Raw genomic sequence first — 57,671 nt, 5'->3', positions numbered from 1 at the left:
CAGATGGTTTTGTGAAAGTAATTTTCGATGCCAAATATGGTGAGTGGTTAGGTTGCCATATGATCGGGGTTGGTGTAACCGATATGATTGCTGAAGCCGTTGTTGCCAGAAAATTGGAGACCACAGGTCATGAAGTGTTAAAAGCTGTACACCCGCACCCAACCATGAGCGAAGCGGTAATGGAAGCCGTTGCCGATGCTTATGATGAAGTAATCCATCTATAATAATTGAGCCAACATTTTTGTCGGTTCGAGTGATTTTTCGAAAGAAAAATTGTATCGAGAACCAAAATGTCATGCCAAAAACGATTCTCGATACAAAATTCCTTGGGAATTTCACTCGAATTGACTGTTTTTAGCTGCATTCTTAAAAAACAAAACAGGCTAATACACGTAAATTCATGCTTAAAATTTTTAGGGCCACTGCTATTTTAGAAGGTATTTCCTATCTACTCCTTTTCGGAATGACCATGCCGTTGAAGCATTGGGCAGATATTCCCGAACCGAACCAAGTTGTTGGTATGGCACATGGAATATTGTTTATTCTATATGTAGTGGTGGCCGTAATTTTTTGTTGGGAAAGAAAATGGAAGCTGAAAAGATTCATCATTCTTTTTATAGCATCGCTATTACCCTTCGGAACTTTCTACGCCGATAAAAAATACCTGAAGAATTTAGCTTAAGAAACTCTGGATGGCCAAATCATAGCTTTGGAGTCCAAAGCCTAGGATAACGCCTTTGGCCCCAGGTGAGATGTACGAAACGTGACGATATTCCTCACGCTGGTGCGTATTGGAAATGTGTACCTCGATTACTGGGGTTTCCACCGCCTTAACTGCATCGCCAATGCCTACAGAAGTATGCGTATAGGCAGCGGCATTTAGAACGATACCGTCGTAATCAAAACCCACTTCTTGTATTTTACCGATCAGCTCCCCCTCTATATTGGATTGATAGTATTCCAATGCTACATCAGGAAACTTTTCCTGTAATCGTTTAAAGTAATCTTCAAAAGTAGTTTTCCCGTATACTTCGGGCTCTCTTTTCCCAAGTAAATTGAGGTTGGGTCCGTTGATGATCATTAGTTTCATGCCATCAAAAATACAATAAAAAGAAAAGGGCAGGATACACCCACCCTTAATATGCCGTTGCTTTTTTAATCAATTGTTGATGGCAAATTGCAGACCGAATCCAAAAGCGGCCGCTTGGTTCTCACCAACATCACTAAGCACCACAGAAGGCCTCCAATCAAAATTGAGTACAAGCGGTACCCCATCAATCTTAAAATCGAGTCCCAGATGTGGACGTAGCGCAAAAATGTTATCAGAGTTTTTTATAAAAATAATACTTGGTCCCAAACCTGCATACCAGCGCAAGCCGGGTGCCCTAAAAAATCCTTTGTGGAATGAATATAAAAATGTGGCAATGGTGGCATTATCCTCAAAACCCAAATCTGCTTGCCCCACATGATTATCGGAGAAAAAGTATTTCCCAGATGCCCCAAAAAAGGTAGCTTCATCATAAAGATCTATTCCCAACCCAAGTGCAGCTCTGTAACTGGTTTGAGCTTTAATGGCCATATTGCCAAGCATCAAAAATGCCAATACTAAAAGTAATTTTTTCATTTGTTAAGTGTATTAAGTGATTAATATTCATAGTTTCTACTGTAAGATTTGGGGCTAATTAAAGCTATTCTTTCAATCTAAAACAAAAACAGAATTCCTAACGCTACCATTGAAAAATCATAATCATCGCTTATTTTTACATAAGAAATATTTAGTTCGGTATTACTGCTTATGTTTACCCCGACCATGGGTCTTATATAAAGTCCTCCCGTGTTCCCATCATTTACTCCGACTGCATAACCTACATCCGCACCCAATTTAAAATCGTAGGTGGGGTATATTCGAAAGGCCCCGGCCACCGGAATATATTGGATGTTTGGAAAGTCTCCTTCCACTTCCACCGGTCCAAGGTCTACCGTATCATTATTTATAAAGGCATTCATAAATCCTGTCGAAATACCTGCATCTATAAGTTCCGATACTCCCCAATGATACCCCAAATCGAGTCCAATTTCAAAATTTGAGAAATCAGAAATATCACCGAAGGGCACTCCTGCGTGAATCCCCGCTTTAAAATTTGTCCGGTCCACTCGTTGTGCCACGGATGAAAAGCTTACGGTAACCAAGGCGATGATCACCAATACAAATGTCTTTTTCTTCATTGTTAAAATTTTATTAACAACAGAACGTCATCATCACCAAAAAAGTGCCTTTTTATATAATTTTCCTACAAAATGAACATTTGTAATTTTCATCCTTTCCATTTCAAGTTGGAAATTATTGAAACTTATGGTTTTTATTTGTCCCAATTGACCAAAGGGCATTTTGAGTTGACCGATGCACGGTTTTAATCAATCTTGAAAATGGAATGTCACTATATTTGATGGCATGAACTGGCAACAAGCAATAAAAGACTACCAAAATTATTTGAAGATAGAAAGGGGGCTTTCCCAAAATTCTATTTCAAGTTATGTTATGGACCTTCAAAAACTTGTCCATTTTCTTGAGGCCAGTTCCATTGATGAGAAGCCAGTGGCGATATCTCGAGAAATAGTCCAGCAATTTATTTATGCCATCGCCAAAACAGTGAGCCCAAGAACACAGGCTCGGGTTATATCGGGATTAAAAGGGTTTTTTACCTATCTGGTCTTTGAAGATTATAGAGAAGACAACCCCATGGACCTTATTGAAACCCCAAAAATTGGAAGAAAGTTGCCCGATACACTTTCCGTGGAAGAAATAAACGACTTGATCAACGCCATAGACCTTTCCAAACCTGAAGGGGAACGAAACAGAGCGATTTTGGAAACCCTTTATGGCTGTGGTCTTCGGGTATCGGAACTCATCAATCTCAAACTATCCGACCTTTATTTTGATGAAGATTTTATAAAAGTGACGGGGAAAGGAGACAAACAGCGTTTTGTCCCGATCAGTCGGGTAAACCAAAAATACATCAATATATATTGGAAAGAAGTTAGGGTACATTTGCCCATTCAAAAAGAACATGAGGACTTTGTTTTTTTAAACCGAAGGGGCAAACAACTGACCCGTGCCATGATCTTTACCATTGTAAAACGTTTGGCCGAGCAAATTGGACTAAAAAAGAACATCAGCCCCCATACATTCCGGCATTCTTTTGCCACCCACCTTTTGGAAAATGGCGCTGACCTAAGGGCCATACAGCAAATGTTGGGGCATGAAAGCATTACCACTACCGAGGTATATATGCATGTAAACCGTACCCATTTGACACAGGTTCTCAAAGATTTTCACCCGAGAAGGTCGGAAAATTAATCCTGCATCAAGGTATCCCGCTCTACCCTGTTCTGCTTTTTGAAAGGTCTTATAATCAATCGAGCCTCACGGTCGAATCTTATGTAATTGTAGACCCAATTGATAAAGACCACTACCCTGTTCCTGAAACCAATAAGGAAGTACAAATGCACGAACATCCATACAAACCACGCGAACACCCCTTGAAACTTAAATTTGGGCAAATCCACCACCGCTTTGTTCCTCCCAACCGTGGCCATACTACCTTTATCCTTATAAACAAAAGGCTTCATAGGTTTACCCTCGATGGCACGCACCAAATTATCGCCAAGATTTCTACCTTGTTGTATGGCCGGTTGAGCCATCATAGGGTGTCCGTGCGGAAACTCCTCTGTTTCCATTTGTGCTACATCACCTATGGCAAAAACATTTTCCAGTCCCACAATTTGATGAAATTCGTTCACCCGTAATCTATTGCCTCGACAAAGAAGGGCTTCAGCATCCAAACCCTTTAGTCCTACCGCTTTTACCCCTGCGGCCCACACCAGGGTTTCCGCCTCAAAAATTGTTTTGGTGTTTGTGGATACCTTTTTGCCATCGTAATCGGTTACACGGATGTTCTTCCAAACATTTACGCCAAGTTCCTCCAAAAACTTTTCGGCCTTTCGGGAGGCCACCTCGCTCATGGCGGGCAAAAGTCGGTCGCTGCCCTGCACTAAGTTTATTTGAGCCCTTCGCGTATCTAAGTCAGGATAATCTTTGGGCAAAATTCCTTTTTTTATCTCGGCCAAGGCTCCGGCAAGTTCAACTCCCGTGGGACCACCGCCTACAATCACAAAATTCATCAAGGCATCCCGCTCGTGCAGATCATCGGTTAAAAGGGCTTGCTCAAAATTTTCCAAGATCAGGCTCCTTAAATTCAAGGATTGAGGAATGGTTTTCATGGCCATTCCCTTGCTCTCAATGCCTTTGTTGCCAAAAAAATTGGTTTCCGACCCCGTTGCTACTACCAAATAGTCATAAAAAATCTCACCTATATTGGTTTTGATTCTTTTGGTATCCGTTTTTACCTCTTGCACCTGCGCCAATCTAAAAAAGAAATTAGGGTAACCCTGCAAAACCTTTCTAATGGGGTATGCAATGGAGTCCGGTTCCAGGCCACCGGTGGACACTTGATAAAGTAATGGTTGAAAGTTGTGATAATTGTGTTTATCCAACAAGACTACCTGTGCTTCTTTTTGACTTAATTTTTTGGCTAAGGCAATACCTCCAAAACCGCCGCCAATAATAACGACCCTTGGATAACTGGATTGAGGAATGTTCATGCTCGACATACCCACAAATTTAAGTATTCCATACCAGTACAATAGGTGTTGGGGTTTGTTTTTTTATATCTTTAAAGTCTAACTCAAAAAAACTTCAACCCATGAGAAAATTCCTCCCTTTAGGTGCCTTGCTTCTTTTGTGCACCTTGGGTCTTCATGCCCAAAAAAAGAAAAATGATGTCATCAAGAATTTAGATTCAAAGTCTGAAAAATATAGTGAAATTGCCCATGAAATTTGGAACTTGGCCGAAATGGGATATCTGGAAGAGCAAAGCTCCGCCCTTTTACAAGAAACCCTTTCCGATGCCGGGTTTTCCATAGAGACTGGAATTGCCGGCATTCCAACTGCCTTTAAGGCCGAGTATGGCTCCGGCTATCCCGTTATAGGTATTTTGGGCGAATATGATGCCCTGCCCGGCCTGTCCCAAGAGGCCGTTCCAGAGAAAAAATCAGCCGGTGGAGAAGCCGGACATGCCTGTGGTCACCACTTGTTTGGAACCGCATCCACAGCTGCGGCCATTTCCGTAAAGGATTGGATGAAAGCCAACAACATAAAAGGAACCATCCGATTTTATGGGTGCCCAGCCGAGGAAGGTGGGTCAGGAAAGGTGTACATGGTGCGCGAAGGTGCTTTTGATGATGTGGACGTTGCGTTGCACTGGCACCCAAGTTCTGCAAATGCCGCAAGTGCAGGTGCTGCTTTGGCCAATAAATCGGCAAAATTCAGATTCCATGGTATTTCTGCACACGCAGCGGCGGCACCACAAATGGGACGTTCCGCATTGGATGGTGTGGAGGCCATGAACTATATGGTGAACATGATGCGGGAGCATGTTCCCGAAGATGTCAGAATCCACTATGTGATCACCGATGGCGGCAAGGCCCCGAACGTGGTTCCCGATTTTGCTGAAGTGTACTATTACGCAAGGCACAGTACAAGGGATGTGGTCGTTGATATCTTTGATAGAATGGTAAAAGCCGCCGAAGGAGCAGCCCTGGGCACGGGCACTACCATGGAGTACGAAATGATAGGAGGAACCCATGAACTGCTTCCCAACCTTACCTTACAAAAAATGATGTACGACAATCTGGTAAAAGTTGGCGGTATCACTTATAATGAAGAGGAAAAGGCCTTCGCCGAGAAAATATCAAAAAGCTTGGGCAACGAAAGCCTGAACATGGAAGTTGCGGAAACCGTTCAACCGTATAAAGAAACCGCCGAAGCATTTGGTTCCACCGATGTTGGTGATGTGAGCTTTACTGTTCCGACCGCCGGTCTGGGCACCGCAACCTGGGTCCCGGGAACGCCTGCACACAGCTGGCAAGCCGTTGCAGCCGGTGGCATGAGTATTGGCTCCAAGGGAATGATGGTCGCCGCCAAAACTTTGGCGCTCACCGCTATGGATATTTTTGAAAATCCGAAGACGGTAGAAGCTGCCAAAAAGGAATTAGAGGAAAGAAGGGGGAAAGACTTCAAGTATGTCCCGATGTTGGGCAACAGGCCACCTGCTTTGGACTATCGTAAATAGATTTCTTATCGCGCATTGTAACAAAAGCTGCTTGGTGCAGACTAATACATAAAGCAAACTTACCAACCGCTTAGTGAACAAGGAACTGGAACATCGTTTTGTAACGGAACTTGAGGACAATCAGAATATTGTCCACAAGGTGTGCAGTCTGTATACCAACGACAAAGATTCCCATAACGATCTGTTCCAAGAAATCACTATTCAGTTGTGGAAAGCATACCCAAAGTTTCGGGGCGACGCCAAGTTCAGCACATGGATGTATCGTGTGGCATTGAATACGGCCATAACCTTGTACAGAAAATCAAAAAAAAGGGTGAAGACCCAGGATTTTGATTCGGTCCTCTACAAAATCAAGGCCACGGAGTATGACGATACGGAGGAACGCCAGTTAAAACTGATGTACGACGCCGTTAAACAGCTTGGCGATATTGACAAAGCTTTGGTTTTTCTATATCTGGAAGACAAGGATTATTCCGAGATAGCCGAAACTTTGGGTATTTCCGAAGTAAATGCCAGAGTGAAGATGAGCAGGGTAAAAAACAAATTAAGAACCATATTAAATCCGTAATATATGTTGGATGAACTGGAGCTCTTGAAAAAAGACTGGCAGAAGCGGGAAGTAGACCTTCCCAAACTGTCCTATGAGCAAATCTATCCGATGACCAAAAAAAAGTCATCTTCCATAGTTAAATGGATTTTCTACATAAGCATCATAGAGTTTGTCTTTTGGGCAGGTGTCAATATAATTTTTAGCGGCCCAGAGACCATGGAAGAGCTCAAGGCCATGCATATCTATAAAGTGGTAATGGGTCTCAATATCATCAACTACGCCATTATTCTTTATTTTATCTACAAGTTTTATATCAATTACAGAAAAATATCATTTACGGATTCGTCCAGGAATTTGATGCGAACCATACTAAAGGTAAAACGTACCGTAACACAGTATGTTTGGTTCAATCTTATCATTTTTACAATAAGTGCGATAATTTATGCTTACGGGGTTTTGTTATATACACCAGAGGGTCAGGAATTAGCTGAGGTAGCCGCTCAAGATGGGGACAGCACGGAATTTTGGGCACTCATCATCATAACTTCGATTGCAATTACCGCTGCCGTATTGTTTATTATTTGGTTATTTTACAAACTCCTTTATGGTATCTTACTGAAAAAGTTGAGAAAGAACTATAACGAACTCAAAAGGTTGGAGGTTTAACCTACCCATCCAGCTTGCCTTTATAGCTGTAACGCCTTTTTTGGTTTTCCTCTTCATAGGCAAGCAATTCTTTTTGGGAAATCACTTTTAGGAAAGAAGGGTGCTGTTCAATGGCATACTCCAATTTTTCCAAGATTGCATCAATGGATTCATTGTCGTAATCAATTTCCAACGGCTCCTTTATTTGCATAGATTGCAAGATTCCCTTTTTCTTAACTCGAAGTCCTTTTTTGTCAAAAGACCTACGGAATCCATCAATTACGACAGGGACCACCACGGGCTTATACTTTTTAATGATGTGTGCCGTACCCTTTCGCAATGGTTTCCATGGTGTTGTTGTCCCTTGTGGAAAGGTTATTACCCAACCATCATCCAAAGCTTTTCCTATATTGGATATATCGCTGAACTTCACCTGTCGGTTCACATTTTGACCATCGGCCCTCCATGTCCTTTCAATACTAATAGATCCGGCATAAGCCAAAATTTTGGTGAGCAAGCTTTTCTTCATGGTTTCCTTGGCCGCTACATAATAGATATTTAGCTTGGGATTCCATAGATAGCCTAAATTTTTAATATTGTCATCCCTACCCTTTAAACTGGCATTGAACACGTGGAACATGGCCACTACATCGGCAAAATAAGTCTGGTGGTTGCTTACAAAAAGAACATTGTTTTCGGGCAGGTCACGAATAATCTGCGAACCTTCGATCTCCAGAGTATTGAATCCCTTGTATCGTTGGTGTGTCATCATACCTGCAATACGAATCAGCCATCGTTTTAAAAATAAAATATGACCAAAAGGATTTTTTTTAAACAGCCCCATGTACAGTGTTGGTTTAGATGGCAAATTTACAAAATAGCATCAAAGCGCTCGTCGTAAAAGCTCCTTGATCTCGCTCAACATCATTGCCGTGGCGCCCCAAACCGTGTAACCGTTTAATTTAAAGGCGGGTACATCAATGTTTTTTGCGTAAGAAGTGCTCAAAATTTCTTGAATGTGGTTGGAATCATCCAAAAAATCCCTGAGATACACCTCAACCAGGCTTTCCACCTCGTTTTCTTCCTTAATAAATGGCTTGGGATTAGGGTAAATGCCCATATAAGGTCTAACCAAAAAGTTACTGGGCGGGATGTATACTTCGCTCAGCTCTTTGATCACCTCCACTTCGGTCGGGTGTACACCCACCTCTTCGTGAGTTTCGCGCAAAGCGGTATCCATCAAATCCCTATCTACTTTCTCTACCTTTCCTCCAGGAAATCCAATTTGATTGGAATGCACGCCTTGGTACACTTTTCGGAGAATCAAAAGTAAGCGTGTTTTTTCATCGGCATCGGGATAAAACAATGCCATAACCCCTGCCTTCTTCGGTTTCATATCTTGCACTCTGTTCTCTTTCAACCACTGAACACGTAGTTGCGGGGACATTTTATGATGGGATTCCTCCCCTGGAAGTGGGAGATTTTTTAATTTTAGAGCAAGTTGAGAAAATTCATTAAAATCCATGCTATTGAGACAATCGGCTTTAACTACAATTATACTGTTTCTTTTAATCGTATCCTGCGGAGAATCCCCTAAAAAGGACAAAGACAAAGTTCAGGAAAATATTGCAAACACGGACAGCGTTAACGAAGTAGCGGTAGATTCCACCAAAATGGAAGAAGAGGAAGAAGAACCTTTTAAGCTCACCGAAGAAAACGCCATCGACTTCTTTTTTGACTATTCCAAAAAACTGAAAAAAGATAAGGTTAGACTCACCACCACCATGGGCAGCTTTACCGTTCAGTTGTACGATAATGTTCCGTACCACAAAGCCAATTTCATTTACTTGGCCAGACAAAAGTATTTTGATAACACCCAGTTCCACAGAGTGGTGAAGGATTTTATTATACAGGGCGGCAACTCCGATGACCGAAAAACCGCTAGAAAACGTGGAAAAATAGGAAGGTACTTGCTTCCACCTGATGCCAACAAAGGACACAAACACCATAGGGGGACCATTTCCATGCCCAGTAGCGAGAGGGACAACCCGCATAAATTGGCTTCACCCTACGAATTCTTTATCGTGGTCACCGACCCAGGCTCCTATCATCTTGACGGTTCCTACACACCCTTTGGCCGAGTGGTGGAAGGGATGGATGTGGTAGATGCCATAAATAATGTTCCCGTAGGCGATGGGGATTGGCCGTGGCAAAATGTTTATATCATAAAGGCTGAAGTATTGTAAACAATCAATGAAGGTCGTAAAAGTGAATTATGATGATCAAAAAAACATTATCCTCTTTTGAAGAGATTTTTACGGATTAAAATTCTTTGCATAAGTCCCTCCTGTTGATTTCCTAAAGGTATTTCGTGCTTTTTGTGGAACGTTTTCCTTTCATAAATAGATAAAAGAGCGGCAATGATTATTATATTCTTTATGATGTATTGCCCAATCAAGGTCAATGATAACGGTTCTTCACCAAACACATCATTTGGAAAAAAGAACAAGGGTGAAAATGTGAAAGCCATATGGGCTAAGGCCAGTAAAACAGCTTGCCTTCGGAACAGTCCAAAAACCAACAAAAAACCCAGGCCAACCTCCCAAATGGCAAGTAGGATTAGGGAAAACTCTTCCGGAATTAACCCAAAAGTAAGTTCGTGAATGGTGTTTTTTGCCAAATCCTCGGCAGGACTAAGGTTCGGGACAAATTTTAACGCCCCAAACCAAAAATAGACCAAGCCCACCGAAATTGCAATCAATCTATCCTTGGAAGATATCTTCATTTGCGAAAGGTTTAATTTTTGAATTCATTCATGAGTTCTGGGTTCACTTTCACCTTGTTTCTTGCAAATCGGTAGGACACTCCTACATTGATCAAATAATCGGCAAAAGCTGCATCTCCTTGTCTAGGCTCTCCTGTAATCTGTTGTGTTTCCAAATCGGTAACACTTTGTGGACGCTCCCTTCTTACGGCAAACGGCACATTTAGGTTCAAGGAGAAATTATCTTTCATAAAAGCGATTCCAGGGTCAATGGAAAGTACGTTCCCAGGTCTTCTAAAACCCTCATTCCCGCCGATCAGGTCTTTTACCGGAACGCCAATATAACTTGCGCCCAAAGAAGTTGAAATAGCATTGCTCACACTATAACTGACTCCACCTCGAATAGAAAATTGGTCAGGAACGGCCATAATCGCTTCGTTTTCTAAAATGGGGCTCAGCGTTTCCCTAAAGGTTCGGGTTCCGTTGGTTTCTCTGGGGTTGATTAAATAAAAACCTCCTGCGTAGGCAAAAAACCGTTCTGCGATTTTTTGGTACAGCTGAAAATCCAAGGTAATTCCAAAACCGCCATCACCCGGTTGGATACTCTGGTCCACGGGTCTGGTCTGCGGCCCGCCTTCGGGCCCAACATTATAAAATATGTCGGATGCATTATAACTGCCCGTTGGTATCTTGAGCCCCAATCCCAAGGCCAAATTTCCGTTTTGGTGTTTCTCTAGGTCAAACAACCAATACCCCACCCCTACACGAACATCGGCCAAGCCTCTGGAAAAAGTGGTGTTGCGTTCATCGCGGCCGTGTTCATATAAGGAAGAACGTGTGTTGATTACGGTAGGAATGGTAATACTGGCATACCACCTATCCGATATACCGTAGGTCAAAAAGAAATCCCATGAGTGCGAATGATTGATAACCTCTGTGTCGTTCGATACCCTATCTGGTTCTTCCTCGGTTCCCCTAAAATGACGAAAGGACTTGAAATACCTGTAATTACTTCCAATTTGAATGTCCCCGGGCCCCAACAAATTATTTTCCAAAGTGTTCCCCACACAAGAAGAAAAATGTCTGATGGCAACGCAGCCTTGTGCGCTTGCCTGATTGATTCCAAAAAAAGAAATCAACCCTAAAAATGTAATGATCAGTGATTGTGATGTTCTCATACCTGTTTAGTTGATTGGTTATTTAGGTTGCTTGAGAGCCAATGTAATCTTATACCCGTGGGGATGTTATTAATAAAAACGTAAAAAAGATTAATGGGAGATTAATTGCACTAAGCAACAACTAAATACTATTGCAAAAAAGTTAGGGAAGGATTCTTTATGTTTCCTTTTTGTAGATGTTGGGCAAGCGAACATCAAACTTAACGGCAATCAACCTTAACATGATGACCACAAAAATGGCTGCCACATAGGCATAGCTATCCTTAATCGGGAATTGCATAAAGAGGAAGTAACTGGCTCCTCCCAATATACATGCAGTAGCGTAAATTTCCTTTCGGAAGATCACCGGGATTTCATTGCATAAAATATCGCGGGTAACACCTCCAAAACAGGCGGTCATGGTTCCCAAAAAAAGACACATAATGGGCAAGAGTTCGGCTTCTAGACCCTTTTCTATACCAACCATGGTATAAAGCCCAATACCTATAGTATCGAACAGGAACAAAGACTTTCTCAAGTATTTGAGCTTGTTCACAAAAATGATGGCAAACACCACCGAAATAAAAATGGTGATGACGTAAGTGAGGTCCCGCATCCATCCAACCGGTGTATTTCCAATCAATAAATCCCTAAGGGTACCACCCCCGATTGCGGTTACAAATGCAATGATGAGTACCCCGAACAAGTCCAATTTCTTTTCCATTGCGACCAAAACCCCTGAAATGGCAAAGGCCACGGTACCCAGAATATCCACAGTTTGTAACAGCATATTTACATTTTTTGAGTGAAATAGTTATAATCCTTGATTACCACGTCCACAAATTCTATAGGTTGTAAGGTAGTCTGCACACCCAATACTTCACGGATACGCTTATCCAATGAGACAATAACATTGTGGTTTCCGCTCAATTTGGATTTATCATACAATTCTTTAATGGTCTGCATTTCTTGGTCTTTAAAAACAGTAACCTGTGGAAATGTTGGCTTATAGTCTTCGGGCAAGTCCCTTAACAAAGTGTCCTTTAATGACACTCGTTTTTTTTCACTGATGACCGTGGTTCCTGCAGCAATATCACCGATTCGTTGACCTTTTCCCCGAATCAAAATAGTCAAGACAGCAGCGCCGCCCGAAGTAAGACTCACATCAATAATCCTAAGTGCCCATCGAACAAAATAGTTGCCAAAATTAGGTTTTGACCCATCCAATTTCACCACACGAAGATTCATTGCACCTTTCCCGATGGTTTTACCATCCATTAAGGTCTCTAAAAGCAAATAATAGAAAAAAGCGGGTAACATAAGTATCAAATAAAATGCCCATTGATCTTCAATATCGATATCCACTGAAAACAAGAAAAGGACCACTAGAATAGTGTAGACCAAAATAATAAAGCTATCAATAATATAGGCCAACATGCGCTCACCCAGATGGGAGGTGTTCTGATTGATAGTTATATTTTGGGCCGTTTCTATTTGAAATTGTTCCATATTTTAGTTTCTTTACTTACAAACCACTGGATGTAATGCGCGAGGCCGCTTTTGTTAGGCAAAATAAGGATAAATGGGCCGCTTTTGAAAATGCCCTGATCAATAAAGGGCAACTTCATCCTGATGAGCTTTCAGATCTTTACATTGAGATCACCGATCACCTGAGTTACGCAAAGACATTTTACCCTGGGAGCAATACCCAGATATATTTGAATACCCTTGCCTCCCAAGCGCATCAAAAAATCTATAAGACCAAACGGGAATCCAGAAACCGTATTGTTCATTTTTGGAAAACGGAGTTCCCAACAATCTTCAAACAACATCATCGGGAATTACTCATTTCGTTCTTGGTGTTTGCTTTTTTCGCTGCGGTGGGAGCTTTCTCCGCTGCAAACGAAGGGGACTTTGTGCGTTCCATTTTGGGCAATGGCTATGTGAACATGACACTAGAGAACATTGAAAAAGGGGATCCCATGGCAGTTTACAAAGAACAGGGCGCTTTCAATATGTTTTTGGGCATTACCATAAACAATATTAAGGTAGCCATTTATGCCTTTGCCTTTGGTATTTTTTTAGGGGTCGGAACCCTCTACATCATGCTACAGAACGGTATTATGCTGGGGAGTTTTCAGTACTTTTTTTATGAGAAAGGACTTTTGTGGGAGTCGGCACGCACCATTTGGATTCATGGAACCATCGAAATTTCCGTAATCATAATTGCGGGTTGTGCTGGACTTGTATTGGCCAATGGCATTCTTTTTCCCGGTACTTATACTCGATTGGAATCCTTTAAAAGAGGCGTTAAAAACGGGCTTAAAATAATGGTGAGTACGGTACCCTTCTTTATAATCGCAGGTTTTTTGGAAGGTTATGTTACCCGACATACCGAAATGCCCGATTGGCTGGCAATTTTCATCATATTGGCTTCGTTGTCCTTGATCATATATTATTACGTTATTTATCCAAATCAAATCCATAGAAAAACCACCCATGCAGACAACCAATAACTACATCGAGTTTAAAAAGCAGCGCGAATTGGGCGAAATCCTTTCCGATTCCTTCGGTTTTATACGAAATGAGTTCAAACCTTTTTTCGGAACCATTTTAAAAATTGTGGGACCCTATATTTTAGTGATGTTGATTTCCATGGGGTTTTATATGTATACGATCGGCGATGTTTTTAACCTCACCACTATCGGAAATAGAACAGTTAATTGGGCTTCTCCAGTTATCATGGTCATATCTGTGCTCGCATTGATGTTAAGTTCCATAGCCGCCTATGTGCTGGCGCAAGGAACTGTGCTATACTATATCAAATCGTACATAGACCATAAAGGCGAGACAAATTTTGACGAGATCCGTCAGGGTGTTTATGGATCTTTTTGGTCCCTTATCGGTTTGGGTATTCTAGTCGGATTATCAGTATTTGTCGGGGCCTTGTTTTGTTTAATACCCGGTATTTATCTGGCTGTTCCACTTTCTATTTCTTTCGCCATTCTTGTTTTCCTTAAAAAAGACACTATGGAATCTTACCAATATAGTTTTACCTTGATCAAAGAAAACTGGTGGATTACCTTCGCTACACTTTTTGTGATATATATTATCGTGATGATTGCCACATATGCCTTTAGCTTACCGGGAGTAATTTACACTTGGATAAAAATGGGCATATTCTCGGGCGAGATGGATGCAGAAAACATGAACCTGTTCAGCGACCCGATCTACCTTTTGTTGAATATTCTTAGTAGCTTGGTTCAATTTCTGATGAATATTATATTACTGGTAGGCACTTCCCTTGTATTTTTCAACCTCAACGAAAAGAAAAATTTTACGGGTACTTTTGAGCGCATTGAAAGCCTTGGAAAATCTTCAGAGGAATAGATGCACAAGAAATTGATCTTATCATACCTAATACTATCGTGGACAATTCTTTTTGCCCAAAATGATTCTATTGTCAAATATGATGAATCGGATATTGAACCCATTGCATTTAACCAAGAAGACCTTGAGACCTATAAGGGAGATGATGCCTTTAATTATGAAGAGGTAACAGCAGAAAGCACTTGGTGGACCGATATCACCAATTGGTTCTACAATATGTTACGTCGGTTTTTTGAATGGATCTTTGGTGTTGGCAATGCCGAAGGTTATTTGGCGATGTTTTTAGAGATTCTCCCTTATTTGCTCCTAGCACTGTTCCTGTATCTGGTGATTCGTTTTTTTATCAAATCCAATATGCAAGGGATGGGCATAAACAAAAAGAATCCAAATGTGGTTTCACTGTCCGAAGATGAGCACATCATCAAAAATGAGGATATTCAGCAATTGATTAAAAATGCATTGGTTGATAAAAACTATCGACTTGCCGTTCGATACTATTACTTATATATCTTGCAATTGCTATCGGAACGGGGAATGATAGATTGGCAACAGCAAAAAACCAATGATGAATATCTGAAAGAACTTTCCGAAAGCAACCTTAAAATTGATTTTGGAAAAGCCACCATGCTCTATGATTATGTTTGGTACGGAGAATTTGACCTGGACCAATCCAGATACGAGAAAGCCGAAGTTGTATTTGCATCCTTAAAAAAATCAATAGTCCATGTCTAAAAAAGGATGGATATACATAACAATCGGTGTTTTGACCCTGGCGGCCATATTTGCTATGGAATACAACAAGCCAAAAAAAATCAATTGGTATCCTTCGTATGTATCCCATCATAAAATACCCTATGGCACTTACATATTGAATGATTTAATGGAAAAGTACTTTCCCAATAACGTGCAACAGATCCAAAAACCTCCTTTTGAACTCCTTAGACGTGCCGACTCCATTAAAGGAACTTACTTTTTTGTAAACGAAACTGTCTCTTTTGAAGAGGCCGAATTAAATGCCCTTTTGGAGTGGGTGGACCAAGGCAATACCCTTTTTGTCGCCTCGGACTATTTTGAGAAAAAATTATTGGATACACTGCATTTGGAACAGACCAACGTTTATAATGATGAACAGTTGGAGCCTCTTTTTTATTATGAATTGGTCAATCCGAAAATCAAGCATAAAAGAGTTCAATTTACCAAGGACTATTACACTACCAGTTTTGATCGATTGGACACCTTGCGCACAACGGTTCTCGGCCAAGTTTATGCCAAATCGGACAGCACGGATACCACTACCAAACATATAAACTCCATAAAGCAAGCTTTTGGGAAGGGAGAGATCATATTGATCAGTTTTCCTAAGGCATTCACCAACTATTTTATCCTAAAGGATAACAATCAGGAGTATACAGCTGGCCTTCTATCCTATCTGGATAAAAATGAACAAATCTATATGGATAACTTCCATAAATCGGGGAAATCCTTTTACACCTCTCCCATGTACCTGTTCCTGAACACCAAAGAATTCAAGTGGGCCTACTATCTTGTGCTTATCGGAGCCCTCATTTACATAATTTTTGAAGGGAAACGAAAGCAACGAGCCATTCCCGTTGTAACCCCTTTAAAAAATCAGACCTTGGCATTTACGCGTACCATTGCCGATATGTATTTTGAAAAAGGGGAACTGCCCTTGATAACAAAACATAAAATTGATTACTTTTTGGAATACATCAGATCCAAACTGCATGTTTCTACCCAAAATTTGGAAGACGAAACATTTTTGAGGAATCTCTCTCTTAGAAGCAATACTGATTTAAAAGAAGTAAAAGCTTTGATGAGCTTAATCTCAAAACTGAAGGCCAAACAGTACGTGACCGAAACCGAACTAAAGAATCTGAATCAAAAAATACAAGCATTTAAAGCAAACGTTGATGGAAAATAACGACCTGAATTTTAACAGCAGAGTCCCCTTGGAAGAACTAAGGAACACTGTGGAAGAGATAAAAAAAGAATTGTCCACCATAATTGTAGGGCAAAAAGACTTTATAGAACTCCTGATCATTTCAATTCTAGCAGATGGACATGCTTTGATAGAAGGGGTTCCCGGCATTGCAAAAACGGTAACTGCCAAACTCTTTGCGAAAACACTAAAAACAGAATTCAGCCGTATTCAATTTACGCCGGATTTAATGCCGAGTGATATTCTGGGAACATCTGTATTCAATACTAAGACAACGGAATTCGAGTTTAAAAAAGGACCCATCTTTTCAAATATTATTCTGATTGATGAAATCAACCGTGCTCCTGCCAAAACCCAGGCAGCACTTTTTGAAACCATGGAGGAACGGCAAGCCACCGTGGACGGCACCACCTATAAAATGGGGCAACCATTCATGGTTTTGGCAACCCAAAACCCCATAGAGCAAGAAGGCACCTATGCGTTGCCCGAAGCTCAATTGGACCGTTTCCTTTTTAAGATCAAAGTGGATTACCCTTCTGTTGAGGAAGAAATAATAATTCTGCAAAACCACCACGAGCGAAAGGGTGAAAAACCACAAGACCAAATAAAAGCGGTGCTTACCCCTAAAAAACTATTGGAGTTCAAAAAGAATATTCACGAAGTGGTGGTCGAGCAAAAAATATTGGACTACATCGCCAATATTATCACACAAACCAGGAACCACCCGCACCTGTATTTGGGAGCTTCTCCTCGGGCCTCTATCGCTACCTTAACTGCGGCGAAAGCTTTTGCAGCGATTTCTGGGCGGGATTTTGTTACCCCTGAAGATGTGAAAAAAGCTTTAGTACCCGTATTGAACCACAGGGTAATCCTGACTCCAGAACGCGAAATGGAAGGCATGACCACCGAAAATGTAGTCTCCATGATTATGGAGTCCGTTGAAATTCCACGATAAGCATGGCATTTCTTCGGTCGCTCTACATACATAATATTTTCTTTCGGTATATCGCCCTCCTATCGGCATGCTTTATAATTTCGTATTGGATCCCCATCCTTTATCCTATTGCTTGGTTATTGGTATTCCTTTTAATGGCATTCTTCTTCTTGGACCTGTATTTTTTGTACGCTACTCAAAACGCCATCAAAGCACATCGAAATCTACCGCGGAAATTATCAAACAGCGACCAAAATATTTTATCGGTTCATCTAAATTCCAAATACCCTTTTAAAGCGGAAGTATCCATTATTGATGAATTGCCCGTTCAGTTCCAAAAAAGGAATTTTGAACATAAGGCCAAATTGCAAAAAGGAGAACCCCATTATTTTGAATATTCGGTGCGGCCAGTAGAACGTGGCGAATATATATTTGGAAACTTGATTGTTTTTGCTTCCTCTCCCCTGCGCATCATCAAAAGAAAATATCTGTTCCAAAAGGATCAAATGGTGCCGGTGTATCCTTCCATTATACAAATGCAGCAATACGATTTTTTGGCCACCAGCAATCGTTTGACCGAGTTCGGGTTAAAAAAAATACGGCGGATTGGCCACACCCAGGAGTTTGAACAAATCAAGGAATACATAAAGGGTGATGATGTCCGGACCATAAATTGGAAAGCAACTGCCAAAAAGAATCAGTTGATGGTGAACCAGTACCAAGATGAAAGATCTCAGCCCATTTATTCTCTCATAGATACGGGTAGGGTCATGAAAATGCCATTCAATGGTTTGAGCCTACTCGATTATGCTATTAATTCAACCTTGGCCTTTTCCAATGTAGCCCTCAAACGAAACGATAAAACAGGATTGCTCACATTCTCCAAAAAGATTGAAACCTTCGTGCCCGCTGTGCAAAAACTCACACACTTGAATACCATAATGGAGAACCTTTACAAAGTTGCCACGAATTATTCGGATTCCGATTTTGGACTGTTATATGCCCAGGTAAAACGCAAGATCAATCAACGTAGCCTTTTACTGCTTTACACTAATTTTGAACACATATCAGGGCTAAAAAGACAATTGCCCTATATATTGGCCATGGCCAAAAAGCATATGTTGGTGGTTATTTTCTTTGAAAATACGGAGTTGGAATCCCTTATTGCCGAAGATGCGGAAGACCTGCAAGCCATCTACCATAAAACCATCGCAGAGAAATTTTCTTTAGAAAAGCGGTTGATGCAGAAAGAACTTCAGAAATACGGTATCCATACCATTTTGACCAAACCCGAGGAATTGACGGTGAACACCATCAATAAATATTTAGAGATAAAAGCGAGGGGGATTATTTAATGCCTCTTGTATTTTTGATTTAAACGCAAATATCGTCAGTTCGAGTTTTTTCATTTATGAAAAAGTATCGAGAACTATATCATTTTGTCTTTGCAATCATAGGTCTCGATACAATTTTTATAGTTTTCACTTAAAAAATAACTCGAAATGACGGATTTCGGTCAAAACAATTCTCGACTCGATAAAAGTGAAAGCAAGTATCAATTTATTTTACCGTAAGCTGTTGATTGGAAATTCCCAAAGTGTTTAATGAAGGGGGCTTGTTGTCGAGTAAAACAAACTCATATTTTGGCATAAGAAGTTTCCTATCTTGCTTTATATGTAAATGGGAATATCGGCCGCGTAACCTGCCTCGATCATCCTTTTTGGAAAAAAGATCTATGGTAACCCCTACGGTGATTCCCCCAAGAATCGTTGCTACAAGATCATCATTGTCCCATCCATTTTCTCGTTGTCCGGCATCCACGGTTTCTTTAGCCAATCCGATAAGGGTACTGCCCGCAACAGACCCTACAAAAGTCCAAATACGATTCCCTTCTGAGGCTTGTTTGGCAATTCCGGCTCCTGCAAGACCAAAAAGGCTACCGCCCAAAAAATGCAGTGCTTTGTCCCGCTCCACTTGCCCATGGCACTGGGAGGCGAGCACAAAAAAGAGTAGTGTGGGGATTAGTGTTCTCATTGCGCTGCGTAAAAGTATTAAAAGTTTGCCTAAATTTTAGAGTAATGTCTCAATACTCCTGTATTTCCGCTTTTGCTTGCTGGAATTCAGCCATAAACTCTTCTACAATTGCTGCGGCAGGTTTTATGTTGTGAATCAACCCGGAAACTTGGCCTATTTCCAGTTCTCCCTCTACCATGTCACCTTCGAACATTCCCTTTTTGGCCCTGGCCCTACCCAATAGTTCCTTCAACTCTTCTTTAGTGGCACCGTTGGCATAGGCTTGCTGCACATCCTGAAAAAATTTGTTTTTGAGCAATCGTACAGGCGCCAACTCCTTCAAAGTGAGCTGGGTATCACCTTCTTGGGCATCCACTACCCGTTTTTTAAAAAGTTCGTGAGACGATGCTTCGGGGGAGGCCACAAACCTGCTCCCTACTTGAACTCCGTCCGCTCCGAGAACCATCGCAGCCAACATGGCTCTTCCCGTGGCAATCCCTCCAGCAGCAATTAGAGGAACACTTATTTTTTCTTTTACGGATGGTATCAGCACCATGGTAGTTGTTTCATCTCTACCATTATGTCCACCGGCTTCAAAACCTTCGGCCACGATGGCATCTACACCTGCTTCTTGAGCTTTCAGCGCAAATTTTACACTGCTGACTACATGAACAACGATGATGCCTTTCTCTTGAAGAAATTGGGTCCAGGTTTTGGGATTTCCCGCAGAAGTGAACACAATCTTTACCCCTTGTTCTACGATAATGCCCATCAACTTTTCAATGTCAGGGTACAGCATGGGAACATTGACGCCAAATGGTTTGTCCGTAGCTTTTTTGCATTTGATGATGTGCTCCTCCAACACTTCTGGATACATACTGCCCGCTCCCAACAAGCCCAGACCACCTGCGTTTGAAACCGCTGAGGCCAAGCGCCAACCACTGGCCCAGACCATTCCCGCTTGGATAATGGGATATTCTATTCCGAAAAGTTGTGTGATTCTATTTTGCATGAAAATTTTGTTCAGTTTCCACCAAAATAATCAAAATAAAGAAGCTGACTACGAAATGACCCCGGAACCAATCAGCTCATCCTTACTATACCAAGCTGCAAACTGTCCCTCGGTAATAGCGGATTGTTTCTCCTTAAAATCCACGTACAAACCGTTTTCTACTTTGTAGAGAGTGGCTGGCTGCAAGGGCTGACGATATCTAATTCGAGCCATTACTTCCATAGTTTCATCCACTTCCAAAGCCAGATCGGGGCGTACCCAATGGAGTTCGTCCTCTTTAATAAAAAGTGTATTTCGCAATAGTCCAGGATGTGATTTACCTTGGCCTGTGTAGATGATATTCTTATCCACATCGGTCTCGATTACGAACAGGGGCTCTTTGGTACCACCAACATTCAGTCCTTTTCGCTGTCCGATGGTAAAATAATGTGCGCCTTGATGCTCTCCAACCACTTTCCCGTCGCTTTCAGAATAAACGGGTTTCTCTGCTTGAAAGACCAATTTTTCCCTTTCACTTTGAAAATCTGGGGTTGCAGTCGCGAATTGGGAAGCATCGTTGGGCACTTCCACAATCACCCCTTTTTTAGGCTTTAATTTTTGTTGCAAAAATTCGGGCAGGTGCACTTTACCGATGAAGCACAATCCTTGGGAATCTTTTTTATCGGCCGTGATCAAATTATTGTCCGCAGCTATTTTTCTTACCTCTGGTTTTAGCAACTCTCCAATGGGAAACAATGTTTTGGACAATTGCTCTTGGGAAAGTTGACACAAAAAATAGGACTGATCTTTGTTTGGGTCTCTTCCCGCCAATAGCTGATAAGTTTCGGTTCCATCTTCATTTTGGATGGTTCCTTTTCTGCAATAATGTCCCGTTGCTACGTAATCGGCCCCAAGTTGTAGGGCGATTTTCATAAACACATCAAATTTTATCTCCCGATTGCAAAGCACATCTGGATTTGGAGTCCTTCCTCTTTCATACTCATTGAACATATAATCCACGATACGCTCTTTGTATTCAGCACTTAAGTCCACCGTTTGGAAAGGGATGCCCAACTTCTCTGCCACAATCAAAGCATCATTGCTGTCCTCCAACCACGGACATTCCTCAGAAATGGTCACAGAGTCATCATGCCAGTTCTTCATGAACAGACCTATCACGTCGTAGCCCTGCTCTTTGAGCAAATAGGCGGTCACACTGGAGTCCACCCCTCCCGAAAGTCCAACAACAACCTTTTTCATTACTTGTGTTTAAGGATACAAAAGTACGAATTGGTGTTTAGTTAATATAGTAAATATATCTTAAAGGAAATGTTGCCGCAGTCTTAACGCTAGCTTCCAATATTCTTATTTTGTTAAATTTTTAGCTTAAAATGTTAAACACTATTGGATTCCTTTTGTTTAATTATACTTTTAAATCGTTAAACAAACATCTATAACAACATGAAAGCATTAAAACATTTAACCCGACTTACCTTTTTATTTTTATTCATCGGATTCACATCGTGTTCCGATGACGACAACGGATCCACTCCTCCACCCCCAGAAGAAGGAGATAACATTGTTGAAGCTGCGCAAGCCACCAGCGAACTGAGCTCTTTGGTAGCAGCGCTTCAAAAAGCCGATGAAAGCGCCAACAATGATTTGATTACCGCACTTAGTGGTGAAGGCCCATTTACGGTATTTGCTCCAACCAATCAAGCATTCACCGATTTACTTGCACAACTGGACGGTTTTGATTCTTTGGATGATTTTAGTTCCGAACAACTACAAGATTTACTAGCTGTGATTTTAACTTATCACGTGGTGGGAGATGCTGCGCTTTCAACCGATTTGAGCGATGGCATGAGCCTAACAACCTTACAAGGTTCCACTTTGCAAGTTTCTACCCAAGGGGGCGTATTTATCCAAGATGCAACCGACGTGGATGCGGAGGTTACAACTGCTGATATTGAAGTCTCCAACGGTGTAGTGCATATCATAGATAAGGTATTGTTGCCACAAGCTGTTCTGGACGAACTAGCGGACATTCTCTTAGTGCCAATTACAGACTTGGCTATTGGCAATGAAAATCTTCAAAATTTGGTTGCCGCTCTTACCGCAGCCGATGGAGACCTTCCTACGGTATTGCGCGGAGATGGACCTTTCACCGTATTAGCTCCAACCGACGAAGCATTTGAAACTTTTCTTGACGGTGCTGCTCTAGAAGACGTGCCTGTTGATGTTTTGACCAACGTATTGCTTAATCACGTAATTAGTGGGGAGGTTACTTCATCAGACCTTACAGGACTTGGTTCTGGCTACACAAGTACATTGGCAACTGGAGCTGGTGAGCAAAATGTGAGTTTGTTTTTTGATACCACCGACGGTGTAACTTTCAATGGTGCTTCATCAGTCGTAACGGCAGATGTAAAAGCAATCAATGGAATTGTGCACGTAGTTGATGCCGTAATAGATATTCCAAATATTGTGGACCACGCGGTTGCTAACCCAGGACTTTCCTCTTTGGTAGGCGCTTTGACCGATGGCGGAAATACGACCTTTACCGATTTACTATCCAACGAAGAAGAAACGTTTACCGTATTCGCTCCTGGAAACGATGCCTTTAGTGCATTTACCAATCCAAATTCAAATGATTTGAATGCAATCCTTTCCAATCACGTGATTGTGGGAGCTGCTGCGTTCTCTACAGATTTGACAAATTCTTATGTGAACACGGCTGCTGAATATGCTACTGACGAGAATTTAAGTCTATACATTAATACGGATGATGGTGTAACACTAAATGGTACCAGTAACGTGGCAATGGCAGATATCGTAGCGAGCAATGGAGTTATACACACCGTAGATGCTGTAATCGATTTGCCAACAGTGGTAACTTTTGCCGCTGCTGACCCTAACTTCTCTACTTTGGTAACTGCATTGACAGAGTTGACGCCAAGTACGGATTTTGTAAGCGTATTATCAGCACAAGATGGTGCGGGAAGCGATCCATTTACCGTGTTCGCCCCTACCAACGCCGCATTTGATGCCTTGGCCAGTATTCCTGAAGAAGCTGACTTGATTCCAATATTGCAGCACCATGTAGTGGCAGGAGCCAATGTACGCTCCGGTGACTTGATGGATGGTGCCACTGCAACCACTTTGGAAGGTGATGACCTTACCTTTACCCTACCGGGAACTGGTGAAAACATTGCCGATATCACCGATGGCGCTGGAAACACGGGCATTGGAATCAGTGCCGCTGATGTTCAAGCGATAAATGGTGTGATTCATGTTGTGGATACCGTATTGCTACCGGATACAATGAACTAAGTTTTGATTTTTTATCATAGATAAAGTGCATGGAAAAGCCCCCTCAACTAAAGTTGAGGGGGCTTTTTATCCATAGGATTTACCGTTCATCGATGACACATCAAAAACGGATTGTCTGCCCACAAAAACAAGCTGTTTGACAACTTTTTATTTTTTGAATGTAGGTATTACCGCATCTTTGGAGTCCCAAATCTTTCCAAACTATACCTATAAATGGAAACTCCCCCAAGAAAATCTTGAGGGAGTTTTTTATTTGAACCAAAAAGTATGCTAACTCGGGATTATCTTTTTCCTGATTTCTTTTGCTCTTCGGCCTGTTCCATCATCTCGCGCATTTTACGCTGGAACTTGTTTTCTTTTTTAGGTTTCTTCTTGTTCTCCTGTATCTGTGCATGGATTTTATCCTCGTCCAGAATGTAATTCTTAATCGCCAGCATAATAAAGATGGTAATCAAGTTGGAAACGAAATAATACAAACTCAATCCACTCGCGTAGTTGTTAAAGAAGAACAACATCATAACGGGTGATAGGTACATGATGAATTTCATGTTCGGCATTCCCGGTTGCTGTTGCATCTGCATGCTCTGTCCCGTTGTCATCTGCATATAGAAAAATATGGCCACGGATGCTAAAATCGGGAACAAGGATACGTGGTCACCATAAAATGGTATGGTAAACGGTAATTCGAAAATAGTGTCATAAGATGATAAATCCTCAGCCCATAAAAACGGTTTTTGTCGCAACGCAAAGGAAGTCGGGAAAAACATGAAAAGGGAGTAGAAAATGGGCAACTGCAACAAGGCGGGCACACAACCGCTCATGGGGCTTACCCCTGCCTTATTGTAGACCTTCATAGTCTCCTGTTGCTTTTTCATGGCATTGTCCTTATACTTTTCGCTGATTTCCGAAATTTCAGGTTTCAATACTTTCATCTTTGCTTGGGACAAATACGATTTGTAAGTCACCGGAGAAAGGGCCAATCGTACCAAAATCGTCATGATCACAATGGCTATTCCATAGGGCAAGAACGAACTCAAGAACGTATAGAACGGGGTAAACACGTAACGGTTGATCCATCCAAAGATTCCCCATCCAAATGGTATGGAATCGGCAAGGCCCAAATCTTGATAATCATCGAGCACCTTTACATCGGTTGGTCCGTAGTACCAATACATATTTTGTGACAATTCACCGCCTTGAAGCTCCAATGGGGCTCTTGTGGTATATGCTTTTGTAAACTGAAGCTCTTTGCTCTCTTCCTCGACCAAGTTGGTGGAAGTTAAATCCGCTGTTTTAAAATGATCGTCCGTTGCCAAAATAGAACTGAAAAAGTGCTGACGGTACGACAGCCACTTTATATCTACCTCGGTTTCTTCGTCAAAATCGCTGCTTTCCGAAAGCTTGCTAATGCTACCTTCGTCGTGATTGTACGTTAAGCGGGTATATCTATTTTCGTACTGCACGCTTTTGTCGTGGCGCAATCCTTTTAAATCCCACTCCAAGGTAACGGGCTTACTGGTATTGAAAACTCCGCTCAAACCTTGGGAGCGCACGGTAAAATCAACCAAATAGTCGTTTGGCTTCATTTCGTAACGATACTCCAAAAATTGGTTGTTGGCCACTTTGGCCTTCATGGAAAGTACTTGGTTATCCCCACTTTGGGTAAGGGACGGCTCAAAGTAAAGGTCTGCGGTACTAAGAACGCGATTGTCGGAAGTGGTAAAATTCAGGGCAAAATTGGCATTCCCTTCCTTTACCAGATAAACCGGTACAGAATCGTGCGTCACAAAATTCTGCATTTTGGCCTCTACGATTTGTCCACCCTTATTGGATACTTCCAGTCGAAGTACTTCATTTTCCAAAATGGTTGATGCATCCACCGTTTGTGTAAATCCAAAGGCACCCACCGTATTTTTGTACTGGGCCACTGCTGTGGAATCCTGTAAATTGATGGTCGGCGTTTCCTTTACAGGAATCGGCGCAGCCTCTTCCTCTGCTTTGGCTTCCTCCGCTTCAATCTGCGCTTGCTCTGCTTGTTGAGCTTCTAACTCTTCTGGCGTGGGCTGATTTTGGTAAAACATAAATATGAGTATCCCAAAAATCAGTACAAATCCAATAACGGATTTAATATCCAGCTTCTTTTCTTCCATGAATCCTATTTAGTAGAAATATTTTATTGGTATTTCAGGTGGCAAATATATGCCCAAAACCGCGTTTTATGCCAAACTGGCATTGTTTTGTTTCTGTTTTTGGGCCAATACCGCCTTAACAAACCCTACAAACAACGGATGTGGGTTGGCAACTGTACTTTTGTATTCTGGGTGATATTGTACTCCCACAAACCAAGGGTGAGAAGGAATTTCCACCACTTCCACCAAACCTGTTTTTGGGTTTAGCCCGGAAGCCACCAATCCAGCTTGCTCCATTTGCTCCTTATACTTGTTGTTGAATTCGTAGCGGTGCCTATGGCGTTCTTCAATATCCGAGGTTCCGTAAATTTTTTCCGCCAAACTGCCTTCTTTAAGGTGACAGTCCCAAGTACCCAAACGCATAGTTCCGCCCATATCGGTAATGGATTTTTGCTCTTCCATTAAACTAATAACAGGGTCCGGTGTTGATGCGTTCATCTCGGTAGAATTGGCTTTTTCCAGACCAAGTACTGTTCTGGCAAACTCAATGACCGCCATTTGCATACCCAAACAAATACCCAAGAAAGGAATATCGTTCTCGCGGGCATACTTTACAGCCTTTACCTTCCCTTCGATGCCTCGTTCCCCAAAGCCAGGAGCCACCAAAAGACCGTCAAGGCCCTTCAGTTTTTTGTCTATATTTTTTGCTGACAGATGTTCGGAATGAATTGACCGTACCTCAACATCCACCTCATTGGCAGCTCCTGCGTGGATAAAGGCCTCTTGTATGGATTTGTAGGAATCAGGAAGCTCCACATATTTACCGATTAACCCAATAACAACCTTATCCTTTGGATTTTTATGGCGTTCCAAGAACTCTTTCCATTGATCGAGGTTGGGTTCGGTATCATTGGGAAGTGCCAGTTTTTCCAAGGCAACGGTATCCAACCCTTCTTCCTGCATCAACAAGGGCACATCGTAAATCGTGGAGGCATCTATGGATTGGATTACCGCCTCTTTTCTAACATTACAGAACAGTGCCAACTTTTCCTTGATGTCCTCGGAAATTTCATGCTCGGTTCTGCAAACCAAAATATCGGCTTTTATTCCACTTTCCATTAAAGTTTTAACGGAGTGCTGGGTTGGCTTTGTCTTCAATTCGCCTGCTGCCGATAAAAATGGCACCAAAGTCAAATGAATTACAATACCATTGTGTTCTCCCAATTCCCAAAGCAACTGACGAACAGCTTCAATATAGGGCAAGGACTCAATATCCCCTACCGTACCTCCTATTTCAGTAATAATGATGTCGTAATCACCACTCTTGCCCAAAATTTGGATACGCTCCTTGATCTCATTGGTAATATGGGGCACCACTTGTACGGTCTTGCCCAAAAACTCACCTCTACGTTCTTTTTCGATAACGCTTTGGTAGATTCTTCCTGTAGTTACGTTATTGGCCTGGGAAGTGCGAACATTTAAAAAGCGTTCGTAGTGGCCAAGGTCCAGGTCGGTTTCTGCACCATCGTCGGTCACATAACATTCGCCATGCTCATAAGGATTCAGTGTTCCCGGATCCACATTGATGTAGGGGTCTAATTTTTGTATGGTGGTTCGGTAGCCCCTGGCCTGTAGTAACTTGGCCAAGGATGCGGCGATAATTCCCTTACCCAATGAAGAGGTAACGCCTCCCGTAACGAAAATGTACTTGGTATCTGACATATTGATGATGCTATTACGGGGCGTAAAATTAGTAATTGCTGGGCAAAAATCAGGTAGATTCGCGAGGAAAATCTTTTTGCAGCTTTCTGATGATGGGTTCCAAGTTGTTATCCTTGATGGTCAACATCGTGTTCAAGTAATCGCCCAGCTTCCCTTTGGGGAAACCTTTTTGGCGGAACCAAACCAGATAGGGCAAGGGCAAATCCACTAGATAGCGCCCTTTGAATTTGCCAAAGGGCATCCTGTAATGTGCCAGTTCCAAGAGTTGTTTTGAATCGGGGCGTATTTCCATATCTAGGTCTAAAATACTATCTTTCCCAGAACAAATCCGAAAAATGAAACGTAGAAATTTTATAGCCACTGCTGCCGTTGGGTCTGCAGGACTGGCCTCGACCTCTGCCCTGGCTTCAAACAGCCCTGGGCCAACCAAAGAATTTAAACTCAAGGGCAATATTAACCATAGTGTATGTGAATGGTGTTTTAACGATATTCCCCTAGTGGATTTTTTAAAGACCCTGAACGAACTGGGTGTCAAGGCCATTGACCTCGTAGGTCCCGATAGATGGCCCATATTAAAGAAGTACGACATACATTGCTCCATGTGCAATGGAGCCGAAATTGGTCTGGACAAAGGCTGGAACAATCCGAAATACCACGAGCAGCTCATAAAAAACTACACGGAAATGATTCCGAAAGTTGCTGAGGCCGGGTATACCAACCTGATTTGCTTTAGTGGCAACCGTGATGGGATGAACGATTATGTGGGACTGCAAAACTGCGTGGACGGACTTTCCCAAATTATGCCCTTGGCGGAAGAGCACGGTGTTGTCATCCAAATGGAGCTTTTTAACCAAGTGAACCATCCGGATTATATGTGCGATAACTCTTTATGGGGCGTGGAACTGTGCAAGCATTTGGGCAGTGACAATTTTAAATTGTTGTTCGATATCTACCACATGCAAATCCAAGAAGGCGACATTATCCGAAGTATTCAAAATTATCATCCCTATTTTGGGCACTACCACACGGCAGGCGTTCCCGGCAGGCATGAGATTGATGAAACACAGGAACTTTACTACCCTGCCATTATCAAGGCCATTCACGACACCGGATTCAAAGGCTACGTGGCCCAAGAATTTATTGTAACCTGGGACGATAAGATTGCGGCGCTAAAAGATGGGTTTATGCGGTGTGATATATGACTATTCATTCATGCAATCTTGATAGACATTTAGAAAATGATTGATTCTGAAATAGAAAAATTGCTGAATGAAATAAACGAATCCGAAGTTTATAATTTCAAATTAAATTTTGAGAATTATGAAGATGAGATTATATATAGAAAATCCATAAACCACCTTGAAAGAGAGTTAAAACTGATAAGAAAGCCATTCGAAAATGAAGCTATTTTAGAATTAACTCATTTTGGAAAAAGAGTAATTAAAAAAGGGGGATGGATTGAATACTCGCGAATAGAATCTGAAAAAGAAAAACGCTCTGATAAGAAAGATATTTTTGACTTTAAGGTTTCGAAATATAGATATCATACTTTTTGGTGGTTCTTCGCCTTCGCTACCCTTGGTTCAGGATTAAGCATTTTTAATTTTGTTAAGGGTTTTTCTCCTTCAGAAAAAAATATTCAACTAGAAAAAAGAATTGAAAAAATGGAATTAGAGATGGAAAAATCTAGAACTTCAAAACCCACTCAAAAAAACACTGATTCTTTGACTAAATCTAATACTATAGAAAACAATCAAAATCAATAATTGCTTATTGTATAGTCATTAATAAGCATACAAAACTGCTTATGATAATTCCTTATACATTCATTTACCCCCTCAAAACCCTGACCACTCCCCTAAGTGCCGTGGCCACTTCTTGTAGTTCGTCTCTGGAAAAGGTGTCTTCTTCCACATAAAACAACATCTCCACCCCCAAATCCAACCAATTCGCCAAAGTTTCGGGGGTACCATAACGATTCTCGATTATTTGGGACAACTCGTCCAATTGATTATTGTTCATCATAAAATAGTACGATATATAGGTCTACAAATCTAAACAAAATATGAGACTTTAGACCCATGACGAAAATTAGAGATGAAAAATACCTGAAAGCACTTGGTAAAAGAATCAAGGAAATCAGAAAACAAAAAGGCATCTCTACCTATGATCTCTCCTACGAATCCAACATTTCTCGTAGTCAAATAAACTCAATTGAAAAAGGGGACATCAACACATCCATCTGCACTTTAAAGGCATTGGCCGATGCCATGGAATTAAAAGTTAAGGATTTGATTGACTTTTAAGGGCTTCTGCAATCTTTTGGTTCCACTCCAACTGCTTTTCCCTGTTTCGGGAAAAATTGGTTTCCCAGTCATAGCGCTCTTGATACGTTTGCAGTTCTTTGAGGATATCAGCATAAATTTTACGTACCTCCGCTTTTACATCATCGGAAAAAGAAGTCCTTCGAAGTTTATCGCGCATCTTACGCGCAAAAACCTCAGTGATGTCAAAATGAAGCTGTTCGTGGGCCAAGGTATTTTCGTTGCACAATTTAGGGCGGTACCAAGATTCGTTTGGATAAAAATAAGCGTTCACCTCAAAATCCAGTTTAACCTCGTGGTGCAACAGATTGGCCGAATAGGAATAACTGATGCCGCTGGCCGTGGATGCCGCGGATTCTTCGGTAGGTGGTACTTTCCCCTTAAATTTGGCCCAAGTTAGGCGTATGTTCTCATTCCACGGAACTCCCTCCTCGATTTCTTGCGCCAGTCCAAAAAAACCAAGTAAAAGAAGGCATCCTATGGCAGTTATTTTACCCAATTAAAATCGATTACTTTTTCAATGTCGGGATGCAAACTGTAATGTACCGGGCAGGTATTGGCGGTATGCATCAAAATTTTTCTGTGTTTTTCGGAAACCGATGAGGTCAGCTCAAATTTCACTTCGATCTTGGAAATCCTTCTGGGGTTGGCCGCCATATGTTTGGTGACCTCAGCTGTGGAACCCGTTAAATCCACATCCATATCACGGGCCTTTATGCCCATCATGGTCATCATACAATTGGCCAATCCGGTGGCTACGGTATCTGTGGGCGAAAATGCCTCTCCTTTGCCGTTGTTGTCCACAGGTGCATCTGTCAGGTATTCGCTTCCAGAGCGCAGGTGAACACAGGTTGTTCTAAGGTTTCCGTTATAGGTTACTTTTGCTGTCATCTTTTATATCGACTTCTTTTATCCTCAAATCTTCATACTCCATAATATAGCAGGCACGATTAAAATAACCGGAAGCCCAATCATTGAAATAGTCAAATCCATTTCCGGCATACTCCGTTAGTCCAATATATTTTGAGGTTTCAAACAGGTTCTTCTTGTAGGCGAGCTTGAGCAGCACATCCATGGTAACATCAAATCCTCGAACGGCATATCTATCGGGCAGTACCCCGTTATATTTTTGGGTATATGCCTTTGTAAATGCATCGTTACCTGATTCTTTGTAGAGCGAGGGATATGTGAATTTTAGATTGGAAAGATGGGTTTTGGAAACCGCATCATCTTCAAAAGCTCCATTGTAACTGGTAGTAAACATACGAACCTTGATTTCTTTTGCTTCCTCCTCGCCAACAACTCTGGCATTTGCAGAATTTAAAATGGAGGTAACACTGGCCACCATATTGGGCTGATCTGTTTCCAAAAACACCCAGTTTTCCCTATCCTCGGAAAGCTGAACCAAAAATTCATCCAAGTGCAGCGACCTGTTATCAATCACCTTGGCTATTTGCGCCGAAGGAAATTTACTCAATATGGAATCGTGTGCTACTTGATGGGTGGAGTCCGCGATAATGATGATGTTCTCATCCTTGTGGATTTTTTCCATATAGGATATCATTTTTTCACGAAGCACCACATCTCTTGGCACAGAAAAGAACACGTTGCTATGGCTCAATTTGCTGTCGGAAGAAATCGGAGCGATTACGGGAATATTTTTGCCAGCAGCTTTAACGGCCACTTCATCCAACGGTCCTGCAGCCAATGGGCCAATAATGGCATCTACGCCTGTCAAGGTCTCCCTAAACAAAATTTCCTTTACCTTAGCCTGGTCCAATTGGGTATCGTAGGTTTTTACATCTACTGAAACCCCTAGTTTTTTAATGGAATCCAAAGCTACCATGGCCCCTGTGTAAAATCCAAGGCTCAAGGCAAGGTCCCTGCGGTTTTTGATAAGCTCTTCGGCCTTCTCGGTATCGTTCACATTGACCTTGTCCAATCTAAACGGAAGCATAAAGACCAACTTTGGCCTGTTCTCTACGTTGATGCTATCTATCAAATTGATTTTATCCAGTACCAAGGCATTCTTCACTTCTAATTCTTCAGCCTTTTCTTTGGGCAATTTTAAAACCATTCCCGCTTTTAGGCCATTTTCCAAGGCGGGGTTCAAACGGAACAACTCATCTCGTGTGATTTTCAGGTTTTGGGTGATTCTAAAAATGTTTTGCTTGGGCTTTACTTCATAAAAAATGAAGTTTTCGGTGTTTACCTCTCCTTTATCGTCCTTCTTTTTTGGCAATCGAACCACCATGCCTTCTTTGAGGCCACCCTCTTTAACAATCTCGGGGTTCAACCTAACAATGGAATCCGTTGGAATACCATACGTTCTTCCCAAACTGTAAAGGGTCATTTTTGGTGGTACCGTATACGAAGTGAAAATTTCCGTTTTTTGTTCTTTGAGACTATCTCCTTTTGGTCTCGGCAGTTTCAATTCTTCCCCAGCGGCCAAATAATTGGTGTTTTTGTCCAACTCGGGATTCAATACCAAAAGGCTGTCCACACTTATACCATATTTGTGTGCAATGCTCCAACGGGTTTCTTTGGGTTGAACGGTATAGATCTCAAAGTCCAGTTCTTTTTCTTCATCGGGATCAACCTCTGGAAATACAGGAATCTGGAGTATCATTCTCCGATCAAGGGTTTCGGAATACAAATTGGTATTGTATCGTTTGAGCTGATCTTCGGTAATATTGTACTTCTGGGTTAATCCAAAGAGGGTTTCCTTTCTTCGTACCCTGTGCCGAACAAAACGAATTGGCTTCACCTCTTCTTCTTGCTCTTCCTCCTTGGTCTCCGTTTTCTTTTCTGCAGTTTGTCCATTCAAAGGAATTATAAGAATGGTGTTTTCCTTTACATCGGAAGCACTTTTGATTTCCTTATTGGCCTGCAAGATACTATAAGGGGTCACCCGGTATTGTTGAGAAATGCTTTTAAGCGTTTCCCCTTCTTTTACAGCATGCGTTGCGTAGTTTTGTGCAGAAACCGGAACCATGGCCAACAAAAGGACCACGGTAAAAACCAGTTGTAACATATGTTTTTTCATTCCCATTCTATAGTTGCCGGTGGTTTTGAGCTAATGTCATACACCACTCTATTAACGCCTTTAACCTTGTTTATTATATCATTAGAGGTCTTTTGTAGGAATTCGTAGGGTAAATTTACCCAATCGGCTGTCATACCATCGGTACTTTCAACGGCTCTTAGGGCCACACATTTTTCGTAGGTACGTTCATCTCCCATAACTCCTACGCTATCTACGGGCAAAAGCATGGCTCCGGCCTGCCAAACCTTGTCATAAAGTCCCCATTTTTTTAATCCATCAACAAAAATGGCATCCACTTCTTGCAAAATGGCCACCTTTTCCGGGGTAATGTCCCCCAAGATACGGATTCCCAAACCAGGACCTGGAAATGGGTGCCTTCCTAAAATTTCCGCTGGCATATCCATACTTGCCCCTACTCTTCGCACCTCATCTTTGAACAACATTTTCAAGGGCTCCACTACTTTCAATTTCATATAATCGGGCAATCCTCCTACATTGTGATGACTTTTTATTACTGCTGATGGTCCTCCGCTCGCTGAAACCGATTCAATCCTATCTGGATAAATGGTTCCCTGTGCCAACCATTTTGCATTTTCCACCTTGTGCGATTCGTCATCAAAAACCTCAATAAAGACCCTGCCAATGATTTTTCTTTTTCCTTCAGGATCGGATTCTCCCTTCAAAGCGTCCAAAAAGCGTGCCGAAGCATCCACGCCCTTTACGTTAAGCCCCATATCTTTATATTGGTCCAAGACACTTTCGAACTCATTTTTACGAAGCAACCCGTTGTTTACGAAAATACAGTACAAATGGTCTCCAATAGCTTTATGCAACAACATGGCCGCCACGCTGGAATCCACTCCACCGGACAGTCCCAAAATTACTTTTTCATCACCGATTTCCTCCTTTAGTTCTTCCACCGTTGTTTCCACAAAGGCATCTGGCGTCCAATCCTGTTCCAGTCCGGCAATGTTCACCAAAAAGTTTTCCAAAAGCTTTTTACCGTCAGTGGTGTGGTATACTTCAGGGTGGAATTGAATTCCGTAGGTCGCTTCACCATCAATTTTATAGGCAGCGTTCTCCACATCGTGGGTACTTGCCAAACGTATGGCTCCTTCCGGAAGTTCCTTAATGGTATCGCTATGGCTCATCCATACCTGGCTACCCTCTCCAATATCTTGCAAAAAATCATCCTCTGTATTTACATAGGATAAATTGGCCCTACCATATTCACGGGTGGCCGATGGTGCCACGTTCCCCCCATTAAAATGGGACAAATATTGTGCACCATAGCAGATTCCCAGTAAAGGTTTTTTGCCTTTTATTCCCGATAAATCAGGATGGGGAGCCTGTTCCGAACGCACTGAAGATGGAGAACCGGAAAGTATAACAGCCTTATACTCCGACAAATCTTCCGGCAGTTTGTTATAAGGTTTAATCTCTGAATAAATGTTAAGTTCCCTAACGCGTCTTGCGATCAGTTGTGTGTATTGGGAACCAAAGTCTAGGATGAGTACGTTGTTATGCATGGACAAAAATAGCAATTTGCTTTAGTTGCAAAAGTATCTTTTAAAGGTTATTTAAGACAACTTTTTCCATCAAGTTATTCCCAAGGGTTATTAACAATTCAATCGGTTAAGGTTTATCATACATTTTCATTCGAAAAAAGCATAACCTTATCTAGTTTTTTTCTTAATGGTTTTCATTATTTCTTTGTTCTTTAAAAAGCATTGACCATGATTAAGGGATTCATTTTTGATTTGGATGGCGTGATTACCGATACCGCAGAACTTCACTACGCTGCTTGGAAAAAATTGGCCGACGATATGGGTTGGCAATTTGACCGTGACCTGAATGAAAAATTGAGAGGGATTTCAAGAATGGATTCCATTAAAGTGATTATGGACCACAATGGGGTATCCTTGGATGATGATACGGTGGTTGAACTGGCCACTAAAAAGAACGACATCTATGTGGAAAGTCTGGACGATATGACACCAGAAGATTATTTGCCCGGTGCCCGAGAGCTTTTGACCCATTTAAGGTCGGAAGGGTTCAGTGTGGCCTTGGGCAGTGCGAGCAAAAACGCTCAAAAGGTGTTAAAACAGCTTAAAGCCTCCCATTTTTTTGATGTAATTGGTGATGGCAACAGCGTTTCCAAAAGCAAACCGGCCCCGGATATTTTCTTGTACGCTTCGGAAAAATTAGGCCTGCAGCCCGAAAACTGCATTGTTTTCGAAGATGCGGAGAAAGGAATCGATGCGGCCAAAGCGGGAAAGTTCCATAGCGTTGGCATAGGTCCTGAAGAGCGTGTGGGCCATGCGGATATTAGGTTCAATACCATGAAGGAGGCTACACTGTTCGAAGTAAAATCACATTTCAAGGATTTGTTCTAAAAAATTTACCAAAGCATTCTTCAATAGCTCAAACCTCTCTTTTTCAAAAAGTTGGGCTAAAATGTTTATTTTAGTTAGCAAATCAGCCTCCATGAAAACCATATCCCACGTTTTGGGTGGCCTTCTTTTGCTTTCGACCAGTCTTTTATTTGCACAAAAGGATTCGACACTCGATAGTCTTCTTACGGTTTATCAAAACCAAAGCGAGGGTATCAATAAAATTGAAACGCTTGACCATCTCTATTACGAAGTATTTCAAAAAAAGAAACCGGAGGACGTATTGCCCTACGTTAAAGAGCAACTTCGGTTATCCAAGGCATTCGATTATAAAAAAGGGGAAGGTGACGCACTCTTTAATTATGGCAACTATTTTCGTCGCACCTACTCTTTTGATTCCGCTAGACATTACTTTCAACTTGCCAAACCTATCTGGGAAACCATCAAAAACAAGGCTGGGATGTTTAAAACCCTCAATGGTCTTGCGAAGGTAGAGCAACTGTCAGGAAACTTTGATGAATCCATTGCCTTATACAGGGATGTAATGCAAACCGCGATAGATATGAAAAGTGGTATTCGTATTGCTGAAACCAATAGAGAGATTGCAACCATCTATATGGATAAAGGGGTTTACGAATTGGGAATAAAACATATGTTAGCAGGCCTCAGCGGATTGGATTCTCTAAAAAAGCCACATCCAAGACAACGTGCAGACATGTTGGTAGGCATGGGAAGAATTGAAAGTTTGCGCGGGAACGATGAAGCTGCCTTAGAGCCTCTAATGGAAGGGCTGGAAATTTTTGAAGACCAAGAGAATCACCTTTGGGAGTGCATCACACATACCGAAATTGGCTATGCATATTTAGGCCTTGACAATATTGATAAAGGAATTGAGCATTTCAAAAAAAGTTTGGAAATCTCGATAAATTCTGGAAGAAAAGGCTTTGAAGCCATCTGCTACCATAATCTAGGGTTGGCCAATCGTAAAAAAGGCAATCTTGAACTAGCGGAGCAATTTCTAAAGAAAAGTATCGACCTTGGTAAAACAACAGCTAACAACAGTGTAAGTTCCTTGAATGAGCTGGGAAGTTTATCATTGGAAAAAAACGAACCTTTGGAATCCATAAAACACCATACCGAAGCCATTCAACTGGCTGATTCCATAAAAAGTTTAGTCGAGCTAAAAGATGGATACAAGGGACGTTCCTTAGCTTATGAACTCGATGGTCAATATCAAAAAGCACTTGAAGATAAAAAGCAGTTCATAATTTTAAATGACTCTATTTTTAATTCCACAAAATCGCAACAAATTGAAGAGTTGCGCACTATTTATGAAACCGAGAAAAAAGAACAGCAAATTACCCTTTTGGAACAAGAAGCAAAAGTCAGCAAACTCCAAAAATACCTTTTGGGCGGAGGCTTGGGACTTTCGGTGTTGGTACTTGGGTTTGGGTTTTATGGAGTCCGACAAAAATTAAAAAGAAATAAAGCTGAAAAGGCAAAGCTAGATGCCGAACTTGATTTTAAAAAGAAGGAACTGACAACCCACGCCTTGCACTTGGCCAAAAAGAATGAGGTATTGGAAAGTATAAAGCAAAAGGCCGAAGCATTAAAAAAAGAAGAGTCCGTTAATACTGGATACCAAAACCTTATTCGGACCATTGATTTTGATTTACAGGATGATAATAACTGGAAAAACTTTTCTAGGTATTTCGAAGAGGTCCATAAAGATTTCAATAGCAATGTAAAAGCCCGTTTTCCAGAAGTTACACCGAATGAACTACGTTTATTGGCATTACTTAAAATGAACCTTTCCTCAAAAGAGATTGCCAATATCCTGAATATTTCGCACGAGGGAATTAAAAAAGCACGTTACCGTCTTCGCAAAAAACTTAATATCCAAACAGAAGATTCACTCCAGGAACTGGTCTTGAGCCTATAAGGGCTTATTGCACGTCCACTTCTTGTCCCACCCATATTTTTGGGATGTCCACCCTTTGTCCCCCCTGATTATTTTCATCCTCAAAATCAGCGCTTTATGTTTGTTTCGTCAAGCTTTTGACACCGTTTTGTGGTCTTGCTCGGCTAAGGGCTGCAGACCGTTACCGAGTAAGTCACACAAAACAGCAATCACATTCAACCACAAAACAAAAAGATATGAAAACAAAACTAAAACCATTGAACAGAATTTGCCTATTGTTCTTAGTGGCATTGACTGTTTCCTGCGGAAAAGAAAGTGGAATAGAACCTATCGCTAACGACCCTTGCGAAGAAAATCCTTGTGGCAACCCCAATCAATGCCCCGATCAATGTACCAGTATAGACACCGGTGATGCAATAACAGATGATGACCTGAACCCTGAGGGAACTGTAACGGAAACGGAAAACGGTTATCTTGTTGACGGTTCCCTTAGCCTGAACACCGAGGAAGAAACCATCGTTTTTGCCAAAGCAGACCTCGATGTTCAATTTAATGATGATGGCACGCTAAAAAGTATCAGCGGTACCTCAGAAATACCTGCACCTACCAACTACTTTGAATTTGAAACACCTGTTCAAGCAGATATTGGATTCTTTACAGGTAAATTTCTGAATGAGAATCGTGATTTTGAAATTAAACTGGTGGATGAACGCTCTTATTTTGTTTTTGCAGTTTCAGCTGGATTGGAATTAAAACTTGGAGTCAATAACGATCCCGACGCTCATAAACCGCTCTCCATAGAGGCGCCTGTGGGCGGACATATTACATTCATTGCAGATTATACAGACCCCATGTTCTTCTTTTCATTAGGAGGTGATGCCTTGGGTGGCAACGATAACAACAGTGACAATTCCAACGGAGACAACAGTTCAAGCCATAATAAATTGTCCAGTGTGAGTTTTGGAGGATCCTTTGGTTCCAACTTTATGTACGAACCTACCAATCCGGTGCAAGGGAATGTTGTTTCGTTCCAAGCCAATCAGGTTACCGGTGGAACAGTTTCATTCTTTAAATTATTGGAGGCCTCTGGTATGTATTTCCAAAACAGGGGTTTCAGTGCTGATCTTGATTTTAACGAACCAATGGAGTCGGATTTTGGAGCAAACTATAGGGCAGGTATCAATGGTAAACTTGACTTGTCCATGGAAATAACCTCTTTCATATCGTTTGGTTTCCCAATTGGTTCGGGCAGTGCAGCAGTGGTCGCTGAAGCTTCCACCAACGATGGTGTAACAGCCAAAGCCTTTATTAATGGTTTGGTTGACCCCGATTTATCCTGGTGGCCGGAGTTTATCCCCCTGATGCCCGATGGAGACATAAATGCCTATGGTTTTGTTGAACAAACGGGCAACTTCGATATCGGATTGTCCGGATCCTTTAAAATTGAAATGCCCACGGGCAACCAAGGCATGGAGGGTTCTGTAAGGGCTACCCCAGATGCTTTTACCATGCAGGGAGAAGTGTATTCAGGTGACGATGTTTGGGGTGCATCGGCGGTATATACAACAAATGAAACCAAATGCATCGCCACAAAGCCCGATAATTTTTCCGATGGCATCTCTGAGACGGTTACTTCCCAAATCGATGCGGCCATTGAAGCCACGCAAAATGCAATACAGGAACTTGAAGATGCAGAGACGCAATATGATTTGGAACTCAGTTTAAGAGGTTTGAGGGCTGCTTTGCCTGGAATCATTGATCAAGCAAATGCTGCCATTGATGATGCTGTTGATGCTGGAATAACCACAGGAAGGAATACGATCAATTCCTATTTGAGCGATTATAACAGAATACTTTGCAGCGATAATCTTTCCGGACAGATTGACGCCATTGTCCGAGGACACAGAAATGCATTGACAAGGTTACGCAATGCAGTCAATGAATCTAACGACAATGCAACTACCAGAACCGAATTGGAAGCTGCTTTGCGCGATTTGGCCGGTCTAGATAGAATCAACAGGACATTTTCGGTAACCATAATCCATGGACATCCCACTTTTGGCTGTGGCGATCTCTGGACCATGACTGCATCAAGAAGTGTAACCATTAATGAGACCGTACTTACAAGCAGTCAAAAAGCACAACTCTTGGAAGCTGCGGACAATGTTAAATATATTGAAGAGGCGGATGGCATTCGGATAGAAGCACAGGACATTGTTGACCAGTTGCCAACAGTGGAAGAGTTGGAAGGATTAAAAGATAACGTGGAGGCGTGTGTTCAGGAACTGACCAATGGCATTGGTGGAGCCGGATTTACGTACAACCACGACACCAAGGAATTCGCTCATTTTATCATCATCAACGGAGAGGAGAAAGAAGTGGGTAGTTTTAATATTTTCGATAAAAATGAACTGATTGAAGTTTCAAGACCAGAGATTGGTGACTGTAATGCCAATGGTGCTCTAAACAAACTTATGGAAGATGCAAAAGCCAGAACCAAACAAAATCAATAAAAATCAAGCTCTAAACAAACATAAAATTGTAAAAAACAAAAAGCCCCGGGAACCACTCCGGGGCTTTTAAAATAAAATCAAAACCAACCTAAACATATGAGTTAACCAACTCAAAATTTAAATTTTCATAGCTATTTACAATTATGAAACAACTATGGATAGAAATACCCTACCATGGTTTTCATTTTTTATTTGAAAAATTAAATTATCACTAAAAGATTACTCCCAATTATTTGTGCTTTATGATGATAAAGTCTTGAGAAAACGGATTTAAAGTATCTAACATTAGAGGAATTAAATCTTCCCCCATTTCCAGATATATTTCCGAAAAATTCAATTGTCTTTCTTGCAATGATTGGTTGGGAAACAATTCATTTTGCAGATCAGTTAAACGCACTACATGATCTTTGAGTTTTCTTTTCTGTGCCCGCAACAAGCGTTTTTCTAAATTGTCCAAGCCTTTTTTCTGCTTCACCTCTTGTGCCTTTACGGCTCCCAAAAAGCTTTTGTCCGTTTGTTCTGCCAGTTCGTACATATGTTGGAACTGCTCTTCCAACAATTTTTTCTGGGGCGAAAAATCAATATCAATATTGGAAATGTCCCGTATCTTTTTGTTGATGAGCGAATGTTGTTTCATAAACAAATGGGATGTTTTCAAGCCCATCTTTGCTACCTTTTCGGATTGTTTTTCCGTTATCAGCAAAGCCGAATTTCGAAGCATAAGCATGGGAAAAGTTACCCCAACCTCATCAAAATAAGATTTTAGTTCCAACCAATAGGCCAATTCCCCTCCCCCGCCAATGTAACAGAGGTTCGGTAAGATCACTTCTTGGTACAACGGACGTGCCACCACATTGGGTGAAAACCGTTCGGGGTGCTCGTCAAGTTCCTTTAAAAGTTCTTCCTCGGTAAAATCGATATGGGTGTTGATCACATGGTATTTTCCCTTTTTCAAGATGATTCGCTCCCGAAGGCCATCTTTTAAGTAGAAATAATTGATTTGCCGTGGGTTCACTTGAATGTTATAGTCGGGGGAAGCCTCGCCCAGTGCATCAATGGTCTCGGATATTTTCTCATAGGGAGTATGATCCAGCATATCCATTCTTGCATAAGGGACAAGTAATTCCTTCAAACTTTTATCATCACCGTCCACAATCACCAATCCTTGGTCCGCAAACAATGCATTGGCCAAGTAGCGAGTGGCTTCAGTAAGGGTGGAATGCTCCAAATATGCTTTTTTGAACAACTCCTTCAAGTTATCCGTCAACCCAAGATTGCCAAGTTCCGCAGAAAATATCTCGAACACCTCTTCCAAGCCTTGGGTAGATAACCTACCTACCGCTCCAGATGCTTTTTTGTTCCAAAGCACCTTTTTTCCATGCAGATTAAAATAATTGATCTCATCAAAATCATGGTCCTCCGTGGCCATCCAATATACCGGCACAAAGTGGTTTTTTGGATGTTCCTTATTGAGTTGTTTGGCCAAATTGATGGTTGAAACAATTTTATAAAGGAAGTATAACGGTCCTGTAAACAAATTCAGCTGATGTCCGGTGACCACCGTAAATGTGTTCTCCTTGGACAACGCATCAATATTTTTCTGGGTTCCTTTGGAAACCTCAACACCTTGATATTGCTTCTTTAAAGCATCGACCAAAACTTTTCGATTCGCTTTTGGATAGTTTGCGGCCTTTTCTTGGATTTGATCACCGAAGTTTTCGGGCAAAGGATATCTACTAAAAAAGGGAGATAAATCTTTTTTCTGATCTAGATAGTCACAAATTAATTGGGAAAAATAACCGGTCTCCTTAAAGGGTATACATTCTACTTCCATTAAAACTGCAATGAGGTTTTCAAAGATAAGTCTCTTCTTTTTTTCTCATCCCAAAAATACGTTAATTGAATTTTATATCCTTTTAGGGGGTAACTCTACAAAATTAGGATTCAGCTTCAATTTATTAGTAAATTTGGTAAAACCAATTAATTCCAGCATGACCAGATTTTTATTTTCCCTCATTCTTTTAGTATCAATTTCCCTATCGGCCCAACAATTGAAATCCCCTTCAGAATTTTTGGGGTACGAACTCGGAACACAGTTTACCCGCCATCATGAAGTGGTGGATTATTACGAATATTTAGCGGAATCTGATCCAGACAGAGTACAACTTACCGTTTATGGCAAAACCAACGAACGCAGGCCTTTGATTTTGGCCTATGTCTCCTCAGCAGAAAACCTGGCCAACCTGGAAAGCATTAGGCAAGAGCACCTAAAAGATACCGAAGGAACGGGAAATGCTTCCAAGGCAATTGTTTGGTTGAGCTATAATGTTCACGGAAACGAAAGCGTAAGTACCGAAGCTTCCATGAAGACCATATATGAACTTTTGACCAAAAAGAGTTCTTACTTAGAAAACACGGTGGTGATCATGGACCCCTGTATCAACCCGGATGGGCGAGATCGGTACAGCAACTGGTACAATCAATATAAAAACACGCCCTACCAAGTGGACCCGAACAGCAAGGAACACCATGAGGGTTGGTGGAGCGGACGTAGCAACCACTATATGTTCGACCTGAACCGTGACTGGGCATGGCTTACCCAGGTGGAAAGTCAGCAACGACTAAAAATGTTCAATCAATGGTTGCCCCACATTCATGTGGATTTCCATGAACAAGGTGTAAACAACCCCTATTATTTTGCACCTGCGGCAGAACCCTATCATGAGGTGATCACCGATTTCCAACGCGATTTTCAAGTAACCCTTGGTAGAAATCACGCCAAATATTTTGATGCCAACGGCTGGTTTTACTTCACCAAAGAGGTTTTTGACCTATTGTACCCAAGTTATGGTGATACCTACCCCATCTACAACGGCTCTATAGGAATGACCTACGAGCAGGGCGGTAGTGGAAGAGCAGGTCTTGGTGTAATAACTGCCATCGGAGATACCCTTACCTTAAAAGATAGAATTGCCCATCATTTTACCACAGGGCTTTCCACCGTTGAAGTTTCTTCCAAAAACGCGGAGAAATTAAATGAGGAATTCAGAAAGTTTCATCAAAATAAAGAATTCAAGTACCAAAGCTATGTGCTCAAAGGTGACAAGGACAAATTGAATGCCCTTAAATCCCTTTTGGAAAAACACAACATTGAATATGGAGACCTTGTAAGTGGATCCTATAGGGGACATAGTTACAGCACAGGCAGCAACGGAAGCCTGTCCATCAATAAAAATGGTATGGTGGTTTCCACCGACCAACCCAAGGGAACTTTGGTAAAGGTATTGTTCGAGCCCAATGCCAAACTTTCGGATTCCTTGACCTACGACATTACCGCATGGTCTTTGCCTTATGCCTACGGGTTGGATGCTGTGGCTTCCACATCTTCGGTTTCTGCCCAAAATGTGCAGGAAACCACAACTTCTTACAATATAAATAATGGAAGCTATGCATATCTCACCGATTGGAACAGTATGGATGACGCCCGCTTTTTGGCCGCACTTTTAAATGAAGGCATACGAGTTCGTAAAGCAGACCATCCTTTCAGTATTGAAGGCAAATCCTTTGAGCGTGGTACTTTGATCATCACCAAAGGTGATAATGAGAATAAAGACGATTTTACCCAAACCCTACAAACCATTACTGCTAAATTTGAAAAAGAAATTATACCCACAAGCACCGGTTTTGTAGATACCGGAAAAGATTTTGGTTCCTCATCCATTCAAATGGTCACCAAACCCAAAGTTGCCGTGCTTTCCGGCGGACCTACTTCAACCTTAAGATTTGGGGAAATCTGGCACTTTTTTGAGCAGCAATTGCATTATCCGCTCACCGTGATCGATGACGAATATGCAAACCGTGTGGACCTGAACGAGTACAACATTTTGGTTCTACCAGATGGACGATACGGGAATCATTTTAACGAAGACCAGCTATCCAAACTTAAAGATTGGGTTAGGCAAGGCGGAAAAATAATTGCCATGGGCGGCTCCATTGATGCACTTGACGGCGAAAAAGGATTCGGAATCGAAAAAAAGAAAATGGAAAAAGACACCAGCGACAATACACCCCAACCCTATAAAGATTGGGAGCGAGAACGTATCAAAGGAGCAATAACCGGAGCTATCTTTAAAACCAAAGTAGACAACTCCAATCCATTGGCGTATGGCTATGGTTCCGATTATTTCTCTTTAAAACTGGGAAGCAGTGCTTATGCATACCTCGACAACGGCAACGCAGTGTACCTGGAACAAAACACCAAGCCATTTTCTGGTTTTGCAGGCACCGAAGCACAAAAAAGAATTTCGGAGACCTTGGTCTTCGGAGTGGAAAGCCACGGTCGTGGACAGGTAATCTATATGGTGGACAATCCCCTGTTCAGAGGGTTTTGGGAAAACGGTAAGTTGTTCTTTGCCAATGCGCTCTTTATGGTGGACTAAAACAAACCCCTTCTTTCTGATTCATAGTGAATTATTGGGCTTTTTAACTAAAGTTAGGGAAAAACTTATGTGTATTTTTTTGTATATTTAATAAAATGGAAAAAAGAAAAATTGCGCATATGTTATTGAGAACCCCATCATTTATTTTAAAAGTAAAATCCCAAGCGCTTTTGCTCTTGGCGGTCGGATTGATCATGTTTAGTCCTAACAAAGCTTTGTCGTTTCAACAAGAGGAAACTGGAGTGGATTATAATGAATATAGTGGAGAGGTCAAGGAGGAGTCGAGCAATAAGTCCTTGGTTTTTGCCACCCTCACGGTGGAAGGCACCAATATTAGCACCATAACCAATACGGAAGGTAATTTTCTCCTAAAAGTGCCCAAAGAGCATATCAATAAAAATCTGGTAGTTTCTTTTTTGGGATATAAAACCAAAATAATCCCCATTTCCAGCCTTGGGCGGGAAGGTAACGAGATTTCATTGAAAGTATCGGCCACGCAATTGTCGGAGGTAAACATCAATGCACCAAAAGACGCGTTGGCCCAGGTAAAAGAAACCTTGAAAAACAGAGGGGAGAATTACTTTGAGGATCCCACCTTAATGACGGCATTTTACAGAGAAACCATTAAAAGAAGAAGAAAGAACGTCTCTTTGGCCGAGGCCGTGGTCAACGTGTACAAAACACCCTATAGCATTGGAAGAGATGATGCCGTTGAACTATATAAAGCAAGAAAGAGTACGGATTACAGCAAACTGGACACGGTTGCACTCAAACTACAAGGAGGACCTTACAACACGCTGTATGTTGATATGATGAAATATCCACAATACATCTTTGCAGAAGAGGATTTGACCAATTATAAATTCACTTTTGACCGCTCCACCAGAACAAACGATAGATTGATCTATGTAATCAAATTCGATCAATACGAAGGAATTTTGGAACCTTTGTACCAAGGTGAACTATATATCGACGTGGAAAACAAAATTTTGACAGGAGCCATTTTTTCCCTGAACATTACTGATAGAAACCTGGCAGCACAACTTTTTGTTCGAAAAAAGCCTGCCAAAGTGGATGTTTGGCCAACCGAAGTCGCATATAGGGTAGATTATCGGGAAAAAGACGGGAAATGGTTCTACGGTTACAGTAGCGTATTTATGGAGTTTAAAGTGGACTGGGCCGATAAATGGTTCAATTCCCAATACAGTATGACCGCTGAAATGGCCATTACGGACTGGGAAAAAGTCACTAAGGCCGAAAGACCCAAATATCGTCAAAGAATCAGGGAGTCCATTATTCTCAGTGATGAAGCTTCAGGATTCTCCGACCCTAACTTTTGGGGTGAATACAACATTATAGAGCCTGAAAAGTCCATTGAATCGGCCATTCGAAAAATTCAGAGACAATTGCGAAGGGATGAAAGAAACAGTGATTGATTAATCTTTTTCTTTTAGGTTTGATGGATGTTTATCTTTGCGTTGCATAATCCCTTTTCAAATGTCCAAAAGAAGAAGCTTTTTAAAATCTGCCACTGCATTAGGTGCCCTTACCCTTTTGCACCAAAAAGCGTGGAGCAATGAATCTTTTTCCAAACCCAAATCCAAAACAAAACCCAAAAAATTAAATTTAGGGGACACCATTGGCTTGGTCGCACCAGGCTTTGCGGTAAAACCCGAAGCGCTTTATCTTGCAGTCGATACATTGCAAAAAATGGGCTTTAAAACCTACTATACGGATCGTATTAAGGGTAATCATGGGTATTTCAGCAATACAGATGAAGAGCGGGCAAAGGATTTAAACGAAATGTTCACCAATCCAGATATTGATGCCATACTTTGTGCCCGAGGCGGTTATGGATGCACCCGTATTTTGGATAAATTGGACTATGATACCATTGAAAACAACCCAAAGGCATTGATTGGTTTTAGCGATATTACTGCTTTGATCAACACGATCTACCAAAAAACCGGTTTGGTTTGTTTCCACGGGCCTGTGGGCAAAACACTGGATAACGAATACAGTCAGGCCTATTTTAAAAAAGTTTTGATGGATCCACAGGAAACCTTGCCCATCAAAAATGCCATTCTGAAAGATCCAAAACAATACCGAAACAGCGAATACTATCGGTACACCATTAATCCCGGAGTTGGACAGGGCGAACTCGTTGGAGGCAGTTTAACTTTGGTGGCCGCTATGATAGGAACTCCTTACGAAATCGACTTTACCGACAAACTTGTACTGTTGGAAGATGTTGAGGAAGCTCCCTATCGCATAGACCGTATGCTTACCCAACTGGCCAATGTTGAAAGTTTTACCAAGGCCAAGGGAATTATTTTCGGGGTATGCAAAGGTTGCGATCGCAAACGAACCACCGAGAATTTTACGCTCAGAGAAGTTATTATGGATAGAATTTCTCCATTGGGAATTCCCGCAGTTTATGGGATGAGTTTCGGACACATTCCCCAAAACTCTACCCTTCCCATTGGTATTGAAGCAAGCTTCAATGCTTATAAAAAACAGCTTCGTTTAGTGGAAGCCGCTGTGTGTTAAAGTATTTTTCTCAAAATCCAACCCATTACTTTTTTTGTAGATATAATCTTACAATTAATTATATCGCTATATTTACCTCCGTAACATAAATTTAATTAAACATGAAAAAACTTTTTTTTGTAGGCCTTGCAGTAGTGGGGTTCGTTTGTTCCTCACAAGCCCAAGACGTTAGGTTTGGAGCAACAGCAGGTTATCTTAATGCCCGTGGCAGCGTAAAAGCGGAAGGAATCAGCATTTCGGATTCCGAATCGGGATTTTATTTTGGTGCAGCGGCGGATTTTGGGGTTGCTGAAAACTTCAACATCCAACCTGAACTTCTCTATGTCAATGTAAATGAGGCCAGCGCATTATTCCTTCCCATTTTAGGTAAATTTGCCATTTCAGAAAAATTCAACCTTCAGGCTGGTCCACAATTGGTTTTCTCCCTGGAAGATGATATCCCAGATGAAATCAGCAGTTTTGAGTTTGATATTGCCGGAGGAATAGGGTATGATATTACAGAAGATTTTTTTGTTGAAGCACGCTACACTTTCCAATTGAACAACTCATATACAGGAAGTGAAGATGTAAAACTTAGAGGAAATTATTTAACCGTGGGATTAGGATATTGGTTTTTATAACTGATGTTATTTCCAACGATACATAAAGAAAATGCGGGTGAATTCACCCGCATTTTTATTTTAATAAAAAATCAATCTTTCCTACTTATTTGGTAAAGCCCTCTAGCGTTTTTATAATAATGGATACACAATCCATCAATTGCTCGCGGTTCATCACCAAAGGTGGCGCAAAACGGATAATATTGCCATGCGTTGGTTTTGCCAACAAGCCATTTTCCTTTAAGGCCATACAAATATCCCAAGCTGTGGAACTATCTTCGGTATCGTTGATTACGATAGCATTGAGCAATCCCTTGCCTCTAACTTTCACCACCAAATCACAAGTTGGGATAAATTTATTTAGTTCTTCACGGAACAATTCCCCCAATTCTTCGGCATTCTGCGCCAGGTTCTCTTCTTTCACCACCTCCAAAGCAGCCGTACTCACGGCAGCAGCGACAGGATTACCTCCAAAAGTACTTCCATGACTTCCTGGGGTGATCACTTCCATAATATCATCGTTGGCCAAAACACCCGAAACAGGGTATACGCCCCCAGAAAGGGCTTTGCCCAAAATCAGGATATCGGGTTTTACTTCTGGTGTACCACTACAATTTTTATCTGGACATGAACAATTGCCACAAGTTGCCAATAACCTGCCCGTTCTGGCAATGCCGGTCTGTACTTCATCCGCGATAAAAAGCACATTGTATTGTTCACAAAGGATCTTGGCCTGTTTTAAATATCCTTCGGATGGCACATAAACCCCTGCTTCGCCCTGTATTGGTTCCACCAAGAAGCCTGCAACGTGCGGATTGCTTTTAAGGGCATTTTCCAAGGCTATCAAATTATCGTACTCGATTTTTACAAATCCTTCGGTGTAAGGACCATAATTTTCTCGTGCCACTTCATCATTGGAAAAAGAAATTATTGTGGTCGTTCTACCGTGAAAGTTATTTTCACAAACAATCACCTTGGCTTGGTTCTCGGGTATACCTTTCTTTTGGTATGCCCATCTTCTACAAATCTTCAAAGCGGTCTCAACGGCCTCCGCCCCAGTGTTCATGGGCAACAACTTATCAAAACCAAAGGTTTCGGTCGCAAATTTCTCGTACTTCCCCAACATATCATTATAAAAAGCACGGGAAGTCAAGGTCAATCTTTTTGCCTGCTCTACCATGGCACCCACAATTTTTGGGTGACAATGTCCTTGGTTCACTGCAGAATAAGCGGAGAGAAAATCATAGTATTTCTTTCCTTCCGCATCCCAGACATAAACACCTTCACCCTTGCTCAAAACAACAGGCAACGGGTGATAATTGTGCGCTCCGTATTTGTTTTCCAGTTCTATCGCTTGCTGCGATGTTAAATGCTCTAAAACAGCCATTTCATTAAATGATTAAAATTGATAAAATAACCATTCCTACTGTACCTTTATTCTTTCGAAGTCCCAACAGTGATCGGGGCGAAAAAGCAGCGTGGGAGAGAAATCATCCCTTGGAGTGCCCGCAAATTACAAATTAATTAATGAAAATGTAATTTTCTGAGCGTGGATTCACACTTGAACAACCGAAAGTTTAGATGCAATTTAAGAGGCTGCGTTCTGTGAAATACCAAAAAGAACTTACTTTTGCGGCATGCGTAAAAATAGAAGGAGAAAAACGTTTGAAAAGGTAGAAGTAGTCGACGCCGGTGCAAAGGGAAAATCCGTGGGCAAGGCCCCGGACGGACGGATAATTTTCTTGACCAATGCCGTGCCCGGTGATGTAGTGGATGTGATGACCACCAAAAAACGAAAAGCCTATTTTGAGGGCGTTGCCACCAACTTCCATACACTTTCCGACAAAAGAACAGAACCTGTTTGTGAGCACTTCGGTGTATGTGGAGGATGCAAATGGCAACATATGGGCTACGAACACCAGCTCCATTTTAAGCAAAAAGAAGTCGAGAACAACCTAAAACGCATAGGAAACCTAGAGCTACCCGAGACAACACCTATTTTGGGTTCCAAAGAACAATATTTTTACCGAAACAAGATGGAGTTCTCTTTTTCCGATAGTCGATGGTTGACTCAGGAAGAAATCAACTCCGACATTGAAATTGAAGATAGGAATGCTTTGGGATTCCATATTCCTGGCATGTGGGACAAAATATTGGACATTAAAAAGTGCCATTTGCAAAAAGATCCTTCCAATGCCATACGATTGGAAACGAAAAACTTTGCCAACAAAATTGGATTAACCTTTTTTAACCCAAGAAGACAAGAAGGACTTTTGCGAACCCTTATGATTAGGACATCATCCACAGGGGAAATTATGGTTCTTATCCAGTTCTTTGAAGAAAATAAGGAGTATCGCGAATTGCTCCTGAATCATTTAAAGGAAACATTCCCGGAGATAACTGCATTGCTTTACGTCATCAATTCCAAAGGAAACGACACCATTTATGATCAAGAGGTGATTTGCTATGCAGGTCGTGATCATATTTTTGAGGAAATGGAAGGGCTTCAATTCAAAATCAATGCAAAATCGTTTTATCAGACCAACTCGGCCCAAGCCTACGAACTTTATAAAGTAGCACTTGATTTTGCTGGACTTACCGGAGAGGAATTGGTATACGATCTGTATACGGGCACTGGAACCATTGCCCAGTTTATCTCCAAAAACGCCAGAAAAGTGGTTGGGGTGGAATCCGTTCCCGAAGCTATTGAAGATGCCAAGTCCAATGCGCTGCACAACAACATTTCAAATACGGAATTCTTTGTTGGCGATATGAAAAATGTGTTCAACAATGTGTTTATAGAAGAACATGGGCAACCCGATGTTATTATTACAGATCCCCCCCGCGATGGTATGCACAAACAGGTGGTTGAACAACTTTTACAGGTAGCTCCGCCAAAAATTGTTTACGTTAGCTGCAATAGCGCGACCCAGGCCAGGGATTTGGCGCTAATGAAAGAAAAATACAAAGTAACCAAAGTTCAACCGGTTGATATGTTCCCGCAAACGCACCACGTTGAAAATGTTGTACTTTTGGAAAAACGGGTGTAGTTTTTGAATTAAAATCCATAGGTAACCGGAATGAAGAAAATAATCCCCATCCTACTTATTGCAGCAACGCTCTACTTTGTTTCTTCCTGTGAAAAGGACGATATATGCGTTGAGGGCGATACACCGCTTATGGTCATCGGTTTTTTTAACATAGATGATACCACTGCGGCAAAAAGAGTTCCTTCAATACGAATTAGAAGTATCGACATCGATAGTGTATTATCCAACGCTTCTTTTAGTGATAGATCAAACTCGCCCGATTCCTTACAAGTGCCATTAAGAAGTAATGCAACCACTACCATGTACCAAATTATTTCAAATTCGGCCGATGATGATGAAACCGATCAGGAAACTGGAAATATTGACACCTTGACCATTTCTTACGAACTTGGCGAAGCCTTTATTTCAAGAGCCTGCGGTTTTGTAGTCAACTACAACAAAATTGCTGTTACGGTTCCAGAAAGTGCCGAAAACTGGATTCAAGATATTAAGGTTGTTCAACCGAATGTAGAAAACACCAATAACATCCATGTCAAAATATTTCATTAGCATTTTAATTGGTCTACTACCTATTTTGGCGGAAGCACAAAGCGAGCCTCTGGATCTTTCCCAAAAAGATACTGTAGAATATAAGGATCAATATGGCCTGCGTGTGGGTGCCGACATCAGTAAATTAGTGCTCTCTTTTGTGGACGAAGATTATACAGGTTTGGAATTGGTGGGCGACTACCGACTTACCCGTAAACTGTATTTGGCTGCCGAAATAGGGAACGAAACCAAAAGACAGAGAGAAAACCTGAACAATACCCTATTGTACGACTACGAAACTTCCGGAAGCTATATTAAGGCGGGAGTAGATTTGAACACCTATGAAAATTGGTATGGCATGAACAATGCCATTACCATTGGTGGGCGCTATGCCGTGGCGAGTTTTAGTCAGACTTTAAATGAATACAACTTGTATGAAACGGACCGTTTCTTCAACCAAGATTTTTTGTCCGGTGAAAATCCAGATCGTGAATTTAATGGGTTATCCGCTTCGTGGCTGGAATTTGTGGTGGGAGTTAAAGTAGAGCTGTTCGCCAATATTTTTGCAGGCATGAGTACGCGTTTGGGCTTCTTGGTCACCAATACAGAGGATGAAGCATTCCCCAATCTATGGATTCCCGGATTTAATAAAGTTACCGAGGGCAGTAAATTTGGAGTGAACTACAATTATTCCATCACCTACTTTATTCCCCTTTACAAAAAGTCCAAAAAACCAAAAGAAGATAATCAACAATAATATGGAAACTACCCGTATCGACTATATCGAGTTCAAATCAACAGATCTGGAAATGACCAAAGCATTTTATTCTCAAACCTTTGGTTGGACTTTTACCGATTATGGACCAACCTATACCGCATTTTCAGAAAGTGGGATCAATGGTGGTTTTGAGCTGACCACTGAACCTATCACCAATGGGGTTCTGATTGTACTATACCATAAAGACCTGGTTGCAATAAAAGATAAAGTAATTGCGGCAGGGGGTTCTGTGACCAAAGAGATTTTTGAGTTTCCGGGAGGAAAAAGATTCCATTTTACGGATTCTTCTGGAAATGAGCTTGCCATCTGGTCGGAAAAATAAAAGGAGCCACATTGGACTCCTTCTATAAAACTTGGTTGAGTTAGTTAGTCGTGTTTTAAACACATCACCAAATCTAAACAATTCTTTTAGTATTTGTCAAATACATTTTAAGACCACCTATTTTTTTGTGCGCACACAACTAATCGTTATCCTGAAACTTGGCTTTTTTGCTACCCTCGTAGATATCGTACTTTACCAATCTTGCTTCTAATTTACCATTAAAGGTCTTTATCCTTTTAGATGTCTTTAAGCCGATGTGCTTTAGTGCCTCCAAATTTGAAGTGATCAACCAGGCATCCGTTCCCGGATATATTTTCTTAAAGGTGTCCCCTATTTTACCATAGAAAATTTCCATATCAATGGGCAATCTTTCTCCATAAGGTGGATTGAAAACCATGTGCAATTTACCCTCTACTGGCTTGTCGGCCCTGAAAAAATCTTTGCGTTCCACAGTAATGTAATCCGATAGGTTGGCGTGATCTACATTTTCTTGCGCTTTTCGCACGGCCGAAGGAGCTTTGTCGTAACCAATGATTTTATGATGAAACTCTCGTACTTTCTTTAAACTGGCATCCACAATTTTATTGTGAAGCTCGGCATCATAATCGTTCCAATGCATAAACGCATAGGATTCCCTGTTGATGTTTGCCGGAATATTACAGGCAATCATCGCCGCCTCGATCAAAAAAGTTCCGCTTCCGCACATAGGATCAAAAAAATCCGTTTGGCCGTCCCAACCGCTCTTAAGCAAAAGGCCAGCGGCCAACACTTCGTTTATGGGTGCTATGTTGGTCAAAATACGGTATCCCCTTTGGTGCAAGGAATTCCCAGAACTGTCCAAAGAAACTGTGCACGTATTTTTAAAAATATGTATGTTGATTCGAATATCAGGGTCTTGCGTCTTCACATTGGGACGTTCTCGAACAACTTCCCTAAACTTGTCAACTATGGCATCCTTGGCCTTTAATGACACGAACATGGAGTTGTCAAAAACCTCCGTATTGGCAATACTGTCAATGGCAAAAGTTTTTTCCACTCCAAAAATATCCGGCCAATCCAAATCGTAAATATGTCTATAAAGGTCCTTTTCGTTAAAAACCCGAAAGGTTTTTATGGGCTTGAACACCTTTAGTGCGGTTCGCAAACAAAGGTTTGCCTTGTACATAAAACCGGTATCCCCTTCAAAAGTAACATTACGAACACCTTCCTCCACATGGCCAGCACCCAAATTACGAAGCTCCTTTGCCAAAATAGGCTCGAAACCGTAAAGGGTTTTGGCCATCATCTTAAAATTTCCAGTCATACTATCTTAAAAACTTTACGCAAAAATAGGCTATTTTTGCTCCTTTAATTCTACCTATGGATTTTCCTTCCGCTATAATTTATCTCATACCCATTTTGGCTGTTTGGGCCGGATTTGGATTTGTTTGGTTCACAAAACCAAAAAATAACCACAACATTAAACTCTTGTTGGCTTTTAGTGGCGCATTTTTGTTATCGCTAACATTTTTTGAATTATTACCGGATGTCTATAATGGACATGAACCAAAAACCATAGCCCTATTTATTTTGGGGGGTATTCTGCTGCAAGTGTTTTTGGAGTTTTTCTCCAAAGGAGCGGAACATGGACATATGCATTTTCATCTAGAAAAAAATAAGTTTCCTGTAGTATTGTTTATCAGTCTTTCCATCCATGCGTTGGTGGAAGGGGTTCCCATACATGATAATGATTCCATCCTCTACGGAATCATTATCCACAAAATTCCGATAGCCATTATCTTGAGCATCTTTTTGATCAATTCAAAAATGAAGCTGACAACCACCCTATTGTTCATCGGTGCTTTTTCCTTGATGACACCCTTAGGAAGTTATATCTCCACATCCCAGATAGTGGCGAATTACGGGCATCTACTTACTGCCTTGGCCATTGGAGTCTTCTTTCATATATCCACCATTATTTTGTTTGAAAGTGCGCAAGGGCATGCCTTTAACCTTAGAAAATTGGTGGTAATCATATTGGGAATCGGGATCGCCTATTTGGTGTAATTATGGTTACCGAATCCTACAATTTCTGAAAACCAGTATTTTACCGAATTTTCTTACTTTTCCAAGGTAAAAAACAATGTTTTTTCACCAAAAAGAATTATTTTTCCCTCAACTAAACTAGCTTCATGAATTTTTTACGTCCTATTATGCTGCTATTGGCAGCTAGTACCATGTTGTATTCCTGCTCTTCCGACTCCGAAGACCCTGCTCCGACACCAGAACCTGATGTAATTGCACCCGAAGTAGATTTTTCAATTCCAGGAAATCCAAGTTCAACAAGTTCCGAAACTCCAGTTATAAGCAATCAAATTGTTGTAGAAGTAGATGCACAGGATGCTGGCGGAGTCGCTAAAGTAGAGGCTTTTATTGATGGAGAAAAAGTTGGTGAAGATACAACTTCACCCTATCAAATTGTCATTGATGTATCAAGTTATGCGTCAAAAAATACATTAACAGGTAAGTTTACCGACTACATCCTAAAAGTTACCGTAACCGATACCTCTGGAAACGAAACATCCAAGGAACAAGTTATCCATATTGACAACGAATTACCTTCTATCGCTGAGGTTTCCTTAACGGATGGACAGGTTATAGGAGGAGACACCAATACTGTCACTTTTAGTGTAAGTGATAATGAGGGCTTGAATTCTGTAAAAACCTATTTGAACGAAACCTTATTGGAAGAGCATACAGATGGCACATATGAAATCAACCTGAACACTTTAGAGCTGTCCGATGGTGAAAATTCATTCAAGATAGAAGCCGTAGATCTTGCCGATAATGTGGCGACATATGATGTAGCTTTCATTTCAGATAATACCGGACCCATTGTTTCTTTGGAATCCATTGCAGCGAATCAAATTGTTGACGAATCGACAATGGTATCACCTAATATTACCGATGAATACTCAGCTATTACTTCAGTTGAGTTTTTAATGGAGGACTCTTCTCAATTGGTTCTTGAAGGAGAGGTAACCCATGAATGGGAATTAAATCCAAATGGATTCAACACCGGGGCAATCAGTATTTATATCAAAGCATTGGATTCGTTGGGCAATGAGACCATTGTAGAATTTCCAATAGAGATATTGCGACGATTAATTACAATTAACATTCCAACAGGTTTCTATAACCCGGAATCAGCAAGACTATTTGTTTTTGCCTCAGATATGGAAGGCCAACTATTGGATATAAAAAGGATTTATAGTGATACAGAAGTGGTCAAGCTACAGACAACCAACGAGATAGAAGGAGATTTTGAATATATGATTACTTTTGGGGAATACATTAGTGGAGCAATAGGCAATGCAACGGAGTTTACCACAGTCCAAAATGTTTCTCCTGCCGTGATGCCAACAATGAACTTAAAAGCCAATAAAAGGTTTCTAAATTCGTCATTCTCCTATCTGGTCCCCACCGAAAATTTCGATTTTAATGATGAGCTTAATATTGTGGCCCAGGGATTTGATTATTACGCCAATTTTAATCAAATAGAAAGTGGCCCTACCAGTGATATTTCTATTGTACAGCGAAAGACTGTAAACAGTGCCCTTCAATCTGATTCATTTTATTTGGCTATGTACAACAACACCTTAAATACATATTCCTATGCGGTATTGGATTCCAATATTGCTTCAGATTTAATCATTTCTGCAGATATGTTTACAACTCAAGGTGTGGAACAACGCTTTTATGACCCTATCATGAATAGTCAGGCATTTGAAAGTTCAACTATCGATATTCGCGGTTTTTTCAACCTGAACGAATTCAATAACAATATAAATCATCTTATTCATAACCATGGTTACGGATACATACCGCCCAATGGCATCCCATATTTTATAAGCGATGCTTTCACCAATTATAAATATACGGTTAGAATAAATGATTATTTTACGGAAAGAACCGGTCAACCTGAAGGTAGTTTTACCCCAGTGGATTGGTCAGTTGATTATAGCTTCCTTAACAATCAAATTGATATTACCACGTCTGGTGTTGGTCATACGGTTGGTAAAATCTTCATTGATTCTGAAACTCCAGAGATCATCAACGGGTTAAATGTTTCCTATCGATGGAATTTGGTTTATGATAGCCAAAAAATGGATCAAGTAATTCTGCCACAAATTCCGGAGGAAATACAATCATGGGGTTTCTATACGGTTTATGAAAATGATGGATTCAAAGTGCAACAAGTAGAAATTAAAGGATTTCAAGGAATACCTGATTACAACAGCTACCTGAGTGGAGTTCTAAAAAACAATAAATATTCTTTTACAGTTTCTCCCAATATGCAATCCAAGTTCAACTCCACCGCACAGGGCTATTACAACAGAGCACCAAATTTTTTATTGGATTAAGGAATAGACCAACATCCAATGACTTATTGCACCCCCAAGCACAAAAAAATGCCATATTAAATGATTATATGGTATTTTTTTTACTGCATAGAATAAGATACCAATGGTATAAAAAGCACCACCAGCAGCAAGGTATATTAGTTGGGATGAGGACATATGCTCCAGTAGATAAGGTAAATCAATCACAATGAGCCATCCCATCACCCCATAAAGCACTAGTGAAAAGGCTTCAAACTTACCGGTGAAGAATATCTTGAGTATGGTACCGAAAAGAGCTATTCCCCATACCAAGTAAAACAATAACCATCCTTTGGATGGCAACAATACAGAGAGGCATACTGGAGTGTATGTCCCTGCAATCAAATAATAAATACTGATATGGTCTAAAATCCTAAGTCGTTTCTTGAACTTTGGATTTACCACCGCATGATAAATGGTTGATGCTGTAAATAATAAAAGTAACGAAGCTACATAGGCACCAATGCTCTCTTTCATAAAAGGCACGGCTCCCAAATCGTTTTGAAATAAAAAGATTCCTCCTATGGCCGCAAGCACGATTCCCAAGGCATGGGAATAGGCATTTAGTTTTTCTTCTAGTAGGACAGGATTGGATTGGGTACTCAATGGGATGCTATATTTTGTGCGTATAAATATACCTCAAAACCGGAGCATAAAAAAAGCCCCTCACATATGTGAAGGGCTTCAAAGAAGGCGGCGACCTACTCTCCCACCTGGTGTGGCAGTACCATCGGCGCAAACGGGCTTAACTTCCCTGTTCGGAATGGAAAGGGGTGGGCCCCGTCGCCATGGCCACCTAGAACTTGTCCCGGACCTGTTCCGGGATCTCTTGGGGATGTACCGGGCATTGCCGGCAAGCCCCAAGGGCAGTTTCATCAAAGTAATATGACATATTATGGGACGGATGCGTGCATCCGTAAAGAAGAATCAACGAGGTATGTCCTGATCATAAGGAGCTTGCGAAAGGGCAATGCGCAAGCTTACGGGCAATTAGTACCGCTCGGCTGC

The 57,671-nt window shown here is 41.3% G+C and carries 55 protein-coding genes and 1 rRNA gene (1 of these 56 running past the window's edge); 30 read left to right on the top strand and 26 right to left on the bottom strand.

All coding sequences use genetic code 11. From position 1 onward, the window contains the following. Together lpdA and J4E06_RS05770 are read left to right on the top strand one after the other, a co-directional pair. Window positions 1-224: the end of a dihydrolipoyl dehydrogenase gene (gene lpdA, locus J4E06_RS05775; protein ID WP_349523089.1), read on the top strand. 1,168 nt of this gene lie to the left of the window's left edge; 224 of the gene's 1,392 nt are visible here — the last part of the coding sequence; its start codon lies beyond the left edge, outside the window; its stop codon occupies window positions 222-224. A gap of 176 nt (window positions 225-400) precedes the next feature. Then, on the top strand, window positions 401-682 hold the full coding sequence (locus J4E06_RS05770; RefSeq protein WP_349523088.1) for a DUF3817 domain-containing protein: 282 nt from the start codon (window positions 401-403) through the stop codon (window positions 680-682). On the opposite strand, the gene aroQ is transcribed toward J4E06_RS05770, so the two are convergent. From aroQ to J4E06_RS05755, 3 genes are all read right to left on the bottom strand, one after another. Then, window positions 674-1,090 (bottom strand): type II 3-dehydroquinate dehydratase, encoded by a 417-nt coding sequence (aroQ, locus tag J4E06_RS05765; protein ID WP_349523087.1) that lies wholly within the window; start codon window positions 1,088-1,090, stop codon window positions 674-676. The genes J4E06_RS05770 and aroQ overlap by 9 nt on opposite strands. Window positions 1,091-1,159: 69 nt before the next feature. Next, window positions 1,160-1,624 (bottom strand): hypothetical protein, encoded by a 465-nt coding sequence (locus J4E06_RS05760; RefSeq protein ID WP_349523086.1) that lies wholly within the window; start codon window positions 1,622-1,624, stop codon window positions 1,160-1,162. 77 nt (window positions 1,625-1,701) lie between these two features. Then, window positions 1,702-2,226 (bottom strand): hypothetical protein, encoded by a 525-nt coding sequence (locus J4E06_RS05755; protein WP_349523085.1) that lies wholly within the window; start codon window positions 2,224-2,226, stop codon window positions 1,702-1,704. A gap of 226 nt (window positions 2,227-2,452) precedes the next feature. Here J4E06_RS05755 and xerD point away from each other — a divergent pair, with 226 nt between their 5' ends. After that, window positions 2,453-3,358 (top strand): site-specific tyrosine recombinase XerD, encoded by a 906-nt coding sequence (xerD, locus tag J4E06_RS05750; RefSeq protein ID WP_349523084.1) that lies wholly within the window; start codon window positions 2,453-2,455, stop codon window positions 3,356-3,358. Here the strand turns inward: xerD and J4E06_RS05745 are convergent. Further along, window positions 3,355-4,662, bottom strand: a complete 1,308-nt coding sequence (locus J4E06_RS05745; RefSeq protein WP_349523337.1) for an NAD(P)/FAD-dependent oxidoreductase — start codon at window positions 4,660-4,662, stop codon at window positions 3,355-3,357. The two genes, xerD and J4E06_RS05745, sit on opposite strands and share 4 nt — an antisense overlap. Before the next feature lie 101 nt (window positions 4,663-4,763). Between J4E06_RS05745 and J4E06_RS05740 the strand changes: the two genes are divergently transcribed. From J4E06_RS05740 to J4E06_RS05730, 3 genes are all read left to right on the top strand, one after another. Beyond that, complete coding sequence (locus J4E06_RS05740; protein WP_349523083.1) at window positions 4,764-6,191, top strand: amidohydrolase; 1,428 nt, start codon at window positions 4,764-4,766, stop codon at window positions 6,189-6,191. 73 nt (window positions 6,192-6,264) lie between these two features. Beyond that, entirely contained in the window at window positions 6,265-6,759 is a 495-nt protein-coding gene (locus J4E06_RS05735) for an RNA polymerase sigma factor (protein WP_349523082.1), read from the top strand. 3 nt (window positions 6,760-6,762) lie between these two features. Then, window positions 6,763-7,407, top strand: a complete 645-nt coding sequence (locus J4E06_RS05730) for a DUF8845 family protein (RefSeq protein ID WP_349523081.1) — start codon at window positions 6,763-6,765, stop codon at window positions 7,405-7,407. A 1-nt stretch (window position 7,408) separates the two neighbouring features. On the opposite strand, the gene J4E06_RS05725 is transcribed toward J4E06_RS05730, so the two are convergent. Together J4E06_RS05725 and J4E06_RS05720 are read right to left on the bottom strand one after the other, a co-directional pair. After that, window positions 7,409-8,230, bottom strand: coding sequence for a lysophospholipid acyltransferase family protein (locus J4E06_RS05725; RefSeq protein ID WP_349523080.1), 822 nt, complete (start codon window positions 8,228-8,230; stop codon window positions 7,409-7,411). 39 nt (window positions 8,231-8,269) lie between these two features. Next, window positions 8,270-8,782: an NUDIX hydrolase gene (locus tag J4E06_RS05720; RefSeq protein ID WP_349523079.1), complete on the bottom strand. Its 513-nt coding sequence runs from the start codon at window positions 8,780-8,782 to the stop codon at window positions 8,270-8,272. Window positions 8,783-8,915: 133 nt separating this feature from the next. Between J4E06_RS05720 and J4E06_RS05715 the strand changes: the two genes are divergently transcribed. Continuing rightward, the gene (locus J4E06_RS05715) at window positions 8,916-9,632 is read left to right on the top strand and encodes a peptidylprolyl isomerase (protein WP_502877339.1); all 717 of its coding nucleotides are present in this window, start codon (window positions 8,916-8,918) and stop codon (window positions 9,630-9,632) included. Window positions 9,633-9,679: 47 nt separating this feature from the next. Here J4E06_RS05715 and J4E06_RS05710 read toward each other — a convergent pair whose 3' ends face one another. The 4 genes from J4E06_RS05710 to J4E06_RS05695 all read right to left on the bottom strand — a co-directional run bounded on the left by J4E06_RS05710 (window position 9,680) and on the right by J4E06_RS05695 (window position 12,816). Beyond that, on the bottom strand, window positions 9,680-10,171 hold the full coding sequence (locus J4E06_RS05710; RefSeq protein ID WP_349523077.1) for a DoxX family membrane protein: 492 nt from the start codon (window positions 10,169-10,171) through the stop codon (window positions 9,680-9,682). Between the two features lie 11 nt (window positions 10,172-10,182). Continuing rightward, entirely contained in the window at window positions 10,183-11,328 is a 1,146-nt protein-coding gene (locus tag J4E06_RS05705; protein ID WP_349523076.1) for a hypothetical protein, read from the bottom strand. A 157-nt stretch (window positions 11,329-11,485) separates the two neighbouring features. Beyond that, entirely contained in the window at window positions 11,486-12,097 is a 612-nt protein-coding gene (locus J4E06_RS05700; RefSeq protein ID WP_349523075.1) for a trimeric intracellular cation channel family protein, read from the bottom strand. Window positions 12,098-12,099: 2 nt separating this feature from the next. Then, window positions 12,100-12,816: an RDD family protein gene (locus J4E06_RS05695; protein WP_349523074.1), complete on the bottom strand. Its 717-nt coding sequence runs from the start codon at window positions 12,814-12,816 to the stop codon at window positions 12,100-12,102. A gap of 35 nt (window positions 12,817-12,851) precedes the next feature. On the opposite strand from J4E06_RS05695, the gene J4E06_RS05690 reads away from it, so the two are divergent. The 6 genes from J4E06_RS05690 to J4E06_RS05665 are packed head-to-tail and all read left to right on the top strand — an operon-like array spanning window position 12,852 to window position 18,946. After that, the gene (locus J4E06_RS05690) at window positions 12,852-13,823 is read left to right on the top strand and encodes a stage II sporulation protein M (RefSeq protein WP_349523073.1); all 972 of its coding nucleotides are present in this window, start codon (window positions 12,852-12,854) and stop codon (window positions 13,821-13,823) included. Then, window positions 13,807-14,697, top strand: a complete 891-nt coding sequence (locus J4E06_RS05685) for a hypothetical protein (protein WP_349523072.1) — start codon at window positions 13,807-13,809, stop codon at window positions 14,695-14,697. Before J4E06_RS05690 ends, J4E06_RS05685 begins: the two co-directional genes overlap by 17 nt. Beyond that, window positions 14,698-15,429 (top strand): DUF4129 domain-containing protein, encoded by a 732-nt coding sequence (locus J4E06_RS05680; RefSeq protein WP_349523071.1) that lies wholly within the window; start codon window positions 14,698-14,700, stop codon window positions 15,427-15,429. Continuing rightward, entirely contained in the window at window positions 15,422-16,639 is a 1,218-nt protein-coding gene (locus J4E06_RS05675) for a DUF4350 domain-containing protein (RefSeq protein ID WP_349523070.1), read from the top strand. The genes J4E06_RS05680 and J4E06_RS05675 overlap by 8 nt, the downstream gene beginning before the upstream one ends. Then, a complete protein-coding gene (locus J4E06_RS05670) occupies window positions 16,629-17,612 on the top strand; it encodes an AAA family ATPase (RefSeq protein ID WP_349523069.1) in 984 nt (327 codons plus the stop codon). The genes J4E06_RS05675 and J4E06_RS05670 overlap by 11 nt, the downstream gene beginning before the upstream one ends. 2 nt (window positions 17,613-17,614) lie before the next feature. Beyond that, window positions 17,615-18,946 (top strand): DUF58 domain-containing protein, encoded by a 1,332-nt coding sequence (locus J4E06_RS05665; RefSeq protein ID WP_349523068.1) that lies wholly within the window; start codon window positions 17,615-17,617, stop codon window positions 18,944-18,946. A 205-nt stretch (window positions 18,947-19,151) separates the two neighbouring features. On the opposite strand, the gene J4E06_RS05660 is transcribed toward J4E06_RS05665, so the two are convergent. The 3 genes from J4E06_RS05660 to mnmA are packed head-to-tail and all read right to left on the bottom strand — an operon-like array spanning window position 19,152 to window position 21,855. Continuing rightward, the gene (locus J4E06_RS05660; RefSeq protein ID WP_349523067.1) at window positions 19,152-19,625 is read right to left on the bottom strand and encodes a hypothetical protein; all 474 of its coding nucleotides are present in this window, start codon (window positions 19,623-19,625) and stop codon (window positions 19,152-19,154) included. 49 nt (window positions 19,626-19,674) lie between these two features. Beyond that, on the bottom strand, window positions 19,675-20,616 hold the full coding sequence (locus tag J4E06_RS05655; RefSeq protein WP_349523066.1) for an NAD(P)H-dependent flavin oxidoreductase: 942 nt from the start codon (window positions 20,614-20,616) through the stop codon (window positions 19,675-19,677). Between the two features lie 48 nt (window positions 20,617-20,664). After that, window positions 20,665-21,855: a tRNA 2-thiouridine(34) synthase MnmA gene (gene mnmA, locus J4E06_RS05650; protein WP_349523065.1), complete on the bottom strand. Its 1,191-nt coding sequence runs from the start codon at window positions 21,853-21,855 to the stop codon at window positions 20,665-20,667. 201 nt (window positions 21,856-22,056) lie between these two features. On the opposite strand from mnmA, the gene J4E06_RS05645 reads away from it, so the two are divergent. Continuing rightward, window positions 22,057-23,928, top strand: a complete 1,872-nt coding sequence (locus J4E06_RS05645) for a fasciclin domain-containing protein (protein WP_349523064.1) — start codon at window positions 22,057-22,059, stop codon at window positions 23,926-23,928. A 281-nt stretch (window positions 23,929-24,209) separates the two neighbouring features. On the opposite strand, the gene yidC is transcribed toward J4E06_RS05645, so the two are convergent. The 3 genes from yidC to J4E06_RS05630 all read right to left on the bottom strand — a co-directional run bounded on the left by yidC (window position 24,210) and on the right by J4E06_RS05630 (window position 28,071). After that, window positions 24,210-26,078 carry a membrane protein insertase YidC gene (gene yidC, locus J4E06_RS05640; protein WP_349523063.1) on the bottom strand — a complete coding sequence of 623 codons (1,869 nt, stop codon included), beginning with the start codon at window positions 26,076-26,078 and terminating at the stop codon, window positions 24,210-24,212. Window positions 26,079-26,144: 66 nt separating this feature from the next. Further along, a complete protein-coding gene (pyrG, locus tag J4E06_RS05635; protein WP_349523062.1) occupies window positions 26,145-27,779 on the bottom strand; it encodes a CTP synthase in 1,635 nt (544 codons plus the stop codon). Between the two features lie 49 nt (window positions 27,780-27,828). Further along, a complete protein-coding gene (locus J4E06_RS05630) occupies window positions 27,829-28,071 on the bottom strand; it encodes a DUF3820 family protein (RefSeq protein WP_349523061.1) in 243 nt (80 codons plus the stop codon). A gap of 43 nt (window positions 28,072-28,114) precedes the next feature. On the opposite strand from J4E06_RS05630, the gene J4E06_RS05625 reads away from it, so the two are divergent. Together J4E06_RS05625 and J4E06_RS05620 are read left to right on the top strand one after the other, a co-directional pair. Next, entirely contained in the window at window positions 28,115-28,981 is an 867-nt protein-coding gene (locus J4E06_RS05625; protein WP_349523060.1) for a hydroxypyruvate isomerase family protein, read from the top strand. Between the two features lie 36 nt (window positions 28,982-29,017). Further along, window positions 29,018-29,545 (top strand): hypothetical protein, encoded by a 528-nt coding sequence (locus J4E06_RS05620; RefSeq protein WP_349523059.1) that lies wholly within the window; start codon window positions 29,018-29,020, stop codon window positions 29,543-29,545. A gap of 64 nt (window positions 29,546-29,609) precedes the next feature. Here J4E06_RS05620 and J4E06_RS05615 read toward each other — a convergent pair whose 3' ends face one another. Beyond that, window positions 29,610-29,804, bottom strand: a complete 195-nt coding sequence (locus J4E06_RS05615; RefSeq protein ID WP_349523058.1) for a hypothetical protein — start codon at window positions 29,802-29,804, stop codon at window positions 29,610-29,612. A gap of 56 nt (window positions 29,805-29,860) precedes the next feature. On the opposite strand from J4E06_RS05615, the gene J4E06_RS05610 reads away from it, so the two are divergent. Further along, window positions 29,861-30,085 (top strand): helix-turn-helix domain-containing protein, encoded by a 225-nt coding sequence (locus J4E06_RS05610; protein WP_349523057.1) that lies wholly within the window; start codon window positions 29,861-29,863, stop codon window positions 30,083-30,085. On the opposite strand, the gene J4E06_RS05605 is transcribed toward J4E06_RS05610, so the two are convergent. The 4 genes from J4E06_RS05605 to guaA are packed head-to-tail and all read right to left on the bottom strand — an operon-like array spanning window position 30,063 to window position 34,678. Further along, window positions 30,063-30,602: a DUF922 domain-containing protein gene (locus J4E06_RS05605; RefSeq protein ID WP_349523056.1), complete on the bottom strand. Its 540-nt coding sequence runs from the start codon at window positions 30,600-30,602 to the stop codon at window positions 30,063-30,065. The two genes, J4E06_RS05610 and J4E06_RS05605, sit on opposite strands and share 23 nt — an antisense overlap. Further along, window positions 30,590-30,994, bottom strand: a complete 405-nt coding sequence (locus J4E06_RS05600) for an OsmC family protein (RefSeq protein WP_349523055.1) — start codon at window positions 30,992-30,994, stop codon at window positions 30,590-30,592. Before J4E06_RS05600 ends, J4E06_RS05605 begins: the two co-directional genes overlap by 13 nt. After that, the gene (locus J4E06_RS05595; RefSeq protein ID WP_349523054.1) at window positions 30,972-33,149 is read right to left on the bottom strand and encodes a LysM peptidoglycan-binding domain-containing protein; all 2,178 of its coding nucleotides are present in this window, start codon (window positions 33,147-33,149) and stop codon (window positions 30,972-30,974) included. Before J4E06_RS05595 ends, J4E06_RS05600 begins: the two co-directional genes overlap by 23 nt. After that, window positions 33,146-34,678, bottom strand: coding sequence for a glutamine-hydrolyzing GMP synthase (gene guaA / locus J4E06_RS05590; protein WP_349523053.1), 1,533 nt, complete (start codon window positions 34,676-34,678; stop codon window positions 33,146-33,148). Before guaA ends, J4E06_RS05595 begins: the two co-directional genes overlap by 4 nt. A gap of 207 nt (window positions 34,679-34,885) precedes the next feature. Here guaA and pgmB point away from each other — a divergent pair, with 207 nt between their 5' ends. The 3 genes from pgmB (at window position 34,886) to J4E06_RS05575 (ending at window position 39,976) form a co-directional block, all read left to right on the top strand. Beyond that, window positions 34,886-35,545 (top strand): beta-phosphoglucomutase, encoded by a 660-nt coding sequence (pgmB, locus tag J4E06_RS05585; protein WP_349523052.1) that lies wholly within the window; start codon window positions 34,886-34,888, stop codon window positions 35,543-35,545. 91 nt (window positions 35,546-35,636) lie between these two features. Then, window positions 35,637-37,484, top strand: coding sequence for a tetratricopeptide repeat protein (locus J4E06_RS05580; protein ID WP_349523051.1), 1,848 nt, complete (start codon window positions 35,637-35,639; stop codon window positions 37,482-37,484). Window positions 37,485-37,699: 215 nt separating this feature from the next. Continuing rightward, window positions 37,700-39,976 (top strand): hypothetical protein, encoded by a 2,277-nt coding sequence (locus J4E06_RS05575; protein ID WP_349523050.1) that lies wholly within the window; start codon window positions 37,700-37,702, stop codon window positions 39,974-39,976. Window positions 39,977-40,205: 229 nt separating this feature from the next. Here J4E06_RS05575 and bshC read toward each other — a convergent pair whose 3' ends face one another. Next, window positions 40,206-41,810: a bacillithiol biosynthesis cysteine-adding enzyme BshC gene (bshC, locus tag J4E06_RS05570; RefSeq protein ID WP_349523049.1), complete on the bottom strand. Its 1,605-nt coding sequence runs from the start codon at window positions 41,808-41,810 to the stop codon at window positions 40,206-40,208. A gap of 157 nt (window positions 41,811-41,967) precedes the next feature. Between bshC and J4E06_RS05565 the strand changes: the two genes are divergently transcribed. From J4E06_RS05565 to J4E06_RS05550, 4 genes are all read left to right on the top strand, one after another. Beyond that, window positions 41,968-44,415: a M14 family metallopeptidase gene (locus J4E06_RS05565; protein WP_349523048.1), complete on the top strand. Its 2,448-nt coding sequence runs from the start codon at window positions 41,968-41,970 to the stop codon at window positions 44,413-44,415. A 119-nt stretch (window positions 44,416-44,534) separates the two neighbouring features. Further along, the gene (locus J4E06_RS05560) at window positions 44,535-45,851 is read left to right on the top strand and encodes a carboxypeptidase-like regulatory domain-containing protein (protein WP_502877338.1); all 1,317 of its coding nucleotides are present in this window, start codon (window positions 44,535-44,537) and stop codon (window positions 45,849-45,851) included. Between the two features lie 61 nt (window positions 45,852-45,912). Then, a complete protein-coding gene (locus J4E06_RS05555; protein ID WP_349523046.1) occupies window positions 45,913-46,965 on the top strand; it encodes a S66 peptidase family protein in 1,053 nt (350 codons plus the stop codon). 101 nt (window positions 46,966-47,066) lie between these two features. Further along, complete coding sequence (locus J4E06_RS05550; RefSeq protein WP_349523045.1) at window positions 47,067-47,585, top strand: porin family protein; 519 nt, start codon at window positions 47,067-47,069, stop codon at window positions 47,583-47,585. 85 nt (window positions 47,586-47,670) lie between these two features. Here the strand turns inward: J4E06_RS05550 and rocD are convergent, their stop codons facing one another. Then, the gene (gene rocD / locus J4E06_RS05545; RefSeq protein ID WP_349523044.1) at window positions 47,671-48,951 is read right to left on the bottom strand and encodes an ornithine--oxo-acid transaminase; all 1,281 of its coding nucleotides are present in this window, start codon (window positions 48,949-48,951) and stop codon (window positions 47,671-47,673) included. Between the two features lie 250 nt (window positions 48,952-49,201). On the opposite strand from rocD, the gene rlmD reads away from it, so the two are divergent. From rlmD to J4E06_RS05525, 4 genes are read left to right on the top strand one after another with little or no spacing between them, the layout of a single operon-like run. Next, entirely contained in the window at window positions 49,202-50,614 is a 1,413-nt protein-coding gene (gene rlmD / locus J4E06_RS05540) for a 23S rRNA (uracil(1939)-C(5))-methyltransferase RlmD (protein WP_349523043.1), read from the top strand. 30 nt (window positions 50,615-50,644) lie between these two features. Continuing rightward, complete coding sequence (locus J4E06_RS05535) at window positions 50,645-51,163, top strand: DUF6452 family protein (RefSeq protein ID WP_349523042.1); 519 nt, start codon at window positions 50,645-50,647, stop codon at window positions 51,161-51,163. Then, window positions 51,144-51,899 carry a DUF6048 family protein gene (locus J4E06_RS05530; protein ID WP_349523041.1) on the top strand — a complete coding sequence of 252 codons (756 nt, stop codon included), beginning with the start codon at window positions 51,144-51,146 and terminating at the stop codon, window positions 51,897-51,899. Before J4E06_RS05535 ends, J4E06_RS05530 begins: the two co-directional genes overlap by 20 nt. Before the next feature lies 1 nt (window position 51,900). Then, window positions 51,901-52,242 carry a VOC family protein gene (locus J4E06_RS05525; RefSeq protein ID WP_349523040.1) on the top strand — a complete coding sequence of 114 codons (342 nt, stop codon included), beginning with the start codon at window positions 51,901-51,903 and terminating at the stop codon, window positions 52,240-52,242. A 139-nt stretch (window positions 52,243-52,381) separates the two neighbouring features. Here the strand turns inward: J4E06_RS05525 and J4E06_RS05520 are convergent, their stop codons facing one another. Then, window positions 52,382-53,545: a THUMP domain-containing class I SAM-dependent RNA methyltransferase gene (locus tag J4E06_RS05520; protein WP_349523039.1), complete on the bottom strand. Its 1,164-nt coding sequence runs from the start codon at window positions 53,543-53,545 to the stop codon at window positions 52,382-52,384. Window positions 53,546-53,601: 56 nt separating this feature from the next. Here J4E06_RS05520 and J4E06_RS05515 point away from each other — a divergent pair, with 56 nt between their 5' ends. After that, window positions 53,602-54,288, top strand: coding sequence for a ZIP family metal transporter (locus J4E06_RS05515; RefSeq protein ID WP_349523038.1), 687 nt, complete (start codon window positions 53,602-53,604; stop codon window positions 54,286-54,288). A gap of 125 nt (window positions 54,289-54,413) precedes the next feature. Next, the gene (locus J4E06_RS05510; RefSeq protein WP_349523037.1) at window positions 54,414-56,645 is read left to right on the top strand and encodes an Ig-like domain-containing protein; all 2,232 of its coding nucleotides are present in this window, start codon (window positions 54,414-54,416) and stop codon (window positions 56,643-56,645) included. Here the strand turns inward: J4E06_RS05510 and trhA are convergent. Further along, on the bottom strand, window positions 56,634-57,269 hold the full coding sequence (gene trhA, locus J4E06_RS05505; RefSeq protein WP_349523036.1) for a PAQR family membrane homeostasis protein TrhA: 636 nt from the start codon (window positions 57,267-57,269) through the stop codon (window positions 56,634-56,636). The two genes, J4E06_RS05510 and trhA, sit on opposite strands and share 12 nt — an antisense overlap. An 82-nt stretch (window positions 57,270-57,351) precedes the next feature. Further along, window positions 57,352-57,463: ribosomal RNA gene (rrf, locus tag J4E06_RS05500) — 5S ribosomal RNA — on the bottom strand. Window positions 57,464-57,671: the final 208 nt, after the last annotated feature.

It is taken from the genome of Allomuricauda sp. NFXS6 (assembly GCF_040148835.1).
Classification (GTDB): Bacteria; Bacteroidota; Bacteroidia; order Flavobacteriales; family Flavobacteriaceae; genus Flagellimonas.
The sequence above is the reverse complement of the archived record's forward strand: the minus strand, read 5'-3'. Positions and strand labels throughout refer to the sequence as shown.

Coding starts and splice junctions, on each gene's coding strand:
- J4E06_RS05770 (WP_349523088.1), top strand. CDS start 401: ATGCTTAAAATTTTTAGGGCCACTGCTATTTTAGAAGGTATTTCCTAT.
- aroQ (WP_349523087.1), bottom strand. CDS start 1,090: ATGAAACTAATGATCATCAACGGACCCAACCTCAATTTACTTGGGAAA.
- J4E06_RS05760 (WP_349523086.1), bottom strand. CDS start 1,624: ATGAAAAAATTACTTTTAGTATTGGCATTTTTGATGCTTGGCAATATG.
- J4E06_RS05755 (WP_349523085.1), bottom strand. CDS start 2,226: ATGAAGAAAAAGACATTTGTATTGGTGATCATCGCCTTGGTTACCGTA.
- xerD (WP_349523084.1), top strand. CDS start 2,453: ATGAACTGGCAACAAGCAATAAAAGACTACCAAAATTATTTGAAGATA.
- J4E06_RS05745 (WP_349523337.1), bottom strand. CDS start 4,662: ATGAACATTCCTCAATCCAGTTATCCAAGGGTCGTTATTATTGGCGGC.
- J4E06_RS05740 (WP_349523083.1), top strand. CDS start 4,764: ATGAGAAAATTCCTCCCTTTAGGTGCCTTGCTTCTTTTGTGCACCTTG.
- J4E06_RS05730 (WP_349523081.1), top strand. CDS start 6,763: ATGTTGGATGAACTGGAGCTCTTGAAAAAAGACTGGCAGAAGCGGGAA.
- J4E06_RS05725 (WP_349523080.1), bottom strand. CDS start 8,230: ATGGGGCTGTTTAAAAAAAATCCTTTTGGTCATATTTTATTTTTAAAA.
- J4E06_RS05720 (WP_349523079.1), bottom strand. CDS start 8,782: ATGAAACCGAAGAAGGCAGGGGTTATGGCATTGTTTTATCCCGATGCC.
- J4E06_RS05710 (WP_349523077.1), bottom strand. CDS start 10,171: ATGAAGATATCTTCCAAGGATAGATTGATTGCAATTTCGGTGGGCTTG.
- J4E06_RS05705 (WP_349523076.1), bottom strand. CDS start 11,328: ATGAGAACATCACAATCACTGATCATTACATTTTTAGGGTTGATTTCT.
- J4E06_RS05700 (WP_349523075.1), bottom strand. CDS start 12,097: ATGCTGTTACAAACTGTGGATATTCTGGGTACCGTGGCCTTTGCCATT.
- J4E06_RS05695 (WP_349523074.1), bottom strand. CDS start 12,816: ATGGAACAATTTCAAATAGAAACGGCCCAAAATATAACTATCAATCAG.
- J4E06_RS05690 (WP_349523073.1), top strand. CDS start 12,852: ATGCGCGAGGCCGCTTTTGTTAGGCAAAATAAGGATAAATGGGCCGCT.
- J4E06_RS05685 (WP_349523072.1), top strand. CDS start 13,807: ATGCAGACAACCAATAACTACATCGAGTTTAAAAAGCAGCGCGAATTG.
- J4E06_RS05680 (WP_349523071.1), top strand. CDS start 14,698: ATGCACAAGAAATTGATCTTATCATACCTAATACTATCGTGGACAATT.
- J4E06_RS05675 (WP_349523070.1), top strand. CDS start 15,422: ATGTCTAAAAAAGGATGGATATACATAACAATCGGTGTTTTGACCCTG.
- J4E06_RS05670 (WP_349523069.1), top strand. CDS start 16,629: ATGGAAAATAACGACCTGAATTTTAACAGCAGAGTCCCCTTGGAAGAA.
- J4E06_RS05665 (WP_349523068.1), top strand. CDS start 17,615: ATGGCATTTCTTCGGTCGCTCTACATACATAATATTTTCTTTCGGTAT.
- J4E06_RS05660 (WP_349523067.1), bottom strand. CDS start 19,625: ATGAGAACACTAATCCCCACACTACTCTTTTTTGTGCTCGCCTCCCAG.
- J4E06_RS05655 (WP_349523066.1), bottom strand. CDS start 20,616: ATGCAAAATAGAATCACACAACTTTTCGGAATAGAATATCCCATTATC.
- mnmA (WP_349523065.1), bottom strand. CDS start 21,855: ATGAAAAAGGTTGTTGTTGGACTTTCGGGAGGGGTGGACTCCAGTGTG.
- J4E06_RS05645 (WP_349523064.1), top strand. CDS start 22,057: ATGAAAGCATTAAAACATTTAACCCGACTTACCTTTTTATTTTTATTC.
- yidC (WP_349523063.1), bottom strand. CDS start 26,078: ATGGAAGAAAAGAAGCTGGATATTAAATCCGTTATTGGATTTGTACTG.
- pyrG (WP_349523062.1), bottom strand. CDS start 27,779: ATGTCAGATACCAAGTACATTTTCGTTACGGGAGGCGTTACCTCTTCA.
- J4E06_RS05630 (WP_349523061.1), bottom strand. CDS start 28,071: ATGGAAATACGCCCCGATTCAAAACAACTCTTGGAACTGGCACATTAC.
- J4E06_RS05625 (WP_349523060.1), top strand. CDS start 28,115: ATGAAACGTAGAAATTTTATAGCCACTGCTGCCGTTGGGTCTGCAGGA.
- J4E06_RS05620 (WP_349523059.1), top strand. CDS start 29,018: ATGATTGATTCTGAAATAGAAAAATTGCTGAATGAAATAAACGAATCC.
- J4E06_RS05615 (WP_349523058.1), bottom strand. CDS start 29,804: ATGATGAACAATAATCAATTGGACGAGTTGTCCCAAATAATCGAGAAT.
- J4E06_RS05610 (WP_349523057.1), top strand. CDS start 29,861: ATGACGAAAATTAGAGATGAAAAATACCTGAAAGCACTTGGTAAAAGA.
- J4E06_RS05600 (WP_349523055.1), bottom strand. CDS start 30,994: ATGACAGCAAAAGTAACCTATAACGGAAACCTTAGAACAACCTGTGTT.
- J4E06_RS05595 (WP_349523054.1), bottom strand. CDS start 33,149: ATGAAAAAACATATGTTACAACTGGTTTTTACCGTGGTCCTTTTGTTG.
- guaA (WP_349523053.1), bottom strand. CDS start 34,678: ATGCATAACAACGTACTCATCCTAGACTTTGGTTCCCAATACACACAA.
- pgmB (WP_349523052.1), top strand. CDS start 34,886: ATGATTAAGGGATTCATTTTTGATTTGGATGGCGTGATTACCGATACC.
- J4E06_RS05580 (WP_349523051.1), top strand. CDS start 35,637: ATGAAAACCATATCCCACGTTTTGGGTGGCCTTCTTTTGCTTTCGACC.
- J4E06_RS05575 (WP_349523050.1), top strand. CDS start 37,700: ATGAAAACAAAACTAAAACCATTGAACAGAATTTGCCTATTGTTCTTA.
- bshC (WP_349523049.1), bottom strand. CDS start 41,810: ATGGAAGTAGAATGTATACCCTTTAAGGAGACCGGTTATTTTTCCCAA.
- J4E06_RS05565 (WP_349523048.1), top strand. CDS start 41,968: ATGACCAGATTTTTATTTTCCCTCATTCTTTTAGTATCAATTTCCCTA.
- J4E06_RS05560 (WP_502877338.1), top strand. CDS start 44,535: ATGTTATTGAGAACCCCATCATTTATTTTAAAAGTAAAATCCCAAGCG.
- J4E06_RS05555 (WP_349523046.1), top strand. CDS start 45,913: ATGTCCAAAAGAAGAAGCTTTTTAAAATCTGCCACTGCATTAGGTGCC.
- J4E06_RS05550 (WP_349523045.1), top strand. CDS start 47,067: ATGAAAAAACTTTTTTTTGTAGGCCTTGCAGTAGTGGGGTTCGTTTGT.
- rocD (WP_349523044.1), bottom strand. CDS start 48,951: ATGGCTGTTTTAGAGCATTTAACATCGCAGCAAGCGATAGAACTGGAA.
- rlmD (WP_349523043.1), top strand. CDS start 49,202: ATGCGTAAAAATAGAAGGAGAAAAACGTTTGAAAAGGTAGAAGTAGTC.
- J4E06_RS05535 (WP_349523042.1), top strand. CDS start 50,645: ATGAAGAAAATAATCCCCATCCTACTTATTGCAGCAACGCTCTACTTT.
- J4E06_RS05530 (WP_349523041.1), top strand. CDS start 51,144: ATGTCAAAATATTTCATTAGCATTTTAATTGGTCTACTACCTATTTTG.
- J4E06_RS05525 (WP_349523040.1), top strand. CDS start 51,901: ATGGAAACTACCCGTATCGACTATATCGAGTTCAAATCAACAGATCTG.
- J4E06_RS05520 (WP_349523039.1), bottom strand. CDS start 53,545: ATGACTGGAAATTTTAAGATGATGGCCAAAACCCTTTACGGTTTCGAG.
- J4E06_RS05515 (WP_349523038.1), top strand. CDS start 53,602: ATGGATTTTCCTTCCGCTATAATTTATCTCATACCCATTTTGGCTGTT.
- J4E06_RS05510 (WP_349523037.1), top strand. CDS start 54,414: ATGAATTTTTTACGTCCTATTATGCTGCTATTGGCAGCTAGTACCATG.